This window comes from Streptomyces sp. NPDC085932 (assembly GCF_044540525.1).
In the GTDB taxonomy this organism is placed as follows: Bacteria; Actinomycetota; Actinomycetes; order Streptomycetales; family Streptomycetaceae; genus Streptomyces; species Streptomyces levis.
Genome location: NZ_JBITSJ010000006.1, coordinates 475341 through 533011, shown reverse-complemented (window position 1 = coordinate 533011; position 57671 = coordinate 475341). Strand labels below are relative to the sequence as shown.

Sequence of the window (57671 nt, the reverse complement as noted above, 5' to 3'; positions counted from 1 at the left end):
TACCCGTCCTGGCGCAGAGAGTGGGTGCCAATCGCCTCGGAGTGCGATGGCTTCTACGGGACGTTCGTGAACACAATCACCGGTGAGGTGGGATCTTGGAGCGAGGGATCGCTCCCTGCGGAACGCGAGTACGCCTCGTTGTTCGCCTTCTTCCAGGATGTGGCTGACCAACTTGAGGGAGTGTCCTCGGGCGCTTGGGATGGACCCGGCAGAGCCGGTAGACGTGATCCGCGCCCGGAGGATGATCCTGTACGTCTCTGGGCTCGTGCGAACGGCTACCTGGTCAATGACCGCGGACGTATCCCCGCAGCCATTCGCGAGGCATACGAAGCATCACGGTGAGCGCCGGGCCCGAAGGTGCTGATCACAGCCACTCGTTGATCGCGGCGATGAGGACTGTCGCCTCGTAGCGGACTGCGAGCTTGTCGTATCTGGTGGCAACGGCCCGGTGTCTTTCGAGGCGGTTGATGCCGCACTCGACCGCCTGCCTGGCCCTGTAGTCCTCCCGGTCGAACTTCGGCGGACGGCCACCGAGGGAGCCGCGCTTCCTACGATGGCGGACGTGGTCGCCCTTGTCCGGGATGGTGCAGCGGATCCCACGTCTGCGCAGGTAGGCCCGGTTCCTGCGCGAGGCGTCCGCCTTGTCGGCCCGCACCCGATCAGGGCGGAAGCGCGGCCGGCCCGGCCCCACGCGGGGCACGCGGACCCTCTCCAGCACGGGCTCGAACTGCGGTGAGTCCCCGCGTTGCCCTGCCGTCACCACGATCGACATGGGTTTCTGACCCTGCTCGATGGCCAGGTGGAGCTTGGTGGTGAACCCGCCGCGCGAGCGTCCCAGCCCGTGATCTCCGAGTTCGGTGAACACACCGCCCGCTGGTTCCTTCTGCAGGTCGCCCTGCTTGCGGGCTCCGGCCGCATGCTGATGGGCACGGCAGACCGGGGAGTCGACGCTCAGGTCCAGACGATTGCGCCTTTCACGTAGGCCCGGGTCTGGAGACGAGTGAGGATCCGGTGCCAGGTCCCGTTCCCCTGCCACCGGCGAAACAGGTCGTAGATTCGGCCCCATGGCCCGTACTCGCCGGGGACGTCCCGCCACGGAACACCGGTCCGGACCCGGAATCGTATGCCGCCGATCAGCCGCCGCCGAGACCAGAACAGCGGCCTCCCCAACCTGGCACCCTTCGGCAACCACGGCTCCAGCACTGCCCACTGCTCGTCCGTGAGACCTCCCCGACCCATGAACCGTGATCATTCGCAGACCAAGATCGATTTTCGACACACGCCCTAGGTGTATTGATCACGAGCGTTGTTGACAGGGCCGGGGTCTTGATCATGGCGAAGACCTCCGGTGTGGTGGAGGTGTCTAAGCTGCACCGCACACGGAGGTCTTCGTGTCCCACCGTAATGCCCGTCTGACCGTGCACGGCAGACGGATCCTGGTCGAACGCGTGCTGTCCGGCCGTCCCGTCGCGCACGTGGCGGCCGAGATGGGCATATCGCGGCCCACCGCCCACAAGTGGATCCGCCGCTGGCGGGCCGAGGGCGAGGCCGGGCTGCACGACCGCTCCAGCAAGCCCCGAACCACACCCCATCGCACACCACCCGCGCTCGAGGCCCGAGTCTGCCGTCTGAGGACCGACCGCAAGCTCGGCCCGGTCCGCATCAAACCGGTTCTGGGCCTGCCCGCCTCGACCGTGCACCGCATCCTGGCCCGTCACGGCCTCAACCGCCTCGGCAACATCCCCGACGGCGGCGGCCACAAGGTCATGGACCGCCGCCGGGCGACGGACAACAAACTCGCCACCACCGCCCGACGCCGCAGCTGCAGGCCGGTGATCGGCTACTCGTTCATCCACTCCGCCGTCGACGACCACTCCCGCCTGGCCTACAGCGAGGTCCTCACCGACGAGCGCAAGGAAACCGCCGCCGGCTTCTGGCAGCGGGCGAACGCCTTCTTCAGCGCCCACGGCATCACCGTCGAACGGGTCCTGACCGACAACGGCTCCTGCTACAAGTCCAGGCTGTTCACTTCCAGGTGCCCAACTACAGTTTCTTCGCTCCTCCGTGTGGTCGGCCGTGAGCCGGATTCGATGCGACAAGATCATGGAGGAGAACACTGTGACCGGGTGCGTTGCCAGCGACGTAGGAACAGACTGTCAGATCCCAGTCAGCCCGGGGCCGCGCGGGAATCGTCGCTCGAGGCCATCCATGGCCGGGTGCAAACCGCCCTCACTCCAAAGTTGATCACGGAAGCACTGCCGTCGGTCTGGCTGCCCGAGACATCCGCGATGCGCCGCAGTGACGCGCACCCGCTGCCCCTCACGGCTCCGCAGCGATCCCCCGCGCTCTCGGAGCCTTCCTCGGATCGCTGCAGCCCGCCGGGAGTGCCGGCCCAGACTCCAGTCTGTAGTGGCAGGCGCGTCCCGGTCCGTGGAACATCTCAGGGCGGCACCTCCCACGACACCAGGACTCTCCACCCACCCCCCGGAAGCAGCCGAGACTTCGGGGCAGGGCCCTGCCTCGTGGCACGGCCGCGTAAGGCACCGGGCTGTGCGCTGCCTGCTGCCGACGAAGGCACGAGGGGGGAGGGACCGCGCGACCTCCCCAGGTCACGGTCCTCCCTCAGCCAGCGCTCACCCCTCTAACCGCTCGGATCAGGTTCATGCCCAGGCCCACAGTTTGAAGTGCAGAAGGGAGGCGGTAGCGGGGGCGGGCACTCGGGACGGTATGGAAGACAACGACAGGCAGCAGATCGGCGGTCAGCAGCGCGGGACAGTAGAGCGGTTGGTGAGGGCATGGCTGGCCGAGACCGAACGTCACGACCATGATGCCGCCGGCGAGGCCCGTGCCGGCTGGGAACAAGGCTCCCTCCCTGAACCGGCTGCACAGGACCTGGCCACCTGGGTCACCGCACGTGTCACGGACACGGCGTTCAACGAGGATGAGGGCCCTCACGTCGAAAGCGGCGTCCGGATCACACCGGCTGATAAGGACACGGTGCACCGCTGGCTGCGGTCGCAGGGGCACTCAGTCTGACCGACTGCGGCGACGGCGATCCAACCGATGACACGGAGACCAGCCACACCCCTCCCGGCGCCCGGTGCTCGACTCTCGCATCCGACCGGAACCGTCGATGGGCAGTGAAGGACCCGTTCAACGAGGCCGTCGCCGCCTTCTACGTCCAGGCCTCCGGCGGACTCGGTGACCTGTACGCGCCGGTGCTCTCCCTGACGGCCGGCGACATGGAACGGCCCGGCCTGCTGGGCTACATCAAGGGACTGCGGTTCATCCGGATCGAGGCGTTCGATACCGACGCCGCGGTCACTGCCACCCAGCTGCTGCGGTTCGGGCACTCCTGGGCCGCCGTCCACGCCATCCACGCCGCCCGCCCTGCCCGCCCACCCCGGCGGACGGTACCTGCTCACCCTCACCCCCAAGACGTACGCCGGAACCGGCGTCCAAGCCGTCCACCCCGACCAGTAGCCGGCAAGCCAGCCGCCCGGCGACGAACCGGCACGATCGTCACCAGGTCAGGTCGGCCGCAACCCTGGCAGCCGCGAAGACCCGGTACCGCTCCCGCCGGGAGCAGCAGGGCGTGCTCAGGGAAGGTGCGTTGCCCTGTGCTTCAAAGCCCGGCCGCAGGCCGGGTGTCCTTCGGGGGAACCTTGCAGTTTCTTTCGACAACACCTGCGCGATACTCCACCCGTCGGCCGTCGAGGGCTGTTCCAGCTCCCGCTCGGACAGGGAAGCAACGGTGTCGGCCAAGCGGCGGAAGCTTGCGTGGAGGGCTCGAGCCAGACCGACAAGCTGCCGGCCGCATCAGTGGGGTGAGGGTGCCGTCACATCCTCGCTCACTGCTGCTGGTAGGCGAGGTCAGCAGCGGTGAGGCCCTCGAGAGCCATGCCGAGCTGAAGGCCTTCGGCCATACGGCGGCTGATGCGCTGGCGCAGGGTGACGGCGAGGTAGCGGGTGAGCAGCTGCGGCTTGGCGGCCAGGTCCTCTGCGAGCTGCTGGGCGCGGGGCAGGACCTGCTCCAGCGGGAGTACCTCGGCAACCGCGCCCCAGCGCTCGGCCTGCTCGGCCGTGAAGGAGCCCTGCGTCAGGGTCAGATAGCGGGCGCGGTTGACGCCCAGGGCCTCTTCCCAGGCGATCTGGATGCCATCGCCGGGGACGATGCCGAAGGTCAGGTGGGGGAAGTCGGAGAAGACGGTCGTGTCGGCGGCGATGACGACGTCCGCCAGCAGGGCGTACTCGCTGTGGACGGACACGGGACCGTTGACCGCGGCGATGACGGGCATCTCCAGGTCGACCAGGCGCTGCAGCACGCGGCGGCCCTCCGCCAGCGTGCGGTCCCACTGGGCCGGCTTGGTGATATCGCCCAGGCTGGCACCGTCGATGTCGGTCATGAACCGGTCGCCCGTGCCGGTCAGGACCAGAACACGGTTGTCACGGTCCTCACCGATCTCGAACAGGGCACGGGGGAAGTCAGTGTGCGTCTCACCGGTGAAGGTGGCCGGACCGGCGTCGGTGTGGAAACGCAGCGTGAGCACACCCGAGTCCGTGCGGCTCATTGCCAGGTTCTTGAACGCGGTGAAGTAGGACGGGGTCTGCTGAGACACGGATGGCTCCTGAGGTGATCTCGGGCGGTCGATCCGCCCTGTGCCCCTACTCAACTCCTGCCGCAGCGGAATGCATAGCGCCTGGCCAGAGGGCTTGCCGAGGGCGGTCATAAGCATCGGTGATGGCGTCGTGCAGGGGTTTGCCGCCGCGCGCCTCGAGCCCTGGCCGGGTTCGTGCGGACCGCTTCGGCGGCGCCCGCACCGTCTTGGCCCCCTGCCGAGACCGGCGGTACCGCGCTTCACGGACAGCTATACCGCCGTGGGGCCGCGCAACGCGCGTGACCGCGCCGCCGGCTGCTCGTGATGCGATGGGGGCATGGAAATCCGAGCGATGCGTGCGTTCGTCACAGTGGTGGAAGAAGGCGGCCTGTCGGCGGCGGCACGACGGCTGCACATCAGCCAGCCCGCCCTGTCCCAGACCATGAGCGCCCTGGAACGCGAATTCGGTCAGCAGCTACTGATCCGCTCCTCCACGGGCATGCAGGCCACGGACACCGGCCTGACGCTGCTCGCGGAATGCCGTGCCGTACTGGCCCGCTACGACCAGGCCCTTGCGGTCATGACCGCGCGCACCGGGGAGAGCGCGACCACGCTTCGGATCGGCATTCCCCTTGAGCTACCCGCCGACCTGCTGTCCAAGGCACTGCTCGAACTGTCCACCGCCCACCCCGACACGCGGGTCCAAGCCCGGCACCTGTCCACCTCGGCGCAAGTCACGGAACTCCACCAGGGCAACCTTGAGCTGGGCCTGCTACGAGAACGCCCCCAGGGGCAGGAACTCGACGCAGTGCTGGTCGTGGAGGAGCGCCTAGGCGTTCTGCTCGCGGCCGAACGTGCCGCAGAACTGGCCGGCCCCGACGGCATCCGCCTGGACGCGCTGAACACACTCTCCTGGGTCGGTTTCCCCCGTTCCGGCAGCCCCGCCTGGTACGACGAACTCACCGCCATCCTGCGCAGCCATGGAATCGACCCAGGTCCACAAGTCCCCGACGGGCAGCCGTTGATCGCCGAGGTCAAACTCGCCTCCGTCAGCGCCGGGCGCGCCTTCACCCTGGCACCCCCGGGCTGGTCCCAGCCCCTGCCCGACTCCGTCACCTGGTTCCCACTGGTAGGTCACCCCATCGTCCGGCGCACCTGGGCTGTGTGGAACGCAGGCTCCCACCGCCGCGATCTCGGCCACCTGGTGGCAGCCCTGGACCAGCCCGCCGCGAAGGCAGCGCCCGACGCGACACGCTGACACGCGCTGCCCATCAGCCGAGACGGACGAGGGACGACAACGAAGAACCCTGTCCACTCCTCCGGCCCGGCTCTCCGGTCGTTGATTCGCGGACGCGCAACGACGAGCCGAAGCTGAGGGCCGAGTTTGCGCAAGCCGGCACCCTGGCACAAGCCCGGCCCGGCCCACCACGTCTCAGGACGACAAGAACGGGCAGCGCACGCTCATGATCCCTCCATCCGCTATCTCGACGAATGCGCCAAGGAGGGCGGCGACGATGGAATGTCCGCCGAGCGACGGCTGATGGTCGACTGGACCGAGACGCGCCTCTCGACCCCGTGCCCCGGGGGTTCTTGCGCGGCTCTCGTGCAGCGAGACGTCACGTAGGGCTCACGCGTCACGCCGGGGAGTGGTTTCGCGCCTGACGCCTGCTGCTCCCGGGTGCGCATCGCACCAGGGCGGCCGCGGTGGCTGGGCAGTCTCCCCCAGCGGCATCCGCATCGCTTTGCGTTCTGCTTCTCCTGGCCGGCGAGGAGCCTGTCCCGGTCCCGATGGGCGTCCGCGACTGCACGCTCGGTGCTGCGATGCCGACTCAAGCTGCGACGTCGGATTCGGGTGGGAGTGCAGGGCCGAGCAGCAGGCCCCCGTCCAGGACGAATTCCGAGCCCGTGGCGAACGATGCGTCCTGGGAGGTGATGAAGAGCAACAGGCGGGTGATGTCGGACGGTTCGGCGAGCCGGGGAATGGCGAAGGGATCGGGCGAGTAGACGTCGGCGATGGCCGGCTGGCCCGCGGCGGTGGGTTCGTTGATCAGCGGTGTGGAGACGACGCCGGGGTGGATGGAGTTGACCCGGATGTTGTCCCGCCCCAGTTCCAGCGCGGCCGTCTTGGTCAGCCCGCGCACGGCCCACTTGCTCGCGGTGTAGGGGGCGTAGAAGGCCGTGCCGACGTGGGCCATGGTCGAGGCGATGTTGACGATGGTCCCGCCACCGCTCCTGCGCATCGACGGAACTACGGCTCTGATGCCGAGGAACTGGCCGGTGACGTTGACGCCGAAGGTGTGTTCCCAGGTGCGGAGTTCGGTGTTCTCGATAGGGGCTGCCGGGTTCTGGATGCCCGCGTTGTTCACCAGGACGGTGATCGACCCGAACTCGTCTTCGACTTCTCGCACCAGTGCCACCCAGTCGTCCTCGCTGGTGACATCCAGGCGAACGGACAGAGCCCGCTGGCCGAGCTGAGCAGCGAGATCGCGGCCGGCGTCTTCGTCGCGGCCGGCGATGACGACGTTCGCCCCCTCGGCGTGGTAGCCCCGCACATGACTGCTGCCCATCCCCCCGCTGCCGCCGGTGACAATGACGGTTTGACCCTCAAAACGGCGTTCCACGCTGCTTCCCTTCAGGCTTGGATAATGGTGAGCCGAGTGACTCGCCTCCTCACTCACGGTAGGAACAGGACTAGAGGTGAGTCAAGTGACTCACCTCGGGGCGGAGGGCATACTGGAGGGCATGACGGCACAGCCTTCGGAGTACCACCGGCGCGTGGCAGCGCAGAAGCGGACGTCCATCATCGAGGCAGCGACGAAGCTGTTCCTCGACTCGGGCTACGACGGCACCTCGCTGGCCCGCATCGCAGAGGCGGCCGGAGTGTCGCGGGCAACTCTGTTCAAGCAGTTCACCACCAAGGCGGCCCTGTTCGAGGCGATCGTCACCGAACACTGGAAAGTCGACGACGGGGAGGCACCCCTCCCCGAACCCGGCAACCTCCGCGCCGGGCTGGAGACCATCGGACGCCGATATGCGGCCCTGCTCACCCAGCCCGGCATGGCCGCCCTCTTCCGCATCGTCATCGCCGAGGTCCCACGCTTCCCCGAACTCGGCGAGACCCAGTTCAAGCTCGGCAAGATGCCCTACTTCGAATCGGTCCGCCGCTACCTGGCAGCCGAGAACGCCGCCGGCGCAGCCCGGCTCGACGATGCGGAGATGGCGGCGACCCAATTCCTCGGGATGATCTCCAACTACGTGTTCTGGCCGCGCATGTTGCTCGCACGCTGGGAACCCGACGACACCGCCATCACCAACGCGGTCGACCAAGCAGTGCTGACCATGCTCGCCCGATACGGCGTAGAGGGGACCCACAACGGCTGAGACACCAGACCCCGCCGCCCTGCGCACCCCTGCTCCCGCGCAGGTGGGCCGAGGGTGTCGACGGTGTCCGCCTTGACGGACTCGGAGTCGATCACGCTCGCGCTCGGCTCCTGAACGTTCGCGCGGATGCTTCAGGCGGAGCCGGCCAGGGCGGCCGCGGTCGGAGACATCGACTGGCTGGTGTCGGTCGACTGCACGATCGTGCGCACCCGCCACCACGCAGCCGGAGCCCGAAATGGGAGCTCGGGCGCTCGGACGGTCGTGAGACTTTTTGAGCAGCCTGACGCCTTCGGCCGCCCGCTCGCGCTGGTGGTCACCGGCGGCAACGCCACCGATTGCACCAGTTTGCCTGCGGTGCTGTCGCCGAGTAGTCGGCCCGGCCATCGCCGCCCCGGTCGCACGCGGCGAGCGTCGTCGAGCAGGACGTACTCCGGACCTCCCTCGCGCAGGGCCTTCTGTCGTGGAACTGTGCGAGCAGGCTCCCGGCGGCTTCGAAACCCTCGGCTCTATGTCCCGCGCCGCCTGAAACGTTCGCCTAAGCGTTCGATGAAGCGTTTCCCCGCTTGTCGCGCATGCCGGATCGTAGTGGGGTTCTGTGGGGGATCCGGCGGAGCGCCGACCCCGTGGACGCGACACGCGAAGCCGCCTTGGAATCCATTGATCCAGACACCCGGAATATGCCGAGTGACTGGGTAGTGAAACCCGCGGTACTCGATGCCGGCATCTTGGAACCTGTCGGACTCCTGCGCCTGGTAAGGCGGCTTGACCTGCACCCAAGCCGACCAATTTCCGTCGCTTTCAACCCTCACCGTGATATCCGCCGGCAGCCTCCTCGCCTCCCCCGACTCGACTGACTCCTCGACTGACGGGATAACGAAGGAAACGTTCTCCAGCAAAAACTCTTGACCCATATCAAGAAACGTAAACGCAGCGTCAAGGGGCCTCGATTCGCCAACGAGGCCGAATACTGCCTCGGCGCTTTCCCTTCCCGTTCTCTGCAATGTGAAGCCCCTCAGAGCCAGCCCTGACGGGAGGCCTGGAGGCCGAGCTGGAAGCGCGTCTGGGCGCCGAGGAGTTCCTGGAGTCTGCTGATCCGCCGGGCGATCGTCCGCTCGCTGACGCCCAGTTCCCGGGCGATCGCCTCGTCGGTCAGACCGGCACTCAGGTACGTCAGCAACTGCTTGGTCCGGGCGGGTGCGTCACGGTCGGCCGCGTCGGCGGCGGTGATCGGCACGGCCATGCGCCAAAAGGCGTCGAAGACTCCGGCCAGCCCGGTCAGGAAAGGCGAGTCGTGCACGACGACCGCGGCAACATGGGGCCTGCCTACGAGGGGTGCGCGGGCCGCGACGAGCGCCCAGCGGTCGTCGACAAGCGTGATGTTCATGGGCACATGCGCGAACACCCGCGCTTCCTCACCGGCGTCGACGCACTGCTGCACCATGCGCAGGGCCTGCTGGTCGTGCAGGACACGCGCCCCGTAGATCACCTGGTACTCGACGCCCCGTGCCAGGGCGTCGAAGAGACCGTCGACGATCTTGTGGCCCTCTGTTGAGAGGTTGCCGAGGGTCATGGCTCGTACCCGTTCCCGCGCCAACCGCTGGACGCTGTCCAGTACCCGGCGGCCCGCCTGATGGGAGGGCAGCAGCTCGAAGTCCGAACGTTCACCGAAGCTGCGGCTCCACACCTGTGACAGGATCTCGGCGCTGTCACGGGCCGCGGCCGCCTCCCGGGAGCGGCGTTCAGCGAGGGCCTCCATGGCAAGACGTGGCGGGAGGGGAAGGACCGTTTCGGCGTCCCGCCGCTCGACAAGCCCGATGGTGTGCAGTTCCTCCAGGACGCTCGCCACATCGTGCGAGGGAACGTCCATGCGGGAGGCCAGTTCGCTCACGACGCACTCGCCGCACTCCACAAGGTCAAGGTAGGTGCGCTCTGCGGCGGCGGACAGGCCGAGAGCTTGCAGGGGGCCCATGGAGCACGTTGTATCACCGCTGCGCCGGGCGCGTGAGGCATACGTGACCAGGGACACTGCGGTGCGGGGCCTGCCGCCGCCTTGGAGCACCGGTCAGGCGTCGGGTTCCGTGAGCTGGGGCAGCTCCTGATCGAACTGGGCCGCGAAGGCCAGCGAGGGCAGGACATGCCCCTGCTTCTGAGCGTCCTCGGCGACGCTGTAAGCCCACTCGACGGAGTGCAGGCGCTGGTTCGGTGTGCCGTGGTGGCTGGAGAGGGAGAAGGAGCAGTCGCCGAGCTGGAAGAAGACCTGGGAGAACTCGCGCACGCGCTTCCACTGCATGGACGCGCCCCGCGCGTGGGTCAGGTAGTAGGAACCGAAGGCGTCCGCCATCAGCTCGGTCCGCCTGCTGGCTTCCGCGCCGGTGAGGTCGCTCGTGAACAGGCCCTTCTGGTACTGGATCTGGTGGCCGTATTCGTGGGCCAGGATCGCCTGGGGAGCCACGTCGTCCAGACCGACCGCGCGGAAGCCCTCGAGGACTCCGTCGCCCATCACGATCTCGGGCGGGACCGTTCCGACGCCCGGCAGGTCGGAGCCGTCGACGGCGAACGCGTTGAAGGTGAACAGCGGATGCCGGCCGTGCTCGAACTTGTCCTGGTCGGCGAGGGTCGCCACCGCGTTCGCGAGCTGGGTCGAGACGGCCTCGTCGAACCCGAAGCCGATCTGAAAGACGCGTGCGACGCGCGTCCGGTCGAGCAGCACGTCGGAGTGCATGGGCACCACCCGTACGCGGTTGCCGTCGACGTCCCAGAAGGAACGCAGATCGCGCGTGGTGCGGGTGATGGGGGTGGTGAATTCACCCTGCTGCCCGAAGTCGTCACCCGCCTCGTCCGGGAACAGGACGGCGTTCAGCAGCACGACCTGCTGAAAGATGGTCGCGACACCGTGGTCGGAGGCGTCCCATCCTTCGGTGAGGGCGGCCAGCCAGTCACGGACGGGGGTGGTCGTCGTGCACTGGTAGTCGGCGGGGTCTATGACCTCGCCGGGCACGAGGTCGTCCACGCCCAGCTCCGCCTGGAGCCGTTCGGCCCGGGCCGCGCCGTCCGGCAGCAGTGATTCGAGGCGCTGCTCCAGGGCCTGCGCCTGAGCCGGGTTCAGGTCGCCGGAGGTGGCGCCGTGTGCCTGGGCCGGCAACGCGACCAAGCCCACCGCCAGGGTCACGACAGCGGCGGCGGTACGCCAGGTGGTGCGTCTGTTCATCGTTCTCCTCGAAGAACCGAGAAAGCGGGACGCGCCCACTCAACACAGGTGACGCCCGGGGAAGCGAGATACTCGGGCTGGCGGAAAGCGGCATGGCAGGAAGACGCCGCCGGCCCGGCCGTCCCCCAGACCTTCGTCGACCGCCTCACGCCGTGCAGGTCCACGCCGCCCACCGCCACGTGTACCTGCACCCCGAGAGCGGACTGGCGCCGTTCGTGGAACGCGCCGCACAGCGACGACCGGCCGGGCACCGCACCACGTGACAGGCGATCGTCGTCGCTGTACCTCTGCGAAGACCTGTGGCGGCACGTGGGCCGGCGCATCCGAGCCGACCGGCTGCCGCAAGTCCAGGTAGCAGCGCAGCCGTACGCCGGGCTCACCTGCGTCGCGGGTCGTCGGATGTGAGCACGGCGCTCGGCGGGATCTGTGGGATGCGCGGTGATCTCCGCCGTCCTCGCGCCTGGTCGTCGTCGATGTCGTGGCCACCGCCTGAGCGCACTGCGCTCCATCCTCGCTTCGACGGGAACGCTGGACAGCAGAAGCACGCGGGTCGAAGTCTTCCGTTGCGGATCATCGGCTCACCCTTTCCCCGGCACGGCAGTCACAGCGTGGCACCGGCGCCCGCGGCCGCCGGCCTCGGAGTGCGGTGGGCCCGCGCCGGCGCGGCTCGTAGGCCGCCGCTCTCGGGGAGCATCTGTGCGCGGTTCCCTGTGTCTGCAGGACCGTTCGCGGCTGTCCGGCTCGACGGAGCATGCCGCTCCTGTCGATCCGGTGCTTCTCGTTCCGAACAGGCCGACGCCCGGCGGCGGTCGAGCCGGTGCCGAGAGTGCCGCAGGACGAGATCCGAGAACCGGAGGCCTCGCCAGCCGACTCGATCTCCCACTTTGTCCTGATCATGGAAAAAGTATCGGGATCCGATGCGAAAGGGGTTACGCCCGCGAAACTGGGCCGCTAACTTCCTTGCATCGAACCGGTCATGCACATGCAACCGGCTCGACGGCGCGACGGCGCGCGCCTGAGCTCCCCCGGCGGACCCGACACCGGCCTGCCGTCCCCCACCCTCCCGGGAGACTTCTGTGCGCACAAAAGTGGTCAGACCCAGACTCGTTCGTACGCTTGTGACGGCGCTGGTGTGTGCCGTCGGCTGCCTGGTGCCCGGGACAGCCGCGGCCGCTCCGGCGGGCCCCGAGGCGGCACCCCGCGCTGCCGCCGCCGAGTTCCAGCAGGTCACGCTCGCCAAGGGGGTGGCCGAGATGGGCGAGCCGATGACGCTCGCCGTCCTGCCGGACCGTTCGGTGCTCCACACCTCCAGGGACGGCACCGTCCGGCTCACCGACGCGGCCGGCACCACCAAGGTGGCCGGCAGACTCGACGTGTACAGCCACGACGAGGAGGGCCTGCAGGGCGTCGCCGTGGACCCGGGCTTCTCGTCCAACCGGTTCGTCTACCTCTACTACGCCCCGAAACTGAGCACTCCGGGCGGTGACGCGCCCTCCGACGGGTCGGCGGCGGACTTCGCCCCCTTCGACGGCGTCAACCGGCTCTCCCGCTTCGTCCTCAGCAGCGCCGGGACCCTCGACCCGGCGAGCGAGAAGAAGATCCTCGACGTCCCCGCCTCACGGGGCATCTGCTGCCACGTCGGCGGCGACATCGACTTCGACGCGCAGGGCAACCTGTACCTGTCGACGGGCGACGACACCAACCCCTTCGCCTCCGACGGGTTCACCCCCATCGACGAGCGCGCCTCGCGCAACCCCGCCTACGACGCCCAGCGTTCGTCGGGCAACACCAACGACCTGCGGGGCAAGGTGCTGCGCATCAAGGTCAACGCCGACGGGTCGTACACCGTGCCGTCGGGCAACCTCTTCCCCCCGGGCACGGCCAGGACCCGGCCCGAGATCTACGCGATGGGTTTCCGCAACCCCTTCCGGATGAGCGTCGACAAGGCCACCGGAATCGTCCACCTCGGTGACTACGGCCCGGACTCCGGTACGGCCAGCGCCTCCCGCGGCCCGGCCGGCCAGGTCGAGTTCAACCGCATCACGAAGGCGGGCAACTACGGCTGGCCGTACTGCACCGGCAGGAACGACGCCTACGTCGACTACGACTTCGCCGGCGGCTCCTCGGGCGCCAGGTTCGACTGCTCCGCGCCGAAGAACACCTCGCCGCGCAACACCGGCCTCACCGACCTGCCGCCCGCGCAACCGGCCTGGATCCCGTACGACGGCGCCTCCGTACCCGAGTTCGGCAACGGCTCCGAGTCGCCCATGGGCGGACCCGTCTACCGCTACGACGCCGCCTCCTCCTCCCAGGTCAAGTTCCCCCAGGAGTACGACGGCGACTTCTTCGCCGGCGAGTTCGGCCGCCGCTGGATCAAGCGCATCGAAGCCTCCGGTGACGGGACCGTGCAGTCCATCAACGCCTTCCCCTGGAGCGGTACCCAGGTGATGGACATGGCCTTCGGCCCGGACGGCGCCCTGTACGTCCTCGACTACGGCACCGGTTACTTCAACGGTGACGCGAACTCCGCGCTGTACCGCATCGAACACGTCACGGACGGCCACGCCCCGGTGGCCCAGGCCAAGGCCGACGTGACCTCGGGGAAGGCTCCCCTGACGGTGTCCTTCTCCTCCGCCGGCAGCTCCGACGCCGACGGTGACGCCCTGAGCCACGCCTGGACCTTCGGCGACGGCGCCACCTCCACCGCTGCCAACCCCTCGCACACGTACACCGCCAACGGCCAGTACACGGCCACCCTGAAGGTGACGGACACGACCGGGAAGTCGGCCACGGCATCCGTCCAGATCACCGTGGGCAACACCGCTCCCACGGTGAGGCTCGACCTTCCCGCCGACGGAAGCATCTACGACTTCGGCGCCGCGATCCCGTTCAAGGTGACGGTCACCGATCCCGAGGACGGCACGATCGACTGCACCAAGGTCAAAGTCACGTTCATCGTCGGGCACGACAGCCACGGACATCCCCAGACGTCGGCCACCGGCTGCTCCGGCACCCTGCGGACGCTCGCGGACGGTGAACACGACCCCAACGCAAACATCTTCGGCGTCATCGACGCCGAGTACACCGACGAGGGCGCGAACGGCCAGCCGGCGCTGACCACGCACGACCAGCACGTCACCCAGCCCAGCCACCGGCAGGCCGAGCACTACGGCGACTCCTTCGGCGTCCAGGTGGTCAGCCACGCCCCGGCGCACGGCGGCAGGACGGTCGGCCATATCGAGAACGGGGACTGGATCTCCTTCAAGCCCTACGCCCTCGCCAACGCCACACGGTTCACCGCCCGGGTCTCCTCCGGCGGCACCGGCGGCACCATCGAGGTCCGCGCCGGGTCGCCCACCGGCACCCTGCTCGGCACCGCGACCGTGCCGGTGACCGGCGGCTGGGAGACCTTCCAGGACGTGACCACCGCCCTGAGCAACCAGCCTTCCGGCTCCACGACGCTGCACCTGGTCTTCAAGGGGGGCAGCGGTTCGCTGTTCGACGTGGACGAGTACTCCCTCACCACCTCCGGCTCCGACCGCTCGGGCGAGGTGAAGGGCGTCAACGGCAAGTGCCTGGACGTCGACAACGCCCAGACCGCCGACGGCACCAAGGTACAGATCTGGACCTGCAACGGCAGCGCCGCACAGAAGTGGACGCTGCCCGGCGACGGCACCCTGCGCGCCCTCGGCAAGTGCCTGGACATCTCCGGCGGCGCCACGGCCGACGGCACCAGGATCCAGCTGTGGACCTGCAACGGCACCGAAGCCCAGCGGTGGGCGGCCCAGTCCGGTGGTGACCTGCGCAACCCGCAGTCCGGCAAGTGCCTCGACGCCTCCGGCGGCACCTGGAACGACGGCACGGCCGTTCACCTGTGGACCTGCCACAGCGGCCCCAACCAGAAGTGGACCCTTCCGTAGAGAGGAGGCGACCCATCATGCGTAATCGATTCAAGGCGCTCCTCGGTCTGTTCGCCGGCGCCGCGCTGTGCCTGACGTCGCAGTCCGTCGCCCTTTCGGGTCCGGTGGACCAGCCCCAAGCCGTCACCCGGGCGAAGGCGGCAGCCGACCCGGCCTACAAGATCCTCGTGTTCTCCAAGACGGCGGGCTTCCGCCACTCCTCCATCGACGACGGCATCTCGGCGCTCCGTGACCTCGGCGCGGCGAACAACTTCACCGTCGACGCCACCGAGGATGCCGCGGCTTTCACCCCCGGCAACCTCGCCCAGTACAAGGCGGTCGCCTTCCTGTCGACCACGGGTGACGTGCTCAACGGCACCCAGCAGACCGCGTTCGAGCAGTACATCCAGGGCGGCGGGGGGTACGTCGGGATCCACGCAGCCGCCGACACGGAGTACGACTGGCCCTTCTACGAAGGTCTGGCGGGCGCGCTGTTCCACTCCCATCCGGCCACCCAGTCCGCCACCGTCGAGGTCGAGGACCGTGCGCACGACGCCACCGCGCACCTCGGCGGCACCTGGCAGCGCACCGACGAGTGGTACAACTACCGCACCAACCCGCGGACCACAGCCCATGTGCTGGCCGCGCTCGACGAGTCGAGTTACTCCGGCGGCACCATGTCGGGCGACCATCCGATCGCCTGGTGCAAGGACTACCAGGGCGGCCGGGCCTTCTACACCGGTGGCGGCCACACGGACGAGTCGTACAGTGAACCCGCCTTCCGTCGCCATCTGCTCGGCGGTGTCCGCTGGGCCGCCGGCATGACCGAGGCCGACTGCCGTCCCGAGACCGGCTACACGTCCCTGTTCGACGGCTCGGGCACGGCGGGCTGGAAGCAGGCGGGCCCCGGCGGGTTCACGCTCACCGACGGCACCCTCACCTCACACGGCGGGCTCGGCATGCTGTGGCACTCCGCGAAGGAGTTCACCGGCGACTACTCGCTGAAACTGGACTGGCGCGCTGACGGCGACGACAACTCCGGCGTCTTCATAGGCTTCCCCGCGTCGGACGACCCGTGGTCGGCGGTGGACAACGGCTACGAGATCCAGATCGACGCGACCGACGAGGCGGCACGTACCACCGGGGCGGTCTACGGCTTCAAGTCCGCGGACCTCCCCGCGCGCGACGCGGCACTGAACCCGCCGGGTGAGTGGAACACCTACGAACTGCGGGTCACCGGGGAGCGGTTGGAGATCTTCCTCAACGCCCGCAAGATCAACGACTTCACCAACACCGACCCGGTGCGCAGCCTCAGGCAGGGCCACGTCGGCCTGCAGAACCACGGTGACGGCGACTCGGTGTCGTTCCGGAACATCCGCATCAAGCAGGGCGGCGGCACTCAGCCCGACCCCCGCTCGGGCGAGGTGAAGGGCGTCAACGGCAAGTGCCTGGACGTCGACAACGCCCAGACCGCCGACGGCACCAAGGTACAGATCTGGACCTGCAACGGCAGCGCCGCCCAGAAGTGGACGCTGCCCGGCGACGGCACCCTGCGCGCCCTCGGCAAGTGCCTGGACATCTCCGGCGGCGCCACGGCCGACGGCACGAGGATCCAGCTGTGGACCTGCAACGGCACCGGCGCACAGAAGTGGACCCCGCAGGCCGACGGCACGATCCGCAACCCGCAGTCCGGCAAGTGCCTCGACGCCTCCGGCGGCACCTGGAACGACGGCACCGCCGTCCACCTGTGGACCTGCCACAGCGGCCCCAACCAGAAGTGGACCCTTCCCTGACGTCGTGAACCGCAGCCATCCCCCGACACACGGCATCTGACGGTGAGGGCCGGGAGGACACCCCCGGCCCTCACCCATGTCCGAAGCGCGACCCCGCGCGCCGGCCCCGCACCTCGGCCCGCGCGGTGCGCGCCGCCATGGCCACGTCCGCGTCCGTGGTCTCGGGACCGTCGAGAACCACGTCATCGAGGCCACCGACGCCCTGAACGCTCGGGTCGCCGCATGTCACACCGCCTCCGCCGGATTACGAGCGCTGTCCCACCGGCCGGGGAGCCTCCCGGGTGGCCGGAACGTGCCGGAGGTCATGGCCGACGCCGCCGCGTGGCAGCCCGTCGTGGACGTCCTGGAGCCGGCCGGACCGGTCTGCGGGCTGAACCGGGGTGGACGGCGGTCCAGCGGTGAGCTCGGCGCGGACTACTCGGCGCGCACCGAGATCGACGACCGGACCGCATGCTGGACGAGATCGTCGCCACTGAAAACGCGAAGCAGGGGTTGGACCCGTTCGGCTGGAGCTTCGGTGGGCTCATAGCGCTGGAGACGGCGGCACGGCGTCCCGCGGCCATGCACTCGCTCATCCTCCAGAACCCGTCGTGCGGCCCTTCGGCCACCATGGGCTCGGCGCTCTGCAGGAGGCCGACGAGGCCGGCGATCTGGACCGCGCCGGGCTGGCCTCCCTTCGGCGTCTCGACCGGCGGCTGGGGAAGTCCGTGGCCGTGGTGGGCCCCGAGGCGGTCCGCGGCCGGGTCGCGGACATCAGTGGCTTCGGGGGGTACTGGGACCGGCAGGCGGAACTCACGCTCCCCGTGCTGGCCGCCAACGGGGCCCGGGACGTGATGATCCACGCCTACGCCACATACGCGATGTCCCAGCGGTTGCCGGACGCCAAGGTGGTGCTCTACAGCGACGCCGGGCACGGTTTCCTGTTCCAACACGCGGAGGACTTCGCCCTCGAGGTCAACACGTTCCTGGACCGCTGACCGGAGCAGGGCACCCACGCCCGAGGACGCCCCTCAGGCGATCTCGTCCATGTGCTCCTCCACCCAGCCGCGCAGCTGGGCCAGGGGTTCGGCCACGCTGCGGCCGAGCGCGGTCAGCTCGTACTCGACGTGCAGCGGTACCGCCGGGTAGACGGTCCGTTCCACGAATCCCCGGTCCTGCAGCCGGCGCAGCGTGGCGGTGAGCACCTTGGGACTCACCCCTTCGAGGCGCCTCTGCAGGGCTCCGAAGCGCTGCGGGCCCTCCTCCATGGCCCCGATGGCCAGTGCCGACCACTTGTTCGCCAAGAGGTCGAGCACGTCACGGCACGGGCATTGGGCTGCGTACACGTCGTGATGATCGTGCCGCTGGGACTCGCACAGCCTCGCCATGGGTCTTCCTTTCCTGCCGGACCTCTCCCACCAGCATACTTCCCTTCGGGAAGTAGTAGACCTTGCAGGTTACTACCTCCCCTGGCCTACGTTACGGGCGCAGCGGAAGCACTCTGCGCCACACTTCTGGAGGACGATCATGAGCCAGATCCCGTCAACGATGCCCGCCGTCGCCTACCGCAAGAGCCTGCCGGTGGACCAGGCGGAGAGTCTCCTGGACACGACCCTGCCGGTACCCGAGCCAGGGCCGCGGGACCTGCTCGTGCGGGTCGAGGCCGTCGCGGTCAACCCGGTCGACTACAAGGTCCGGCAGAACAACGACCCCGGCGGCGAGCCCAAGGTCCTCGGCTGGGACGCGGCGGGCGTCGTGGTCGCCGTCGGCGACGCGGTCGAATCGTTCCGTGTGGGTGACGAGGTCTTCTACGCCGGGGCCCTCGATCGGCCGGGCGCCGACTCCCTGTTCCACGCGGTGGACGAGCGCATCGTCGGCCACAAGCCCGCTTCGCTCACCTTCGCCGAGGCGGCGGCGCTGCCGCTGACGTCGCTGACCGCGTGGGAGGGCCTGTTCGAGCACCTCGGTCTGCACACCGGGGCCCTCAGGCAGACAGGCACCCTGCTGGTCACCGCCGCCGCCGGCGGCGTGGGCGCCATGGTCTCCCAGCTGGCCCGGGCCCTGACCAGCCTGACGGTGATCGGAACCGCCTCCCGGCCCGAGACCGTCGAGTTCGCCCGGCGCATGGGCGCCGCCCACCTCGTCGACCACCGCCGGCCCCTCGTCCCGCAGGTGCGGGAGGTGGCCCCGGACGGGGTGGACTTCGTCTTCGGCACCACCGCGACCGACCGGAACCTGGCCGCCTACGCCGACCTCGTCAAGCCCTTCGGGCGCATCGTGGCCATCGACGACTTCGGCCCGGTCGAGATCGGTCTGCTCAAGTCCAAGAGCATCTCGTTCCACTGGGAGCTCATGTTCACCCGGTCGTTGCACCGGACCGCCGACCTGGCGGAGCAGGGCCGGATCCTCGACCAGGTCTCCCGGCTGGTCGACGCCGGCATCCTGACCACCACGGCCACCACCGACCTCGGCACGATCAACGCAGAGCACCTGCGCGAGGCCCACCGGATCCTGGAGTCCGGCAAGGCCATCGGCAAGATCACGCTGACCGGCTTCTGACCGGCCGTCGTCCCCGGCGGCGCGGGAGGTGCGAAGGACTCCACAGACCTTCCACTTCCCGCGCCGAGGATGGCGGTGCGGCGGCACGGGTCCGCTGCGGAACGGAGCGCATGCCATGCTGACGATCGACGTCTTCACCAGCGACTACAAGCCCATCGCCGCCACGGAGCCGGGTTGGGACACCGACGTGCCGGCGACCTGGCCGGCCAGTACGGCGACGCTCGTCCGCGGGCGGCGCGAGGCGGTGCGGGCCTCTTCGACGCCCTCATCACCGTCGAAGAGGCCCGGCGGCTGGCCGGTTTCCTCCGCGCCACGGGCAAGACCCTCACGACCGTCTACGTCACCCACGGGCACGCCGACCACTTCCTGGGACTGCCAGTCGTGCTGGAGGCGTTCCCCGAGGCCGAGGCGGTGGCGCTGCCCGAGGTCGTGCCGCACGCCGAGGGGCAGCTGACCGCGCCGGTCCTCGCGTACTGGGGGTCGCTGTTCCCCGGGGCGCTGCCGGTCGGCCCCGTAGCGCCGCGAGCCCTGACCGGGGAGGTCATCGACCTCGAGCTCAGGCCGGTGCGGGTCGGTCAGAGCGACACCGATCCGTCGAGCGTGCTGCACGTGCCCGACTTCGACGCGGTGGTAGGCGGCGACGTCGCCTACAACGGCATTCACATGTGGCTCGCGCAGACCGACAGCCGGGCACGCGAACGGTGGCTCGGCGCCCTGGACACGCTGGCAGCCCTGCGGCCCGCCCGGCTGGTCGTCGGCCACCAGCCGCCCGGTGCCGACGAGGGGGACGCCGCCGGGATCATCGATGCCTCCCGCTGGTACCTGACGGACTTCGAGGCGGCCGTGCGGGTCGGCGGCAGCGCCGGCGACGTGGTCCGTGCCATGAACGCGGCACACGGCGGCCGGGGCAACCCGTACACCTTGCACGTCTCCGCCGCCGCCCAGTTCGCGCCGACCGCCTGAGGTCCGCAGACCAGACCGCCTGAGGTCCGCGGACGCAGGCAGACAGACGCCCGCTCGATCCGATGCGCTGCTCCTCCCGCTCGGTGATGCATCGGCATGGGCCGGGCGCGCGCTCGCCCTGGACCAGCAGGGGCGGCGGGTGTCGTCACCGGAGAACGGCGGCAGGGGTTGGGGCTGGTCAGGCCTACGTGGTGGCCTGCTCGGTCCCGCCGGGAGCGGCGCGGATCCGTGCGGTCGCAGCGTGGATGGTGGGATCATCCGTGGCTGCGTCGATGGCGTCCAGGTCGGCGAGGACGGTGGCGAGCACCGGCACCGACTCCTACCGCCTCGCCAGCACACGAGCCCGAGCCGAGGAGTCGGCCAAAGCCAGCAGACCTGAGCTCGTCCGCTATCAGAGTCCGTCGCCCGGCGGCGGACTGACGACTCAGTGAACGAGGGATCTGAATCATTGTTCAGCATGGCCGCCGTTCTGCTCGACGGCATCCATGAACTGATCGTGCACTCGCAGCTCACGCCCCCTACCCGGACTCGTCAGGACGATCGTCTTCGCCTCGCCAAGGGCTTTGGGACCCGCCCCGAGCAACTCGCGCGTGATCACGACCGCATCGAGCACCTCGACTCGGCGCTCAGTCAGTAGCTGCTGCACAGCAGCCATCCCGCCGTCACCGGTCAGCAGCGGCCGGCACACGTTGACGAGCGCCTCAAGCCGAGCCGTCCTCTCCGGATGTAGCCCCCTGATCGCCATGTTGTCGCCCCTCCACCATGCTCAAACTCTTCCTGATCATCCCCGAAGCCAGCAACAACTTGCGATTGGAATGCCACTGAGTAGCAGACGCCGCGAAGGACGAGTGCCGTCGTTTCGCGGGTCTGTCACAGATCTTGGGGAGCGAACGCGGAGGGTGACCGGGGTGTTCGATTGCGAAAATTCGGGTTGAGGTGAGACGGCGTACGCCTCTCCATCTGACGGACGAACATGACGCTCCGTCGGATTTTCTTGGTTCTGGCTAGGTCGTGTCCGCAGTGTCAGGGCAGCCAGAGTTGTAGGCAGGCGATGGTGACCAAGGCCTGGTAGTGGCGGGCGAGTTTGTCGTGGCGGGTGGCCAGGGCCTTGTTGTGCTTGAGCTTGTTGAAGCAGCGCTCGACGTGGTTGCTTCGCCGGTATGCAGCCCAGTCGAGCCGGCAACGGCTCTCGCTTCTGCGGATGCGGTCGTTGATCCGGTCGATCCGTTCGGGGATGGCGGCCTTGATGCCTCGCCTGCGGAGTAGGAGCGGATCTTCGTGGACGAGTAGCCCGTGTCCGCGACGACCTGCTGTCCGGTGCCCCGGTGCCCCGGTGCCTCGCTGGCCGGGCAGGCTCGGGGGCATGACTGGCCCGATACGGGGGACCTGTAGGTGGCTTGAGGTGGCCGGTAGTCAGCTGAGGCGCCCCGTGCGACCGGCGGTACAGCCAGGTCCTCGTGCAGCATGGTCAGCCGAACTGGGGGACGGGCCTTGAGGGGAGTCACCATGATCACTCCGACCGAGCGAGAGGGTTGCTGGACACCGAGCGCCTTCAGGGCGTGAAGTACCTGGTCAGGGCGGTGGGGCCTGTCTCCCGACTCCACCGCCTTCGACGACCCTGACGCCTAACTGTTGTGTTTGATTCAACACCGCCGCCGCGTCGAGGGCTTGTCCCGGAAATGACCCTCTCTGCAGACTCGACGACCCAGCTGCCCGACGATGGCTGCTGCGCAGGGCCTGTGACGGCGACTTCCTCAACGGATACTTCGCGGGCAAGGTCGCCACAGTCGCCAGACTCCATGAGGCGCTTGCAGAGCTCGACACTGACAGCGAGATGGTTGACCACATCGGTCGGCTACTCCATCTCATGAGTGACTGCGGGGGGATGGGACTCACCCTCGCTCACTACCCCCATTCGAGCGTGGTGCTGGAAGCTCATGCTCGCCATGTCGGTTTGCTCAGCCCGACCATGGAGCGCTACTTCACGATCGCGATGCTCACTCAGCACCTGACTACGGAGCCTTCCGCGGCAGCGGGGTGCACCGGGGCGCAACAGGAGGCGCTCCGGGCGACCTACCTCGAGGTACTCGACCGCGACGAGTGGACCCAAGCCGCACGTGCCGGGATTGCCGCGGATGACAACCGGATGCGGTGACTCGCCGACCACAGGGCGCCACAGCTGAGGCTGCGTGCATTCCCCGATCGAGAGCCAGATGCCGAGGAATAGCGCACGTCAGGGATAAGTGCTCTCCGCCAGTACGCAGCAGCCCCAGGCGTTGCCGACCGCTCCAGGCGTACTTGGCGACGGCGACCTTGGCGGAGCTGTCCAGGGCCTGGGCAAGCAGCTTGTACGGCTTGGGAGACCTGCCCGGAGGGCTGAAGGCAGTAGCTCTCCCCTATCCGGATCACCACGTCGACCATGCCAGGGAGGGGCAGGCCATTGCGGGACAGCTCTCAGCCGAAGTTGGCCTGATACAGCCCTGCCATTGACCTGGCGATCGGACACCGGATGCCCCTCCTGACCTCGTCGCCTAGACGTATTCCTGTACGCGGCGACCCAGTTGCTGTCCATGACGGGACTGGGCCTTGAGGGATTCGGCGAGCGTTGCGAAGGACACGCCAAGAAGGACCAGGTCCTTGAGCAGAAACTGTCCGGGCTGCGCCGACAGCACGGGGACGCCGCTGGCGAACATGGCGACGACTCCTGGAGTGGTGAAGAGGAAGCTGATGGTTCCGAGGAAGAGCACGATCGCCAAGATGCTGCCCAGGGAGGCGAGGCGTGGCCAGAGTGGGTGCACGGCGAGGAGGACGGCCGCCACGATTTCCATGGTTCCCAGGGCGGCCGCGAGTGCATCGAAGCTGAGGAAGTTGTACATCCAGCTCATCAACGGGCTGTCCTGGATGAGCACGCGACTTTCCATCTTCACGAACTTGCCTATGCCGATCCAGGCAAGCACGACGACCAGACCATAGCGACTGACTGTTTTGCCCACGCGCGAGAGGGCATCGGCGCTGCGGTCAAGGTGCTCGTCGATCATGGAGATACCTGTCTGTGTGTGGGGGGCTGGCTGGCTATCTGCCGTGCCGTTCGGCCGTAGAGGGAAACGGTGCTGGCCAGTGCGGTAGTCGCCGCAAGTGGGGCAGGCCGGCCGGAGTTGCCGTTCAGCGGACGTCGCGTGCGATGACGAGGTCGGCTAGCTCTTCGAGGTTGCCGGCGACGATGTCGGGCCTGGGGCCGATGGGGCTGAGGACTGCGCCGGGTCGTTGCAGGAACGCCGCCTTGCAGCCGGCCTGCAGGGCTCCCGTCACGTCCCAGGAGTGGGCGGCGATCAAGCGTACGTCGCCGGGATGGACGTTGAATGCGGTGGCGACAGCGAGGTAGGGCTCGGGCGCGGGCTTGAGTCGGCGGAGGGCATCGGCCGACATCACACGGTGGAAGACGTGCCGGATTCCGGCGTTGCGTAGTTGCTCTTCCGCCACATCCTGGACGGAGTTCGTCAAGGCCACCATGTGCAGGGGGGTGGCTGCCAGCCGTGCAAGGGCTGCGGGCACCTCGGGGTGGGGCGGCAGTGAGTTCATGAGGGCCACGGTCGCGTCGACCTGCTCACGGTTCAGCGACGCTCCTTCACGTTGGGCGATCATGTGCAGAGCGGCGCGCTGGGCCGCAGTGAAGTCGACGTAGGAGCCGGTGATGCCTCCGATGAAGGACAGCTGCAGCATCTGGCTGAACCATTGCGCTCTCGATGCCGTGCTACCGAAAAGTTCCTCGAACGGCCGGTCCAGTGCCGTCAGATCCAGCAGCGTCTCGTTGACGTCGAACGCCAATACTCGGGTCACAGGAGGCAATCCGTTTCTCGACCGGCGCGTCGGTCGGTGCGTGGGGCCACATCGCAGCCGGGCACCACATAGCGCGGCAGAACACGATGACAGCGAGGCGGACCTGCGCACGTGTGCCGCAGGGTGGAGGGGGCGCCGTGGGCCTCACGCAATGAGGCGTCCAGGAGGGCAGCACCTGCGCAGCGACGCCAGCCGGCACTCCGGCGGCGTCCGGTGTCACCTGTTCGGCATGAAAGGCCTCCAGAGCATCGGTGGGCGCCTGTGTGTCCATGGCCCGTGTGAGGGCACTGACCTTCGGCTGTAGGGCTGGTCATGTCCGTCCTTGCGGCGAGGAAGAGGTGCGATGGCCTGGGACCAGTCTTTTAGATCGGCGACTCTAATCCTGCGGCGACAGCGATTAGAATGTCAACTCTAAAATGGAGCTCGGACCTGTTAACCTGGGCGGATGAGCAGCAGCACGAAGACGCGGCGATTGACGGCGAAGGGGCGTGCGACGCGCGACCGCATCGTGGCCGCAGCCGCAGCTGTCATGTACGAACGCGGTGTGGCAGGCACCAGCACGGAGGACATCCTCGCGGCCGCTCAGGTGACCAGCCCTTCACAGCTGTACCACTACTTCGCCGACAAGAAGTCCCTGGTCCAAGCCGTCATCGAGTACCAGACCGAGCACGTCCTCGGGTTCCAGCGCCCCTTGCTGCAGCGCTTGGACAGCTTCGAGGCGCTCGAGGCGTGGCGCGATGCCATCGTCCAGGCACAGCATGCACGCAGTTGCAAGGGCGGCTGCCCCATCGGATCCTTGGCCGCCGAACTGTCAGATGCGGATCCGCAGGCCCGTACGAGGCTCGCGGCCGGCTACGCCCAGTGGGAGGGCGCCATCCGCGACGGGCTGGTGTCCATGCAGGAGCGGGGCGAACTGGATGAGGAAGCCGATGCCGACGGCCTCTCCCTGGCCCTGCTCACCGCGCTGCAGGGCGGTCTTCTCATGACCCAGACGCGGCGCGACACCGTCGCCCTTGAAGCCGTCCTCAACGCGATGATCGACCGTATCCGCTGCCACGCCCCGACTTGATTCACCTCGAACAGCCAGTCGCGCTTAATCACCTGGTGGGGCAACTGCCTCACGTGGAGGCGGCCTTCGGCTGGAATTCGATCCGGCCAGGGGAGACACACGTTCAGCACGAAGGCCGGTGGGTGAGTCTGCTGCAGCACGCCGCCCGGGGACAGCCGTTGGCGCAACCCCCGCCGGAACTCCGCGGCGCCGCCGCCCTGTGGACGGGTCTCAGCCGGGGTCGGAGACGTCCCAGATCTCGCCGGAGGTGTCGCCGGCGAGGCGGGCGACCAGAGACCGCGCCGATTCCTCTGGGGTGATCAGCCGGCCCTGGCGGTGGTTGCGCACGAAGCGCTCATGGGTGTTCTCGTCGACCCGGCCCGCGCCGGTGTCGCGGATCAGGGCCTGCATGGCGGTGTCGACGACGCCGGGCCGGTAGACGTTGGCGGTGACTCCCGTACCGGAGATTTCCGCGGCGAGGTTGAGGGTGTGCGCTTCGAGGGCGGCCTTCGTGGCGACGTAGGCGTTGCCGCCGACCATCGAGGCGGGACGGGCGACGACGCCGCTCGAGACGTTCACCACGCGTCCCCATCCGGCCCGGGTCATCGCCGGCAGGAGCGCGAAGGCCAGGGCGGCGGGCGCGGTCACGTTGAGCCGGAATGACGCGGCCCAGGCGTCGGGATTGATGTCCGTGCCACGGCCGAGGGGTTCGACCGTGGCGGCGTTGTTGACAAGGACGTCCACGCGGCCGAACACGGCCGCCGTCCGCTCCGTCACGACGGCGACGGCCGCCGGGGCGGCCAGGTCGGCACGCACCGCGAGGGCCTTCGCGCCGCGTTCCTCCACCATGCGGACGGTCTCGGCGAGTTGCTCCTCACTGCGGGCCGTCAGGGCGAGGCTCGCTCCCTCGTCGGCCAAGGCCAGGGCCGCGGCCCGCCCGATTCCCCGGCCGGCGCCCGTCACCAGGGCCGTCTTGCCGTGCAGGGACACGATGTCGCTCCGATCGTTGGAGGGGTCGTAAGGCATGGAGTGGTGGGTGGGGGTGCGTGACTCAGACCAGGTGTTCCTTCACGGCGGCCAGGACCTGCGCGGGCTCGGTGCGCATGGTGTAGTTCGGGTGGACATCGATCCAGCGCAGCACGCCCGCCGGATCCACGAGGGCCACGGTCGGCATGACGATGTCGGCGGTGCTGTCGGCGTTCACCTCGGTGAGGTCCAGGCCGCCCGCCTGCTGCACGCGGCGGACCGCCTCCACGGGCCGGGTGACGATGCCGAGGGCGCGGCCGATCCGGTTGCCGGGGTCGGACAGAACGGCATAGGTCAGCTGGTTGGTCTCCGTCACGGTGAGCGACCCGTCCGGCTTCTGCGGGCTGACGGCGATCAGAGCGACGCCCCGCGCCTCCAGTTCGGCGGACAGCTCCCGCTGGTAGGTACGCAGGGCGACGTTGCAGTACGGGCACCACGCGCCCCGGTAGAACACGATGACCGCGGGCCGGCCGGCGAGGGTCCGCATGAGCGTCGTCGCGTCCCCGTGGGCGTCCAGCAGTTCCGCGTCGGGCAGGAGGGTGCCCGCTTCCGCGACACCGGACGGCACACCGGCGGCGTCCAGTCCTGCCTGCTCGGACCGGAACTCCTCCAGCACCTCTGCGGGCGCCTGCGCCGCCATGGACTCGTTGAGCTGGGCGACCTGGTCCGCGATGGGGGTGGTGGTCATGGAGTTCCTTCCGGAGGGAGGCACGCGGGTACAACGGCCCGCACACCTCATTAGAGCGATCCCTCTAATCCTGGACCGTGAAAATTAGAGTGTCAACTCTAGAAATGGCGCGCAGAGGCAGCCGGCGCCGCCAACGCCTCGCAGCTCTACCGTTACTTCGGCGACAGGAAGACGCTGGTCCGGGCGGTCGTCCGGCACCGGACTGAGCATGTACCGTCCTTCCAGCGGCCGTTGCCGAGCCAGGTGGACAGCTTCGAGGCACTGGAGGCATGACGGGACGCCGTCGTCCGCGCCCAGCACGCCCGCGACTGCGAGGGCGGATGCCCAGCGGGGGGCTCACTGGCGTCGGAACTGGCCGATCTGGACCCCGGGCGCGCACTCGGTTCGAACTCGTGGAGGGCTACGGGCAACGGCAGGACGCGATCCGCGACGGCCACGCCGCGATGCGAGAGCGGGGCGAACTGCGGGCCGGACACCGACCCTGAACACCTGGCACTCGCCCCGCTCCCCGCGCTCCAGGGCTGCCTGGTGATGACCCAGACCGGGCGCGACACGCTGGCGCTGGAGACTGAGTGGGGACGCGGTGATCAACCGCAACCCGCTGCTGCGCAGCCCCTGACCCGCGGGTTCGTGCCCACCCACGCCGTGCCCGGGTCAGGTGCCGCCACTCGCGAGGCGGTGCGTCGGGACCGGCCCGGAAGCCGGCCCCCATGCCCCTCACCCCGCCGGCCGGGCCGAGATCGCCTCACCCCTCGGTTCGCCCCTGCACCAGGCGGGTCAGGCGGTGGTTCGTCTCCGTGACCGCGTCGGTCAGGTCGCGGTAGGGCTCGTCCCACGGGTCCTTCAGGCCGAAGCCCCGATGCGGGTTCTCCAGCCAGCTGCACCAATGCCAGCCCAGGCACCAGGGCCGCTCCGTGAACGCCTCGGCCGAAGCCACGTATCCCGCCGCTCGCTCACGCTGGTCACGGGCGGAACCGGTGCGCCACGGATTCATCACTGTTGGGCACCAGTTGCCCGTGTCGGCGATCAACACCGGCCGCGAGGTCCGCTCGTGCCACCGGCCGATCAGCGCGAGAGACTCCTCCAGGGCGCGCGGTTCCGGGCCGGGAAACGTCTGCACGGACAGGACGTCGACGTACTGGGCCATCGCGTCGAGCACGGCGTCGGGCACTCCCGTGCGCGTACCGTACCGGTCGCCCAGGATCAGGTGGTGCGGGTCGTGGCGTCGGATGGCCTCGGTGGCGACTCGGTAATAGGCCTCGGCGATCCGCGGCAGGTCGGATTCCGGGTAGCCGGCGCCTGTCGGGTGGCGGTACCAGGAGGGGACGTCGACGAGGAAGTACCCGAGCAGCAGCGGGTCGTCCGGCCGGCACAGGGTGCGCGCCAGGTGGTCACACCACTGCGCGAAGGCGGGGGCGCGCGGGTCCCGGCAGGCGGGGGTTCCGTTCCAGTGCTCGATCTCCGCAACGCGCAGCGACAGCGTGTACGGGACGCCGGCGGCGGCCAGGTCGTCGGGCGGGAGTCCGTCGGAGTGGCCCAGGTCGACGACGCCGCCATCGAGGGCCAGGCCGGTGCCGCTGACGTACTCGGAGGTCCAGCCGAGCGTGTTGAACCCCCAGGACGTCATGTCGTGGACGAGTCCCTCTCGCAGCCAGCGGCGGCGGGAGCCTCCGTAGCGGGAGCGGAAGAGGTCGATGTTGTGCGGGTAGCGCAAGTTGGTGTCGTCGGCGTGCACCACGCCCACGGAGAGGAAGGGTGTGCCGTCGGGCGTGCGCAGCCGCCAGCGGCCGTCGTTGCTCACGGCGAAGGCGGGGCGGGGGCCTGTCATCGGAGAAGCTCCTTTCAACGAGACGAGATAGCTCGTCTCGCCATCGAGCATCACACCGCCTTGCCCCGGAAGCAAGACGAGATATCTCGTCTCGCGTCGAAGTAGAGTGTCGCCATGCCCGCCGCAGACCCCGCCCGCCGCAACCCCGACTCCTGGCGCGCCATCCTCGACGCCACCTACGCCATCCTGGAGGAGGACGGCTACCAGGCCGTCACCATGAGCGCCGTCGTCGCCCGTGCCGGCGTGGGGCGGCAGACGCTCTACCGGTGGTGGACCTCGAAGGCGGCGCTGGTCTTCGAGGCGTTCCTGTACAAGGTGAACACCGGCCCGCCGCCGGTGTCCGACGGAACCTTCCCGGACCGTCTGCGCACCTATGCGCACGGGTTCCTCGCGCTGTACGTCGAGGGCACCGCGGGACGCCGGCTGCGCGAGCTGATCGGGGCGGCGCAGAGCGACCCCGACCTGGCCCGCGCCCTGGAGGAGAAGTGGTTCGAACCCCGCCGGGCCCCCGTGCGCGAGACCCTGCGGGAGGCACAGGCGGCCGGCGAGATCCGCACGGACGTCGACCCGGACACCGCCCTCGACCTGGTCTTCGCCCCATTGCACTACCGACTGCTGGTGTCGGGCGGGCCGGTGGACGGCGCCTACGTCGACTCGGTTGTCGACCTCGCCCTGACCGCGCTGGATCCCCGGGCCCACCCCACGACGGGGCGGCCCGGGACGGGGTGACACGGGACGTCCGCGGCCTCCGTCATGGACCCGAAAGGAAACGTTTCCGCATTGTGTCACTTCGACAGCCACGTCAACACCATCAGCGTTCTTGAGCGCACATGTCCCGTACGGAAGTCGTCGTTTCGCCCTTCCGGGGAGCCGAGGGAAGTAATCGGACCGTGTGGCCGCCCGCACGGCCCGGATAGCCTTCGCGGAGGAGGCGGTTTCAGCGAGGGGCCGGCGCGGTCGTCGGCTCAGCGGTGGGCGACGCTCCGGGCTCCCCCTTCGAGTTCGCCCCCAGGGAGCGTTCTGTGCGCGGTTTCCCGCGCGTGCCTGCGGGGCCTGTTCGGCCTCGACGAAGAACGTCTGGTGGTCGGCCGGGAAACGGGCGGCCGCCCCCACCGCTCGGGCACGCAGCCCGCTGGCGTCATCCTGCACCAGCCGCGCGAGGTAGTCCCCGATGCTCAGCCCCAGGTCGGCGGCGCGCTTCTTTGCGAGTTCCGCGACGTCTTCGTCCACGCGGGCACCCAGCTGTGTCTTCGCCACCCCAGGATGGTTACAGCTGTGCCCCGCGCTCGCCGATGTGCGCGCGGATGCCAGATGGCACCGGCCGTCCCAGCCGGTGCCGCACGCCGGGTAACCGGCCGAACGACACCGGACCGCCGCCCGCTCCCGCCGTCTCCTTCGGGTGCCGCGGCGCTCGTCTCGCTGGCCCCGGTGCTGAACAGCAGTGGATCCTTCGAGGTGCCACCCGGATGTCCTGCGCACAATCACTGCACTTAGGCTTTCCACTGGTCCGCGTCGCGCCCGGTGGCTGCGGAAGGTCAGGAAGGTGGAAAGCCGATGCCCGAGCAGGCTTCGGCATCCGAGGACGGCGTTCCTGGCAAGCGCCTGCATCTGGTGCCCGACGCGGTCGTCGAGGCCGGGCGGATGGAAGCGGTGCGCCGCTACGACATCCTCGACACCCCGCCCGACGGGGCGTTCGACCGGGTGGCTGCGCTGGCAGCCCGCCTGTTCGACGTCCCCGTGGCGACAGTGACGATCGTGGACGAGGACCGGATCTGGTTCAAGGCCGCGCACGGCCTGAACGGGGTCAGCGAGATCGGCCGCGACCCGGGCCTGTGCGGCTCGGCGGTGCTGCGCGACGATGCCCTGGTGATCCCCGACACCCTGCTCGACGACGTCGCCTGCGGCAACCCGCTGGTGACCGGTCCGCTGGGCGTTCGGTTCTACGCCGCCGCGCCGATCACCACCCGGGACGGGCACAAGCTGGGTACCGTCAACGTCCTGGACACCAAGCCCCGCTCCATCACCTCCGAACAGACTGCCGGCCTGACCGATCTGGCGGCGATCGTGATGGACGAGATGGAGCTGCGTCTGTCCGCGCTGCGCACGGTGCGCCAGGAGCAGCGGGTCGCCGAGGCCGAGCGTGCGGCCCGGGAGCAGGCGGAGAGGGACAAGGCGGCGATCGCCTCCTTCGCCTCCACCTTGCAGCGCACTCTGTTGCCGCCGGCGCTGCCGACGGTGCCCGGCCTGGAGCTGGCCTGTCATTACCACGCCGCGTCCGTGCACGATGTGGGCGGCGACTTCTACGACGTTTTCCCCCTGCCCTCCGGGAACTGGGGTCTGTTCCTGGGGGACGTGTGCGGCAAGGGCGCCGAGGCGGCCACCATCACCTCCCTGGCCCGCTACACCCTGCGGGCCTCCGCCCAGCACACGGACGATCCCGTCGCGGTGCTTGAGGCCCTGAACGGCGCCTTGCTGGCCGATGTGTGGGCGGGCAGCCGGTTCTGCACTGCTTTCTTCGCCACTTTCGCCCCTGATGCGGCCGGGGGCTTCACCGTGGAACTGGCCACCGGGGGGCACCCCCCGGCCTACCACCTCAGCCCCGCCCCGCCCGTGGCCGGGCCCGCCGCGCACACGCGGGTGGAAGCGGTCCACCCCAAGGGGGGCATGCTCATCGGGGCCTTTCCCGGCGCCCGCTTCGCCTCCACCACCCTTCACCTCGCCCCCGGCCAGGCCCTTCTCCTCTACACCGACGGCCTGACCGAGGCACATACCAGCGCCGACACCATGCTCGGAGACGAGGGCCTGACGGCCTTCCTCACCGCTCGTCCCGCCTCGTGTGGGGCGGCGCAGTTGATCGAGGACACCGTCGGTTTGCTGGACACCCTGCCCGAGGGCGCGAGAGACGACGTCGCCCTGCTGGCTCTGTCTGTTCCCGCTCCCGACCAGGCCGCCGCCGCGACGGGGGCCATATCCACCGCCCACACCACCGCCGCGCCCGCCGGTGAGGAGCACTGACGGCCATGACCGACGACATCGAGCTGGCCCTGACCGCCACCCCCGGTCCCGCAGCGGCCGCCACCGTCACCGGCGAGATCGACCTGCATACCGCACCCGGCTTGCGTGCCCGCGCGCTGGAGTTGATCAGCCAGGGCCACCACCACTTGATCCTGGACCTGTCAGGTGTGGGCTTCTGTGACTCCGCCGGCCTCAGCGCGCTGATCGGCATCTGGCACGGCGCCCAGGAAGCGGGCGGCTCCCTGGCCCTGGCCGCTGTCCCCGACCGGCTGATGCGCATGCTCACCCTCACCGGAGTGGACAGTCTCCTGCCCCACTACCCGAGCACCGCCGACGCGCTCAGCGCCCACCAGGGCGCCCCCGACCCCGCCTGAACCGCTTCGTCGTCGGCCTCTCGCGTCGCTCCCCGGGTGGCGGTGCCCCGGGCCTGCGCGCTGGTAGCGCGAACGGCCAGGCGCCTCGGGTGGGGTTCAGTTCGGCGTGCTCGCCGTCGCCTGCGTGGACGAGGCCTTCTGTTCCTGTTCTCGTCGTCCTGTCCCGGAGCCCTTGCGTCTCGCCCGCGCCGTCGGGTGGAGCAAGCCGACCGCGCTAGGAGATGATCCCGTGCGTGGTTGAAGGAGCAGGTACGGATACGGACGACGCTTGTGCGTGGGCTGAGCGACTGGGTTGGGCGTTCGGGCTCATAGCGGAGGATCCGGTCACGAGAGGTGCGGCGCTCGTCCATCTGGTGGAGGCCCGGAGGAAGGTGGCGGACGCGCTCGCCCGGTCCAACGAGATGTGGCTGCCGGCGCGGCCCCTGGGAGCGGACGAGCAGCATCGGGAGTCGGCCTTTGTGCGTGCGCGCCGGATGCACGAGCAGGCGCAGAGCTGTTCGCTGCCTGATGGGGTGTGGGGTAGTCCTGTGGACGGGGATCTGGCGACGTGGCCGGGGCTGCCTTACGTGTTGCTCTTCCTGGAGTGGGAGGCGAGGTACCCGCTGGAGTGGACGCAGCATGCGAAGGCGTGGGGCACGAAGCAGAGCCTGATCCGGAAGGTGGCGCGTGCTCACCAGGACGAAGCAATCAAGGCGAAGCTCACCGACCTGGTCGAGCTCGTCGTCCACCGGGCGTATCGCTGCAAGGATCGCGAATACGTACGGGTTGCCCGGGCTGTCGACGGCGCTGATCTACGGGGCAGGCTCGGTCGGGCGGCGGAGTCGGACAGTCCGTGGGCCCGGTGCCACGCCGGGTACGTGCTCTGGCTCCTTGATCGCCCTGACCTGCCGAACACTCGTCGTGTCTGGCAGACCTGGGTTGCGGGCGAGGCCGCGGCGTTGCTGTGAGCCGGCGGTGCAGGAGAGGTACTCGTGATCATAAAGTGCTTCACGTCCGTGACCTACGTGGGAAGACCGTGCCTGCCGACGCGTCACCTTCGATTCCGCCGGTCCTTGACCGGCTCCACGTGCAGTCCGACGTCGGGCTCGGGGAGGTGCCTGGTCTGTTGGAGCGGTTGGCTCAGGTGCCGGATCCGCGTGGTCCGCGAGGCGTGCGCCGTACTCTGGCCGTCGTGCTCAAGCTGACCGCCTGCCCGGTGTCGGCTGGCGCCACCTCGCTACTGGCGGTCGGCGAGAGGATCGCGGACGCGCCGCCGCACGTACTGGAGCAACTCGCCTCGCGCCCAGGGCCATCACTGCCCCGAAGGCTCGTGCACTCGGAGGCGACGGTCCGTCGGCTGCTCACCCGCATCGACGGTGACGCCTTGGACCAGGCGGTGGGCAGATGGCTTGCCGGCCGTCGGCCCAGGTGGGTTCTGCTCTTAGGTATCCGTAGGAGCGCGGTCCTCAGCGATCCTCTAATCCTGGTCTCAGGTTGACCGGGGAGAATGGGCGGCAAAAGCACCGACTGGAGGGGGCGGGCCGGCGTGCGGATCATGATCGCGGATGACGAGGCGGCCATCCGTGAGTCGCTGGAGCGGGTGCTCCAGGTCGAGGGTTACGACACCAGCACCGTCGCCAACGGCTTCGCCGTGCTCGACAGGCTCGGTGGCGACGCGCCGGATCTGCTGCTCCTCGACGTGATGATGCCCCGCCTCGGCGGGTTGGAGACCTGCCGGCGGTTGCGGGCCGCGGGTCGCGATCTGCCGGTGCTGATGCTGACCGCCCGTGACCAGGTCTCCGACCGGGTAGCGGGGCTGGACGCGGGCGCCGACGACTACCTGCCCAAGCCGTTCGCCACCGAGGAGTTGCTGGCCCGCGTGCGGGCCCTGCTGCGCCGGCGCATGCCGACCGACGAGGAGTCGCAGATCCTGTCGTTCGCCGACGTCCGGCTCGATCCGGACAGGTTCGAGGCGTGGCGGGGCGGTCGGCCGCTGCACCTGACCCGGACGGAGTTCTCCCTCCTGCAGGTCCTCATGAGCAACGCGACCCGGGTCCTGACACGCGACGCGTTGTTCGAGGCGATCTGGGGCTTCGGCATGAGCTCCACCGCCAACAACCTCCAGGTGTACGTGAGTTACCTGCGCCGCAAGATGGAGGCCGAGGGTGAGCCGCGATTGATCTACACGCTGCGCGGCCTGGGATACACGTTGCGGGAGACTCCTCCGTGAGCAGGCCCGCGGGATGGCAATCGCGCCCGGTGACCCGATGGTGGCGCCGGCGGTCCCTGCGGGCCAGGCTGACGGTGATCGCGGCGACGGCCATCGCCGTCAGTGTGTTCGTCGCCTTCCAGGTGGCCAGCCAGCTCATGGGCTGGGAGCTGCAGAGGACCGCCGAGAATCAGCTGCGCGCCGACTCCCGCGTCCTGGCGACGAACGCGGAGCGCGCCGGTCTGGCGCAGGTCCAGCTGCCGCCGTATCCCGGATCCGGTCGGCTGGTGCGGGTCATCCTGCCCGACGGCTCGATCCGGACTCCGGCCGGACAACCCGCGCTGCCCCCGGTCAGCGAGCAAGCCGGGCGCGTGGCGAAGGGCGTGTCGGCCGACCTGATGGAGTCGAACGACAGCGACGAGGACGGCTACGTCATCTACACGCTGCGGGCGGGCGACGGCGCGGTCCAAGTGGCCCGCGCCGTCGACGACAGCCCGATCAACCGGTTCGGGTTCGGCATGCTGCTGATCGGGCTGCTCTGCGTGGTCGGCGGCGCCCTTGTCGGGCGGACCGTGGCGCGGACCGGGCTGGCACCGATCGACCGGCTGACCGCCGCCGCGGTACGTGTCGCGCACACTCGGGATCTCGACGCCGACATCCCGGATGAGGGCGGTGGGGAGATCCGGCGGCTGATCCAGTCGATCAACGAGATGCTCGCCGCGCTCCGGGACTCCCGGCGCGCCCAGCGGCTGCTCGCCGAGGACGCCGCCCACGAGCTCAAGACCCCGCTCACCAGCCTGCGCCTCAACGTGGAGCTGCTGATCCGGCTCGATCGGCGCGGCACCCTGGACAGCGCACTGCCGGCGGAGAGCCGGACCCGGCTGCTCAACGATCTCGGCGCCCAGGTGGACGAGTTGAGCACCCTTGTCGCCGAGCTGACCGACCTGGCGCGCGGTGACGTCAGCGACGAGAGCACCGAGGTACTCGACCTCGCCGACGTGGTGGCGGCCGCCGCGACCCGGGCGGGTTCCCGCATGCCCGACATCGAGGTGGCGCTCGACGTGACCTCTGTGTGGGTGAGCGGGCGTCCCGCTGCGCTCGAGCGAGCGGTACTCAACCTCATCGACAACGCCGCCAAGTGGTCCCCCGCGGACCAGCCGGTCCACGTCCGGCTCCGGGCCGAGGGCGCGTCGGCGGTGCTCGAGGTCGACGACGCCGGGCCCGGCATCGACGCCGCCGACGTACCGCGGGTGTTCGACCGGTTCTACCGTGCCGACAGCGCCCGGGCGTTGCCGGGATCGGGTCTGGGGTTGTCGATCGTGCAGCGGGTCGTCGACGCCCACGGCGGCCGGGCCACCGTCGCCCGCTCCGCACGCGGTGGCGCGCTGCTTCAGGTCGACCTTCCGGCCGCGGCCCCGGCCGCCCCGATCGCGCGGCTCACCGCCGGGGACGACACCACGGTGCGCTGACCCGCCCCGGCGGCGCGGCGCAGGACGACGAACGGCGGCCCTCGGGCAGGGCCCCGCGCGGCTCACCGTCGTGGCAGGACACCGCGATGCGCTGTCCCCAGCCCCGGCCGCACGGCACAGGTCCAAACGGCACAGACCGAAGGCGGCGGCCGTCGGGCCCATGAACGAACCGGGACGGGCCTATGGCCCGTCCCGGATCTCGTCCGTGCCGCCGCGCTCACCGTTGCAGCGCGGGCTCCTCGTCGTCGGCGCGCGGCTGTTGACCGTCCGGCAGTTCCGCCGCTGGACGGGACAGGCGGCTCGGCCACCACATCCGCCGGCCGATCAGCAGGGTGAGGGCGGGCACCAGGACCGACCGCACCAGCAGGGCGTCGAGCAGCACGCCGAAGGCCACCAGGAACCCGACCTCGATCAGCATCACCAGCGGAAGGGTGACGAGGACCGCGAACGTGGCCGCCAGGACCAGGCCCGCCGAGGTGATGACACCACCGGTCGCGGAGAGCGCTGTGAGCATGCCCTTTCGGGTGCCGAGGCGCACGGTCTCCTCCCGGGCCCGGCTGGCCAGGAAGATGTTGTAGTCGACGCCGAGCGCCACCAGGAACAGGAATGCCAGCAGCGGCACCGAATAGTCGACGCCCTTGAACCCGAGGATCGTGTCGAAGACGAACACGCTGCCGCCGAAGGCCGCGGCGAATGAGACGATCACGGTGGCCATCAGGACCAGCGGGGCCAGGATCGCGCGCAGCAGCAGCCCGAGGACGATCAGGACGACGGCCAGCACCAGCGGGATCACCAGCTTCTCGTCGCGCTTGGTGGTCTCCTCGGTGTCGAGGTTCTCCGCACTCGGCCCGCCGACGATCGCCTCCGCCCCGCTCACCGCGTGCACGGCAGTCCGCACCCGCTTGATCGTGTCGTACTCTGCGGCGGTGTCCGGCGCGTCCTTGGGGAACACGGCGATGTTGGCCCAGCCACCGCTGGTCTGCTCCGGTACGGCCAGGGCCACACCGCGCGTGTCCTTGACGATGTCGAGCACCCGCTCCTGGTGCGCCGGCCGCGTGAAGATCGTCATCGGCTGGCCGCCGAGCTCCGGGAAGTGCTGGCGGAGGACGGTGAAGCCCGTGACCGACTCCGGCGCGGACAGGAACTGGTCCTGCTCCCGCAAGGCGCCGGTGTTGCCCGTCAGCCCGAGGGCGAGCACGCCGAGGACTCCGAGCGAGCCGAGCGTCGCCACCCAGCGGCGGCGGCTGATGGCGGCGCCGAGCCGTCCCCACAGCCCCGGCTTTTCCTCCACCGCCGTGCTGAACCGCGGGATGGCCGGCCAGAAGATCCGCCTGCCGAGCACCACGAGCACCGCCGGGAACAGAGTCAGCATGGCCACCAGCGCGCACAGGATGCCGACCGCGCCGATTGGGCCCAGCCCGCTGGTGCTGTTCAGGTCCGCGACGAGCAGGCAGAGCAGGCCGGCGACCACGGTGGCCGCGGACGCGACGATGGCCGGCGCCGCGCCGCGCAGCGCGTGGACCATCGCGACCCGGACGTTCTCATGGTGATGCAGTGCCTCCCGGTATCGAGCGATGAGCAACAGCGCGTAGTCCGTGCCGACGCCGAACACCAGGATCGTCAGCAGCGCCGAGTTCTGGTCGTTGACCACGATGCCGAAGCCCTTGACGAGCAGATAGACAGTCCCCATCGCGGTCAGTGCGGCCGCGCCCACGGCCACGAGCGGGATGAGCCACAACACCGGGCTGCGGTAGGTGAGGATGAGCAGGAGCGTGACGACGACGATGGTGGTGAGGAGGACCTGCTCGTCGATACCGTCGAAGACGGCGTCCATGTCGCCGTCGATCGCGCCCGGGCCGGTCACGTCGAGTTCCAGGCCGGAGGGGCGGTCCTTCGCGGCGTCGCGCAACGGGCCGACGATGGCCTCCGGCGCGCCGTAGGCCGTGCTCACTTCGAGGGTGAACATCATCGCCTTGCCGTCGGTGGAGGGTCTCATCGGTGAGCCCTCGTTGCCCTCGTCCTCGCCGGCCGCCGTCGTCGCCTTCGGTGGATACCGTTTGGCAAGGGTGTCGTAGTGGCGCTCGACCGTCGCGCGGTCGGCGTCGGTCATGCCGCCGGCGCGGTGGTACACGAAGACGAACGTGTTGTTGTCACCTCCGGGCAGGCTGTCGTCCAGCACCGCCACCTTGGTGGACTCGGCGCCGGCCGGCAGGGTGTCCACGGCGCTGTCGGTGGTGACCGAGCTCAGCTTTCCGCTCAGCGGCACCATGCCTGCCGCCAGCACCAGCCATAGGCCGATCACCAACCAGGGCACCCACCGGCCTGCCAACCGGCCGGCCGGCGCTTGCCCGGACGGCGCTGCGTTGACTGCCATCACTAGCCTCCTCCATACGAGTTGCATCGCTTGTCTGGATGGCTAGTTCCTACTGAGCGAACCTGAGACGACTGTTAATGCGGTGCTCAGGCCGGTTGACCGAGCCATGCGGTCCACGACCCCGACACCGACGACGTCGTTCAGGCCGAGCGCGCGGAGGCCCGCGACGCCGCAGCCGCGGGAACCGGACGAGGCAACACCATCACCGCCCCGCACGGACAGCGGTGCCCGGCGCCGCGTCGGCCAACAGCTGGGTGATGCGCTCCTACTCTGCGACTCCGCCGGGCCGGGGTGGACATCGACGCATGGCTCATCCGGCCCGGCGGCTGTGCAGCGCCTGGGCCTTGCTCACCGGGCAGGACCTCGACGCCACCACGCTGGTGCGTGTGCTGGGCCAGTTCTCCGCCTAGGCGACCGCTGATGTCGTCGCCGTACCTGCGCGGAGAGGCCGTGGACTGCGGGACCTCGCGGGCGACTGCGGGTCTCGGTGGCTTACGGAAGCTACAGGTCAGCAAGAGTCTCACGGTCGTACTGCCGCCCGTCATTCACTTGCGGCAATGGCCCTGCGCACCCAGCGGTACGCTCGAGTTCTACACGAGGAGCATGCTTCCCAGTGACTGTGATGGTTGACTTGCCCGACCACATACAAGCTCGCTGCAGCGAGCTCGGTGACGGTGTCCTGTACGCGATCAAGACCCTGGCCCGGCAGCTGGCCGAGGATCCACGTCTGGGCGAGCAGGCTGGCAGACGCGGCCTGCATATGGCGACGATCGACGGTGACACCTTCGATGAGTGCCCGCCTTTGATCGTGCGCTACGCCTACGGACCGCCCCTGCTGGACGCAGACCGGGTCGAGATCCGCGACGTCGAGGCGAGCGGGCCGCTTCCCGACGCCGACGACAGGCAGGCTCCCACGGTCGAGCCGGAACCCCGCTTTGAGCAGATCGCAGCACGCCAGGTGAGCGAAGCGTGGCGGCGGATCATCACTTGGCTTGAACAGCACACGCCCGTTACCCATGGAGCGCTGCTGCCCGGCGCGTCCCCAGACGGGATTGTCGCACTGGAGCAGGCACTCGGACTACGTATCCCCGCAGAGCTGCGGGCGTTGTGGCTGCTGTGTGCGGGGGCGGAGGACACCGCGGGGGCGGCTCTCATGCCCGATAACGGCGGCTGGGCGTTGATGCCGCTGGACACGGTGGCTTCGGTGTATCGGCGGCACATGGAGCATCAACGCGATCTACAGGCCCACCAGGGCTTCGAAGAGGCGACGGTGTGGAGGCCGTCATGGATTCCTCTCTGCTCGTGGTCGATGACCGACACCAGTTACGGTCTGTTCCTCGACGCCGAAACGGGCAGGATCGGGCATTGGGACGATACGAGTGTGCGCACGGTCGGGGATCAGACGTTGAGCATGCTGTTCGAGGAGATGGCCGACAAGCTGGAGCATCCGCAGCTGGCCACCGGCTACCTGCCGGGGCTGATCGGCGGCCGGCTGGTGTGGGGGCCGCCGCTCGCATCGGATGAGGCCGTCATGTGGCAGCAGTTCACCGGCTGACGCACACAGAGCGTGAGAGGGGGCGGTCGGGTGATGGCCCGGCCGCCCTTCACGAGCGAAGCCGCAGCGACGGTCGCTAGGTGGGCATTCCGCCACGTTCCCGACTGTTCAGCATTCCGAGATGAGCCACTAGCCATACAACCGACTGCCGTAGGGCGCTGTGTCCACGAGCTGGTTCAGGACGAGAGCAGCGGTCCCGAGGACGGTCAGGAACAGCCCGGAGCGCAGGAAGGTGGGACCGATGATGGTGACCGAGGCGGCTTGGGTCGTGAGGGTGCGCCAGTCCCGCAGGCGTCGGATGTCCCCCGCGCTGACCCACCAGAAGCCCGCACCGACCACAAGCAGGCTGAGACCGAAGAGTCCGGCGATAACACCCACGACGGCCAGGAACTCTTCGCGGTCGCTGTGGCCGCTGATACTCAAAGTCGCCACCATAAGCGGCGCCACGCCCAGCAGCCCGAAGATCACCCCTCGTCGCGCCACCTCCGTCGGTCGCAGGCGCGGCAGCATCACGCCATCTCGGTCCAAAGCCATGGCCAGTACCCTAGCCCGCTCGGCCTCAACGGCCGCTACGTCGCCTTGGCCAGGCAGGGAGCGTCAAAGCCAGCGCCGTGGGGATCTGGGCCTGTCGAGCCGCGTGTTGTGCGTCGTCGTTCCCACTCAGTCGGCAGGTACGGGAGTCCCCGGGCCGTCGGGCACGGGCAGTTACACCCAGACCGGAGCGCCCTCACGTTCATGGGCTATTGGCGGTGCGGGCGCTTCAGGATGGGATTCAGAGTTCGGGCGGGGCCCTGAGGGAGGGGCACCGCTGTGGCGGCGGCACGGGCTTTCTCAATGCCTCAGCATGCATGTCCGAGTCCGGAGCCGCTGTCGGCGCTTCCGTGCTACGACGCGTCGGCCCGCCGCGGCTCTGGGTCGTCGGCGTCCAGGGCGCCCCGGGCTCTGATCGTCGGGCGGAGGGCGAGTTGGGCGAGGGCGGCCAGGCAGCACAGGGCGGTGCACGACAGCCACAGGACGGTGGATCCGATGCCGAGGAGGCGGGTGCCGAGGAGCGGGGCGATGAGGAAGCCGGTGCCCCAGGCCATTCCGAGCAGGCCGTTGTAGCGCCCGCGCAGGGTGGGTGGGGCCAGGTCCGCCACGATGGCGGCGGTGACGGCGAAGACGAGGACCTCTCCCAGGCTCCACACCGCGACGGCCGCCCCGTAGGCCGGTCCGGCGGAGGCGGCGGCGACGAGGGCGCTGCCGGTGGCGGCCAGGAGGAAGCCGGTGGCCAGGATCCGGCTCTTGTCGTAGGCGTCGAGCCGGTGGCCGATCAGCGGCTGTACGACGATGACGACCACGCCGTTCACCGCCATGACCAGGCCGTAGACGTCGCCGGGAAGGCCGTCGCGGGCCATGGCGATCGGCAGGGTGGCGAAGGCCTGCTGGAAGACGACGGCGTACAGGACGACGACGCCGGCGAAGGCCGCCATGGCGCGATCGGCGAGGACGGTGCGGTAGCTGCCGCTCCCCCGGTCGGCGGCCTGCGGACGCGTTTCGGGGACGGCGAACCACACCAGCAGGCCGAAGATCGCGCACGCGGCGGCGTCCGCCCAGAACAGCAGGTGGAAGCCGCGGGTCGCGAGGTGGCCGCCGAGGATCATGGCGGCGGAGAAGCCGAGGTTCACCGACCACAGCAGCAGGCCGAAGGCGCGGGTGCGGTCGGCGGCGGGCACGGCGTCCGCGACCAAGGCCTGCGCGGCGGGCCGGAAGAGGTCGATGGTGACGCCGAGGGCGAAACCGGCCGCGGTGAGGGCGGGCAGCGTGTGCGCGCTGCCCAGCGCCAGCAGCGAGGCGGCGTTGGCGAGCATCCCACCGGTCAGGGCCGCGCGACGGCCGAAGCGGTCGGCGAGGAATCCGCCGAGGGGCTGGGAGAGGACCGAGCCGACGCCGACGACCGCGAGGATGAGACCGACCGCGTGGAGGGGAACGTTCCTGGCCTGGGTGAGGTAGAGGCTGAGGAACGGGTTGACCATGGCCCCGAGGCGGTTGACCAGGCTGCCGGTCCACAGGACCCAGAAGGAGCCCGGCAGCCCGCCGACACGGACGCGGATGATGGTGCGCAGCCGGCCGGCCCTGACCGGAGCCGAGATCGGAGTCGGGCTCGGGGTCCGGGTCAACGCGCTGCTCCCTCAGGGTCGGTGAGACTCGCCGCCAGTGCCGCACGGTCTGCTTTGCCGTTCGCCGTGAGGGGCAGGGTGGGCACGACGCGTACCTCGGCCGGGACCATGTAGGAGGGCAGGGTCCGGGCGCAGAAGGCGCGCAGGAGGGGGGCGATGTCCTGGTCCGGCGCGGCAGGTTCGGCAGCCGAGGCGGAGTTCGTGGTGGCCGCGCCGGTCCGTAGCGCGTCGGGAGCGAGGACGACGAAGGCGGCGAGGCAGCTCCCGCCCTCGGGTGAGGGCCGTCGCAGGACGGCGGCTGCGGTGGCCGCGGGGTGCTGCAGCAGGCGGCGTTCGACCTCGCCGAGTTCCACACGGTTGCCGTTGATCTGGACCTGGGAGTCGGTGCGTCCCAGGAAGTAGAGCTCGCCGTTCTCCCCACGCACCGCCAGATCGCCGGTGCGCAGTACGCGTTGCCCGGACTCGGGGCACAGCGGGTCGGGGACGAGTGCGGCCCGGGTGGCCTCGGGATCGTCCCAGTAGCCGGTGAACAGGGCGGGACTGCGCAGGAGTATCTCCCCGTGCGCCCCGGGTCCGTCCACGACGCCGCCCGCCTCGTCGACGAGGATCATCTCGGCACCGGGGTGGGCGGTGCCGATCGACAGGCGCTCCAGGTCGGCCGGGAGGGGATCGGGCACGTCCTCGAACGAGGCGGCCATCGACTCGGTGGCGCCGTAGCAGTTGACGATGCGCATGCCGGGGCGCAGCTCCTGGAGGCGGCGCAGCTCGGGCAGCGGGAACTCCTCTCCGCAGAAGAGGACTTGCCGCAGCGTCGCGAGCCCGGCCAGGCGGTCCGGTTCGTGTCGCAGCACTTGACGCCAGATGGACGGTACGCCGTTGACGTGCGTGGCCCCCGTGTCGTGCAGGGCTCGCAGGAAGCGCCGGGGCCAGCGCACCGCGCGCTGGGGCACGGGCACGACGGCGGCACCACTGGCCAGCGCCAGGCCGATGGTGAGCAGGGAGAAGTCGAAGTGGAGGGGTGAGGTGCCGGCGATCCGGTCGCCGGGGGCGGCCAGGCGGTGGGCCAGCATGCCGCGGTAGAAGGCGGTGACGGCGCGGTGGCTCATGACGACGCCCTTCGGGCGGCCGGTCGTGCCGGAGGTGAAGACGATGTACGCCGGGTCGGTGACGCAGGGCACGCGGCGCCGGCGGGCAGTCGCGGCCGGGGTGCGTTCGACGACCAGTTCACCCGCGGCGAAGCGGGCCGTGCCGAGGCCGGGCGGGAGGTCGGTGCGCTCGCCGGTCTTCGCCTGGAGGTGCAGGGCGGGGCGGGCGGTGCCGACGAGGGTACGCAGACGTTCCTGTGGGGTGTCGGGAGCGATCGGTACGAAGGTGAGCCCGGCGCGGGAGCAGGCGAGCAGTACGGCGATCGCCTCGGCGCCGGCTTCGGCCTCCAGGAGCACGCGCGTGCCGGGCTCGAACTCCAGGGCGCGCAGGGCGGTGGCGTAGGCGTCGACCGCGCGGGCGAGTTCGGCGTAGGTCGTGACGGTCGTCCCGCCGGGGGCGGCTGGCTCTATGACGGCGGGCCGGCCGGGGGCGTGGCGCGCCGGATCGAGCAGGAGGTCGTGGAGGAACTCACCGGTTGCCGCGGCGGTGGCGGCCGGCGGTCGGCTCACTGACGGGTTCCTTTCGTACGAGGTGACTTCAGACTCATTCTTTCGCTTTGCGGAATTCCTCTTCCGCGATGCGGGCGCTTACGGTGCCACAGCCACCCACAGGAGCGCCACCCCACTCCCCCTTCGATGAACCCGGCGTGACCACCGCGCGGGCCCAACAGCCCTTGACGGCAGCCTCGTTGATGCGGCGGCCTCGAGATCCCTGGACAGGCTTCAACAGTTTGTGGCAGCTTAAGGAGCTCACAGCGGAAAAGCGTTTCCGCATCATGAAATCGGAGGTCACCCGTCGTGCAGCCGATCGACGCCGGACCTCTCTCCCTGGGCCAGCTCTCGGTCTGGCACGACATCCGCGAGCTGCCGCCGTCCCAGCACCATGAGCCCAACAACGCGGCCGTGTGGGACCTGCCCCCCGGCACGGCCCCCGATGCGGTACGAGCGGCGCTGGCCTGCCTCGCCCGCCGCCACCCCTCGCTGCGCACCCGCTACGACCTGCGCGACCCGGACGCGCCCCGGCAGTGGGTGGCCGAGGAGACCGCGCCCGTGGTGCTGCCCGCCGCCCCGGCCGGGGGCGCCCCGGTCGAAGACCAGGCCCGCGTGCTGGCCGGTGAGCCCTTCGACCTCGGCCGGGAGGACGGCTGGCGGGCCCGGCTCGTCGGCGACGCATCCGGCTCACAGCGCCTGGTGTTCGTCAAGCACCACATCCTGGCGGACGCCTGGGCGCAGGAAGTGCTGCGCCGGGAACTCCTGCGGGAGATCGCCGCACCGGGCAGCCTGCGGGCGACGGCACCGGGCCCCCTGCACCTGGCCGCGGAGCAGCACGGACCGACCGGGCTGCGGCGGCAGCGAGCCGCGCTGGAGCACTGGGAGCGGCTGGGCAGCCGGGCGCCGGCCGCTCGGCTGCCGGACAGCGGCGACGCTCCCGGCGAGGTGGTGCAAGCGACGCTGCGCTCGGCGCCCGCGCTGGCCGCGGCACGCGCACTCGCCGGCCGGGCCGGCGTCTCCGTCGCGAGCGCGGTCATGGCCGCCTACGTGCGGGCCGTGGCGCGCCGGTGCGGCAGCGACGCGCTGCTGGTGCACCTGATGAGCGCCAACCGGTTCGCCGGCCGCTGGAAGGACGTGGTCACCTCGATGAACCAGTGGGTTCCCGCCCTGGTGGAGGGGGCCCGCGCGGATCTCACCGCCCTGGCCGGCACAGTGCACTGGAACAGCCTGCGCGCCGTGCGGCACGGCATGTCCGACGTGACCGCGGTCGCCGCCCTGCGTACCCGCGCACCGCGGGCCCTCGAACCCGCCTGCGCCTTCAACCATGTGGCCGCGCCTCCCGGGGACGAGGCCCGTGCGGCCGCGGACGCGCAGGGGCCGGCGGAACCCGCCCTTTTCTTCGAGACGCCGTTCACCACCATCGGTCCACGTTGCTACGCCCGTTCCCAGGAGGACGGGCCGGTGCTGACGGTGCGGCTCACCACGCGTGACGTGGGCCGCGCGGAGTGCGCCGCCCTGCTCTGGGAGTTGCACGACGCCTTGCTCACCACCGCCTGACACCCGCCGTCGCCCGGCGCCCGCCCGGCGCCCCAAGCCCTTGCCCGTGCTCCCAGGAGGTTCTGTGCCCGGCTCCCCCCGCGAAGGCGGCCATGTCGTCGTCCTGCACCGCTGGACCGACCGCTACGCCGACTACGGCCGCTACCTCGACCACACCGTCCACCGCGTCAGTTACGTCACCACCGAGCAGGCGCTGCGCCACCTGCCCGTGGCCCGAGCAGCCGGAGTGGAGCTGGTGGACAGCACCGAGGACGTCAAGGCGGTGCGCGAGGCGGTGGACCGGCTGACCGAGCGGTCCGGGCCGCCGACGCGGATCGTCGCGCTGCAGGAGACCGACCTGGACCTGGCGGCCCTCCTGCGGGACGAGTTCGCCCTGCCGGGGCCCGGGGCCGAGGAACTGCGGCCCGTGCGGGACAAGTTGCTGATGGCGCAGCGGCTGGAGGCCGCCGGGGTCCCGGTCCCGCCGACCGCCGCCGCCCCGGACCACGCCGCCGTCACGCGGTTCGCCGCCGCACACGGCTGGCCGCTGCTCGTCAAACCCCGGCGCGGCACGGCCAGCGCGGGTGTCACCCGCCTCGACTCGCCCATGGCCCTGGCCGAGTTCGCCTTCCCGGACGGCGTCGACCTGATCGTCCAGCCGTGGGTGGCGGACCGGGTCCTGCACGTCGACGGCGTGTTCACCGGGCGCGAACCGGGGCTCTGGCGGGCTTCGCGGTACCTGAGCACCTGCCTGGAATTCGCGGAGGGCGAGGCGCTCGGCTCGGTGGAGATCGACGAACACTCCCTGCCGGCCGGGCTCCTCCAGCTGGTTTCCTCGGCGACGCGGGCTCTGCTGGCACGGCCCTCCGTCTTCCATCTGGAGCTGTTCGAAAGCGAGACCGGGGCGCTGACCGTCCTGGAACTCGGGGCCCGGCCCGGCGGGGCCGAAGTGCCGTTCGTGTGGCGGGAGGTGCACGGCGTCGACCTGATGGCCGCCGCCTTCGCCCACCAGACCGGCACGCCCGATCCGACACCGGCCGCACTGCCGCACACGGGCCGGGTCGGGGGCTGGCTGCTGGTGCCGCCCTCGGCGCCGACGCCCTGCCGCGTGCGGTCCGTCCGCCTGCCGGACGACGGGAGGGCCTACGCCCGGAGGATCCCGCCTCGGGGCCGGTTGCTGACGGGCGGCGGTTACGAGCACGCCGGCGCACGGTTCCGGTTCTCCGGCGCGAGTACCGCAGAGGTCGAGGCGGACGTACTGCGGACCGCCCGCGACACGTCCGTGCTGTGCGCCCCGGTCGACGTCGGCGCGCCCGCCCGGATCGCCGTGGTGGGCTGCGGGAACCCGCCCTACCGCAGGTACGCGCTCGCCGCGCTGGCGCAGCGGGTGGAGACCGCGCTCGTGCAGCCCGCGGCGCCGCAGTGGCAACGCCCGTACATCGGTGGCCGGTTCCGGTCCGCCGACACGTCCGACGCCGACGCCGTCACCGCCGCGGTCGCCGACCTGCTCGCGCCCGCAGCGGGCCCGGTCGCGGTGCTCACCTGGGACGAGACGCTCCTGGAGACCACCGCCGAGGTCGCCCGGCGCCTTCGGCTGCCGCACCTGAGCCCGCAGGCGGTGCGCCACTGCCGCGACAAGCTCGCCACCCGCCGGGCGCTGGCCGCGGCCGGCGTACCCTCCGCGGGCTTCCGCCACGTCCACGACCACGACGAGGCCCTCGCGGCCGCCGAGCAACTGGGTCTGCCCGTCGTCGTCAAGCCCCGCGGCCTGGCCGGCTCCATCGGCGTCACCCTCGCCACCCGCCCGGAGGAGGTGGCCGGTGCCTTCGAGCAGGCGAGAACGTCCTCCTTCCCGGGCATCCGGCGGCTCGACGGCGCCATCGTCGAGGAGTACCTGACCGGACCCGAGATCAGTGTGGACTGCGCGGTGGACCACGGCCGCGTGCACATCGTCAACGTGGCCCGCAAACGGCTCGGCTTCGCGCCCCACTTCGAGGAGACGGGGCACCTCGTCGCGCCCTGGCGGGACGAGAGCTGGGCGTACGACGTGGAGTTCGTGGTCGCGGCGGCACACGCCGCGCTCGGGCTGCGCACCGGCATCACCCACAGCGAGGTGCGCCTGACCCCGTCCGGACCATGCGTGGTCGAGGTCAACGGGCGGCTCGGCGGCGACTTCATCCCGCTCCTCGGCGCCCTCGCCACCGGCGTGGACCAGGTCGCGGCCGCCGCCGACCTCGCCCTGGGCCGGGCCCCCACGCTGGTGCCGCACCTCGACCGGTGCGCCGAGGTCCGCTTCCTCTACCCCGGCCACGACGCCGTGGTGCGCGAGCTGGACGTCACGGCCGCCGCAGCCGTCCCCGGCATCGTGGAGACCGTCGAACTCGCCCCGCCCGGCACCGAACTGCGGCTGCCGCCGCGCGGCATCGTCCCCCGCCTCGCCGCGCTCGTCGCCGTGGGCGACACCCCCGCGCAGTGCGCCACGGCCCTGGACCGCGCGGAGCGGGCCGTGCGGTACACGCTCGCGCCGCTGTCCCCCTGACCTCCACCACGAAGGAGCTGCCCGACATGTGGATCCTGGGCGTCAACGCGCCACCGGCCGGCCGGCACGACACCGCGGCCTGCCTGATCGACGGCGACGGACGGATCGTCGCCTTCTCGGAGGAGGAGCGCCTCAACCGCCGGCGCCACTCGCTGTACCGCAAGCCGCTGGGCGCGGCCCGCATGTGCCTGGCGCGGGCCGGCATCAGCGCCGCCGACATCGACGTGGTGGCCGTCGGCTGGGACGACCACCAGCTCCATCCGGGCCGGTGGGCGGGCGACGCCGAGTTCCTCGCCCACGCCGTAGGCCTGGACTTCGGCGACCGGCTGCCCGAGGTGGTCCGCGTCGGGCACCACCGCGCCCACGCCGCCTCGTCGTTCTACGCCTCCCCGTTCCGCAAGGCGGGCGTGCTCGTGGTCGACGGGCACGGCGAGAACGAGTCGTCGAGCATCTGGACCTACGAGGAGGGCCGCGCGCCCCGGCTCGAACGCTCCTGGCAGCGGACCGCCTCACTGGGCTACGCGTACGACGCCGCCTCCACCTGGCTCGGCTTCTCCTTCCTCAACGCCGGCAAGACGATGGGCCTCGCCGCCTACGGCCGCGCCGGTGGCGTGCCGACGGAGCCCCTGGTGGAGACACGCGGTGACGACTTCCGGCTCGCCGTCGAGCCGCTGCCGGAGAACACCGGACGGGCCACCGCCGCGGACGTCAAGGAGCAGTACGAGCTCACGGTCGGCCGCTGGCGCGAGCGGTACAGCCGCATCGCCGGGGCCGACGGCCCCGACACGCCCGAGGACCGGCTCGCCGACGACCCCCGCTCGGTGCTGGTGGCCTACACGGCGCAGCGCGTCGTCGAGGAGGCCGTCACCCATCTCGCCGCGCAGACGCGCAAGGCTGCCGGGGTCGAGGAGTGGTGCATGAGCGGTGGCGTCGCCCTGAACTGCTCCACCAACGGCACCCTGCCCGGTCCGCTGTACATCCCGCCGGTGCCGCACGACGCCGGCGTGGCCCTCGGCGCCGCCTGGACGGTGTGTCCGCCGGTCTCCCGCACGGCCCCGCTCAGCCCCTACCTCGGCAGCGACGTCGCGGCGAGCGCGACCGGTGCGGCGGACACCGAAGGCCTGGTGCGCACGCCCCTGGACATCGACGAGCTGACCGCGCTGCTGCTGGACGGGCGGATCGGCGCAGTCGCACAGGGCCGCGCCGAGATCGGTCCCCGGGCGCTGTGCCACCGCTCGATCATCGCCGTTCCGGACACCCCGGAAGTCAACACCCGTGTCAACAGGGTCAAGAGCCGCGAGCAGTGGCGGCCGTTCGCCGGTGTCACCCGGCCCGCCTACGGCATCCGGCTGTGGGAGCAGCAGGAGTACCTGAGCCGGTACATGCTGGGCGCGGCCCGCGCCACCGAGCTGGGCCGCCGGGTGGCGCCGGGCGTCGTCCACGTCGACGGCACCACCCGCCCGCAGGTGCTGCGCGGCGACGAGGCGCCGGTCGTGGGCGCGGTCCTGGACGCCCTCGACGCCCAGGGCGCACCGCCGGTGCTGCTGAACACCTCCTTCAACGACCGCGGCGAACCGGTCGTCGACTCGGCGGCCGACGCGCTGGCCGCGTTCCGCAGCATGGACCTGGACTTCCTCGTGCTGGGTGACGCCCTGTACCGCAAGGGCACGGCGGGAGGTGTGGGCTGATGGCCGCCGGGCTCCCCGCGGCGGAGCGGTTCCGTGCCTACGGCCCGCGGCAGCTGGACGACATCGCCGTCCGCTTTGGTCTTCCCGACGACGTCCGGGAGACCGTGCGCCGCCTGTCGCTGGTGCTGCCCTTCCGGGTCAACGAGTACGTCCTCACTCATCTCGTCGACTGGGACCGGGTGCCGGACGACCCGCTGTTCCAGCTGACGTTCCCGCAAGCCGGCATGCTCGACGCGGCCGACGAGGAGCAGCTCGGCAAGCTGTCCGCGGACCCTGGGGACCGGCTGCTGCTGCGGGACTTCGTCGGCGACGTCCGGGCGCGTCTGAACCCCCACCCGTCCGGTCAGCAGCAGTACAACGTGCCGCACCTGGAGGGGTCCGCCCTGCCGGGGTTGCAGCACAAGTACCACGAGACCGTCCTGTACTTCCCGGGCCAGGGGCAGACCTGCCACGCGTACTGCACCTACTGCTTCCGCTGGGCCCAGTTCGTGGGCGACGCCGACCTGCGGTTCGCCGCGCCGGACCCCTCCGGACTGCTGGCCTACCTGGCGGCGCACCCGGAGGTCAGCGACGTGCTGATCACCGGGGGCGACCCGATGGTGATGACCACCGAGCGGCTGCGCCGCCACGTGGAGCCCCTGCTCGGTGTCGCGTCGGTCTCCACCGTGCGCATCGGCACCAAGTCGGTCGCCTACTGGCCGCAGCGCTTCACCACCGACCAGGACGCCGACGACGTACTGCGCCTTTTCGAACGAGTGGTGGCGGCCGGCAAACAGCTCGCCGTGATGGCCCACTTCAGTCATCCGCGCGAGCTGGAGACCGAGCCCGCGCGGCGGGCACTGGCACGGATCCGCGCGACCGGCGCGGTCGTGTACTGCCAGGCCCCTCTGATCGCCCGGGTCAACGACGACCCGGCCATCTGGAGTGCGCTGTGGCGGGCCGAACTGGCCGCGGGCGCGGTCCCGTACTACCTGTTCGTGGAGCGGGACACCGGCCCGCACGAGTACTTCAAGGTGCCGCTGGCGCGGGCGGTGGAGATCTTCCAGGCGGCCTACCGCACCCTGCCGGGTCTCGCCCGGACCGTGCGCGGGCCGGTGATGTCGGCGACGCCGGGCAAGGTGGTCGTGGACGGGGTGCAGCGCACGCCCGAGGGCTCCTTCTTCCAGCTGCGGATGCTCCAGGCACGCGATCCGGCCCTGGTGGGCCGTCCCTTCCGGGCGCCGTTCAGCACAGCGGCCGCCTGGCTGGACGACCTGGAGATCGACCCGGCGACCCCGCCGGACCTGGCCGCCGCCCTGCGCGGTGCGCCACCCGCACCCGAGAGGGCCGCATCGGAGACGACCGCACCCGAGGCGTCCGTATCGGGTACGGCCTCGTCGGAGCCATCCGCACCGGACGCCGGCGAGGGGCCCGAGCGGGAGGCGGCCGCATGACCAGCCCGCCCCTCTCCCCCACGCCCCGCGTCACCCCCCACGAGCGGGACCGGCACGGGGCCGGTCCGGCCGAGCTCGCGCCCTCGCCCAACCTGGCCCTCGACCAGCTGGTCCGAGAACGCCGGGCCGCCGGTGAGTCGCTGGTGCACCTGGCGTTCGGCGAGGCACGGCTGCCGCTGCTGCCCGGTGTCGCCGACGCCCTCGCGGCCGGGGCACGGCGGACCGCCTACGGTCCGGTGGCGGGCCGGGAACACGCCCGCGAGGCGGTCGCCGGGTACTTCGCACGGCGGGGCCTGCCCACCGACGCCGACCGGATCGTGCTGGCCCCCGGCAGCAAGCCCCTGCTGATGGCCCTTCAGCTCACCCTCCCCGGCGACGTCCTGCTGCCCGCGCCCGCCTGGAACACCTACGCTCCCCAGGCCGCCCTCGCAGGCAAACGGGCCGTCGGCGTACCGGTGCCGGCGTCCTGCGGCGGAGTGCCGGACCCCGCCGCGCTGCGCACCGCCCTGCGCCGGGCGCGGGCGGACGGACTGCGGCCACGGCTGATGGTGCTGACGCTGCCCGACAACCCCACCGGCACGCTCGCGCCGCCGGAGCTGGTGCGGGACGTGTGCGACATCGCCCGGAGCGAGGACCTCGTGATCATCTCGGACGAGATCTACCGGGACGTCCTGCACGATTCGGCGGCCACCCCGTTCCTCAGCCCCGCGGACGTCGCGCCCGACCGCACGGTGATCACCACGGGCCTGTCCAAGAGCCTCGGCCTGGGCGGCTGGCGCATCGGCGCCGCCCGCTTCCCCCGAGGGGAGTCCGGTCGGTGGATGCGCGACGGCGTGGTGGCGGCCGCGAGTGAGCTGTGGTCGGCGCTGTCGGGTCCCATGCAGGACGTCGCCGCCTACGCGTTCGCCGAACCGCCGGAGGTGGTCGAGCGACTGCGCGACGCCACCCGGCTGCACGGCGCGGTCGCGCGTGCCGTGCACCGGATCGCCCTCGACTCCGGGGCCCTGTGCCGGCCGCCCACCGGCGCGTTCTACGTCTACCCGGACTTCGGCCCGCTCCGCCGGGAGCTGGCGGACCGTGGCGTCACGGACTCCGCCTCGCTGGCCCGGCGTCTCCTGGAGGAGTCCGGCGTCGTGGTCCTGGGCGGCCACCTCCTCGGTGACGACCCCCGGGCGCTGCGCTTCAAGGCCGCGACCAGCCTGCTCTACGGGGACGACAAGGAGCAGCGGGAAGCCCTGGCCGCCGAGGACCCGCTGCGCCTGCCCCACATCGCCGGGCGGCTCGCCCGTATCGCCACCGCCTTCGCCCGGCTCACCGGCCGGCAGGCTCCCGCCCACGACTCCCCGGAGACGGCCCGATGAAGGAGATCAACCCCGGCCCCGCGGCCTTCCGCGAACTCGCCGCCGCCGCCGACCGGCTGCTTCGCGCGGTGGACGGCCTCGGCGAGGCGGACCTGCGTGCGCCGTCGCGGCTGCCTGGCTGGACACGCGCCCATGTGCTCAGCCACCTCACCGCCCAGGCACCCGCCCTGGAACGGCTGTTGACCTGGGCGCGCACCGGTGTCAGGACACCGCAGTACACCAGCCGCGAGGCCCGGGACGCCGAGATCGAGGCGGGGGCCCGGCTGCCCGCCGCCGACCTGCTCGCCCGGCTGCGGGACAGCGCGGCGCACTGGCAGCACGCGGTGCAGACCCTGCCGGCATCCGCCTGGGACGCCACCGTCGTCCCGTTCACCGGCGAGGTGTGCACACCGCGCCGCATCCTCGTCATCCGGCTGCGCGAACTGACGCTGCACCTGGTCGACCTGGACACCGGTCACGAGGTCGCGGACACACCGCCGTCGGCGCGGGACATCGTCCTGGCGGACGTCATCGGCTACTACACCCAGGCCGACGGGATGCCGTCCCTCACGGTGCGGACCACCGACGGCACGGAACTGGCCCGTTTCGGCAGCGGCGCCTCGGTGGTGTCCGGAACACCGGCGGACCTCCTCGCCTGGTTCAGCGGCCGCGGCAGCGGCGACGCACTGCACGCGCCCCACGGGCTCCCCGTGCTGCCCCCATGGATCTGACCACCGCCGGCCCGTCCGACCCGCCCTGCCGCCGAACGACCGAGGGATCAGCGACCGACATGCCCACCACCCCCCGCACCGGCTCCCCCGCCGCACTCCGCCTGGACGGCATCCGCACCGGCCTGCTGGACTGCGTGCAGGCCAACCTCGCCGTGCTGGCGGACCACTTCCACGGCCCCGGCACCCATCTGCGCCTGGGCTCCCGACTGGACCTGCCGGTACGCCCACTGCCCGACGGTCTGCCCACGGCCGACCCGGCGCTGGAGACCCGGCTGGCGAGCGACGCCCCCCTCGCCGGACTCATCGCGGTCCGCCGGGCCCGTCTGGCCCCGGCGGACCTGCTCGCCGAGGCGGCCCGGCACACCGGTGTCCACTACGTCGTCGCCGACAGCTTCCACCTGCCGTGGCTGCCGTACCACGGCAAGGCCCACATGGACCACAGCTTCCTGCTGGCGGCGGGTCCCTCGGGATGGCACGTCACCGACGCCTACCGCATCGAGACCCGGTGGGGCGCGGCCGTGCCCGGTGAACACGTCCTGAGCGCGCACGAGTTGTCCAGGTTCGCTTCGGCCGAGCTGGTCACCTTCGTCGCGGCCGCCCCGGTGCCGGCGCCGCCGACGGTGGCGGCCCGGGACCCGGAGCCCTACCTCACCGCGTACGCCGAGTGGCCGGACCGTCTTCGCGCGCTGGAACAGCTCGCGGCCGAGACCTGGCTGCTGGCCCGGGCCCGCAAGCTGCACGCGGCGTACCGGGCGCAGTGCGCCGGACGAAGCACGGAGACGGACGCCGAACGGGCACACCTGGCCTCGTGGGACCGGCTCGTCGAGCACACCTACCTCGCGCACCGCCGGGTCGCCCGCGGCCGGGCCGAACCGTCCGGCACGGTCGACCGCCTGCGGGAACTGCTCGCCGCCGACCAGCAGGTCTTCACCTCGCTACCGGAGCCGGTGCCGCTGCCGGAGTCCGGTGAAGGTCACCCGGCCGACCCGGAGCTGCGGCGCCGCATCACCCGGATCGTCGCCGACGTCCTGGGCGTCACGGCCCAGGACCTCGCGTCCGGTGCCGCCCTGGACACGTTCGCGTCCTTCACGTCCTTCCGGCTGGTGGAGATCGTCGAACGGGTCGAGGGCGAGCTGGGCCGGGAACTGGCCGCCGACGAGCTGGTCCCCGAGCGGCTGCGCCGGATCGACGACCTCTGCCGCCTCGCCCGTGACCGTTGAGCCCGGCACCGCGGACGCGGCCGCACCGGCCGTCTCCCGTCAGTCCGGCACCGACGACCTCGTCTCCACCGAGCCCAGCACCGAAAGGAACCGCTCCCCATGGACGCCCGTTTCACCGAGCTGCTCCGGCCCTTCCTCAAACACGCCGGTCCCGAAGAGATCGCCATCACCGCCGGCACCGACCTGCGACGGCTCGGCGTCGACTCGATGCAGGCGATCGAGTTGCTCTTCCGTCTGGAGGACACCTTCGGCATCGAGCTGCCCGACGAGGACATGAACGACGCCACGTTCGCCACCGCCGGGAGCCTGTGGCGGGTCGTCGCCGCGCAGCTGCCCGACGGCGACGCCGGCCGGGTGACGGCGTGAGCACGGACGTCGTCCTGCCGGACCTGGACTCCCGGCTCGCGGAGGTCACCGCGGTCACCGAGGCCCATCTCGCGCGCACCGACCGGGACGCCGTCTTCCCTGTGGAGGCGCTGGCCGCGCTGCGCCGCACGGGACTGCTGGGGCTGCTGGTGCCCACCGCGCACGGGGGTCTCGGCGGCACCGCGCGGGACCTGGTCGCGGCGACGTCGACGCTCGGACGCGCGGACCTGTCCGTGGCCATGGTCTTCGCCATGCACTGCCAGCAGGCCGCGGCCCTGGTCCGCTACGCCGACCGGCGCCTGGCCGCGTCCCTGCTGCCCCGCGTCGCCGGAGGCGAGGTGTATCTCGCGTCCGTCACCACCGAGGCCGGCAAGGGCGGTCATCTGGGCACGGCCGACGCCCGGTTGACCGACAGCGGCGGGCTGCTGGAGATCGACCGGTTCGCGCCGGTCGTCACCGGCGGCGCCCACGCGGACGGCTTCCTCGTCACGATGCGCGCCGCGGGGGACGCCACCGCGCACGAGGTGTCCCTCGTCTACGCGAACCGCGACCAGCTGAGCGTCGAGACGTCGGGTGACTGGCAGCCGATGGGCATGCGGGCGAGCCACAGCGTGCCCCTGCGGCTGACCGGCCGCGTCCCGGCCCACCACATCGTGGGCACGCCGGGGCGGTTCCACGAGATCGCCGCGGACGTCTTCGGTCCGCTCGCACATCTCGGCTGGTCCGCCGCATGGCTCGGGACCGCCGCCGGGGCGCTCTCACGGGTCCTGCGAATGCTGCGCAGCCCCGCCGGCCGGGAGCGGTTCGACGTCGGCTCCGAGCTGCTGCTGACCCGTCTGTCCCGGTCCCGGCAGCGGCTGGACACCGTCCACGCACTGCTCCAGCAGGCGCTGGCGACCGTCGAGGCCGGTGCGGACCTGTCCCGCCCGGCACGGCAGCTCCTGCTCAACTCCCTCAAGATCACCGCGTCGGAGCAGTGCCCGGCCGCCGTGGACGACCTCGTCGAGGCGGTCGGGCTGCGGCACGGCTACCTCAAGGACTCGCCGACCCGGCTGGAACTGGCGGTACGGGACCTGCGCTCGGCCGGTCTCAACTACCACAACGACCGTCTCCACCTGGCGGACGGCCGGCTGACCCTGCGCGACCAGGGGGTCACCTTTGCCTGACATGCCCTCACTCAGCCCGGCCGAGGTACCCACGCCCCACCCGGCCGAGCCGCCCACGCCCCACCCGGCCGAACTGCCCGCGGATGCCACCGGCGCCGAGGTGTGGGCGGCGCTCGGCGCGGCCGGGCACCTCGCGCGCGTCTACCGCGGCGGCACCGTCCGAGACGGCATCGATCCCGACCGGCTCGCCGACCTCCTGGCCGCGATCGACGGCCGCTGGTCCATCCCCGCCACCCTGTCGGCCAGTGTGCAACTGGCCACCGCCCTGCCGGTCCTGGCCACCGGCTCGGGCACAGCGGTGGAACGCTGCCTGCACCGCGTCCTGAACGGCCGGGCCACGCTGGCCCTGGCCGCGACCGACACCACGGCCGGCACCGACCTGACGGCACTGCGGACCGAGGTGACGATCGAGGGGGACGCCGTCACCGTGACCGGCGAGAAGCAGTGGATCGCCAACACGACCACCGCCGAGTCCTTCCTCGTGCTCGCCCGGCACCGGCCCGGCCGGCATGTCACCCACTTCACCTGGGTCCTGGTCCCGGCGGATGCGCCCGGGGTGACGGTGCGGCCGGCACCCAGCGGCCTGTACGCCGGTTCCGGCGTGGGGCACGTGTCGTTCGGCGGGGTGCGCCTGGGCCGGGACCACGTGGTGGGGCGCGTCGGGCTGGGACTGCCGGTGTTCGCCCGGCACATCGCCGTGGAGCGCCTGGCCGGGGCGCTGTGGGGCGTCGCCCTGTGCCGGCGGGTGCTGGCCGACACGCGAGACCGGTTGGCGCACCGGGCGCACGGACAAGGTGCGCTGTGGAGTCTCGGCCATGTGCGGCAGCGTTTCGCCGCCTGCCTCGTACGGGTGCAGGAACTGCAGGCGCTGACCGCCCGGTGGGCACCCGAGGTGGCCCTGCGTCACGACGCGCGGGCCGCGGCCACGTTGAAGGCGGCGGCCGGTACCACCGTCCCCCACGTCCTCGGGGAGTGCGCCCAGCTGTGGGGGGCGGCCGGGTTCGTCGACGGCGGCATTCAGCAGACCAGGGCACAGGCAGCGCTGTTCGGCATCGGCGGCGGCGCGACCGAGGTGGTTCTGGAGACCCTCGCAGACCGTGCCGAACGGGTCCTGGACGACCTCGGCCGCAAGGGTGTGGCCTGGTGATCGGGCCGCTCGAAGTCGCCGACGGCGTCTGGGTGCTGGCCGGGGCCGGGCGGCTCAGCACTCACCCCGACGACCTGCGCCGGTCCACCGCCCTGCCCCCGTGGCGGACCGAGCGTTTCCTGCGCGGCCGGGGACTGCTGCGCGGGTTGCTGCACATCGTCGCACCGCCGATGGCCGAAGCCGTCATCGCCCCGGACGCGCGCGGGCAGCCCCGGCTCGCCGGCTTCCCGCGTGCCGGGATCAGCATCTCCCACAGCGACGGCGCCGCGGCCTGCGCCTTCGCCCCCGGCCGACCCACCGGGGTGGACCTCCAGCACCCCTCGGAATCGGCCGGCCGTGTCCTGGCCCGACGGCTGCTGCGCTCCCACGCGCCGAGGGTCCTGGCCCTTCCGCCCGCGCGGGCGGCGCGGGAAGTGGCCTGGGTGTGGACCGCGCAGGAGGCGTGCGTGAAAGCGGCGGGCACCGGACTGGCGGGCCGCCCCTGGGAGATCGACGTGCCGCCCGGCCACCGTACCGGCCACTGGGGCACATACCGCTGGATCTCCCTGCGCGATGTCTCCGACACCCCCCTCAGCTGTGCCTTCGGCCCTCCCCCGCTCCCGGCCCGGCCGAGCGCCGCGAACACGGACCACGCACACGCACCCTCGCGAAAGGCATGAGCGACACGTGAGCCCGCTGATGGAAGACGAACGACGCACCCTCGACGACTGGTTCACACTCACCGCCGCCGCCTTCCCCGACGCGGTCGCGCTCGAACTCGGCGACACCACACTGACGTACCACGAACTCCACGCCCTCGCCGACCACGTGGCCGGACGGCTCCTGGACCGCACCTCGGGGGTACGCCCGCGCAGGGTCGGCCTGCTGGCCGCACGCACCACCGTCGCCTACGCCGGATACCTCGCCGTCCACCGCCTCGGTGCCACG

48 protein-coding genes and 4 pseudogenes (2 of these 52 cut by a window edge) are annotated in these 57671 nt (G+C 70.8%); 32 read left to right on the top strand and 20 right to left on the bottom strand.

What is annotated here, in order from left to right:
• Positions 1-342, top strand: partial view of a histone-like nucleoid-structuring protein Lsr2 gene (locus ACIGAQ_RS29480; protein ID WP_399788090.1) — the 3' end only. Its footprint begins 351 nt before the window's first position; 342 of the gene's 693 nt are visible here — the last part of the coding sequence; its start codon lies off the left edge, out of view; it ends in the stop codon at positions 340-342.
• Positions 343-364: 22 nt separating this feature from the next.
• Here ACIGAQ_RS29480 and ACIGAQ_RS29475 read toward each other — a convergent pair.
• A protein-coding gene (locus tag ACIGAQ_RS29475; RefSeq protein ID WP_399788087.1) for an IS5 family transposase occupies positions 365-1239 on the bottom strand; the annotation gives its coding sequence in 2 pieces (ribosomal slippage) (positions 365-954 and positions 954-1239; 876 coding nt in all).
• A 152-nt stretch (positions 1240-1391) separates the two neighbouring features.
• On the opposite strand from ACIGAQ_RS29475, the pseudogene ACIGAQ_RS29470 reads away from it, so the two are divergent.
• Together ACIGAQ_RS29470 and ACIGAQ_RS29465 are read left to right on the top strand one after the other, a co-directional pair.
• Positions 1392-2027: pseudogene (locus ACIGAQ_RS29470) on the top strand (helix-turn-helix domain-containing protein); the annotation flags it as partial.
• Positions 2028-2727: 700 nt separating this feature from the next.
• Positions 2728-3036 (top strand): hypothetical protein, encoded by a 309-nt coding sequence (locus ACIGAQ_RS29465; RefSeq protein ID WP_399788084.1) that lies wholly within the window; start codon positions 2728-2730, stop codon positions 3034-3036.
• 815 nt (positions 3037-3851) lie between these two features.
• On the opposite strand, the gene ACIGAQ_RS29460 is transcribed toward ACIGAQ_RS29465, so the two are convergent.
• Positions 3852-4619: an enoyl-CoA hydratase/isomerase family protein gene (locus ACIGAQ_RS29460; protein ID WP_399788082.1), complete on the bottom strand. Its 768-nt coding sequence runs from the start codon at positions 4617-4619 to the stop codon at positions 3852-3854.
• Between the two features lie 331 nt (positions 4620-4950).
• Here ACIGAQ_RS29460 and ACIGAQ_RS29455 point away from each other — a divergent pair, with 331 nt between their 5' ends.
• Positions 4951-5856 (top strand): LysR substrate-binding domain-containing protein, encoded by a 906-nt coding sequence (locus ACIGAQ_RS29455; protein WP_399788079.1) that lies wholly within the window; start codon positions 4951-4953, stop codon positions 5854-5856.
• Between the two features lie 571 nt (positions 5857-6427).
• Here ACIGAQ_RS29455 and ACIGAQ_RS29450 read toward each other — a convergent pair.
• Positions 6428-7219 carry a glucose 1-dehydrogenase gene (locus ACIGAQ_RS29450; RefSeq protein WP_399788467.1) on the bottom strand — a complete coding sequence of 264 codons (792 nt, stop codon included), beginning with the start codon at positions 7217-7219 and terminating at the stop codon, positions 6428-6430.
• Between the two features lie 121 nt (positions 7220-7340).
• Between ACIGAQ_RS29450 and ACIGAQ_RS29445 the strand changes: the two genes are divergently transcribed.
• Positions 7341-7979: a TetR/AcrR family transcriptional regulator gene (locus tag ACIGAQ_RS29445; protein ID WP_399788076.1), complete on the top strand. Its 639-nt coding sequence runs from the start codon at positions 7341-7343 to the stop codon at positions 7977-7979.
• Between the two features lie 1012 nt (positions 7980-8991).
• Here the strand turns inward: ACIGAQ_RS29445 and ACIGAQ_RS29440 are convergent.
• From ACIGAQ_RS29440 to ACIGAQ_RS29430, 3 genes and pseudogenes are all read right to left on the bottom strand, one after another.
• Positions 8992-9948 (bottom strand): helix-turn-helix domain-containing protein, encoded by a 957-nt coding sequence (locus tag ACIGAQ_RS29440; RefSeq protein WP_399788073.1) that lies wholly within the window; start codon positions 9946-9948, stop codon positions 8992-8994.
• A 93-nt stretch (positions 9949-10041) separates the two neighbouring features.
• Positions 10042-11187, bottom strand: coding sequence for a hypothetical protein (locus tag ACIGAQ_RS29435; protein ID WP_399788070.1), 1146 nt, complete (start codon positions 11185-11187; stop codon positions 10042-10044).
• 339 nt (positions 11188-11526) lie between these two features.
• Positions 11527-11673 (bottom strand): annotated as a pseudogene (locus tag ACIGAQ_RS29430) (DUF6207 family protein); the annotation flags it as partial.
• A 632-nt stretch (positions 11674-12305) separates the two neighbouring features.
• Between ACIGAQ_RS29430 and ACIGAQ_RS29425 the strand changes: the two are divergent.
• The 3 genes from ACIGAQ_RS29425 to ACIGAQ_RS29415 all read left to right on the top strand — a co-directional run bounded on the left by ACIGAQ_RS29425 (position 12306) and on the right by ACIGAQ_RS29415 (position 17856).
• Positions 12306-15107 carry a lectin gene (locus ACIGAQ_RS29425; RefSeq protein WP_399788067.1) on the top strand — a complete coding sequence of 934 codons (2802 nt, stop codon included), beginning with the start codon at positions 12306-12308 and terminating at the stop codon, positions 15105-15107.
• Between the two features lie 17 nt (positions 15108-15124).
• Entirely contained in the window at positions 15125-16879 is a 1755-nt protein-coding gene (locus ACIGAQ_RS29420; protein ID WP_399788064.1) for a lectin, read from the top strand.
• A gap of 590 nt (positions 16880-17469) precedes the next feature.
• Entirely contained in the window at positions 17470-17856 is a 387-nt protein-coding gene (locus ACIGAQ_RS29415; protein WP_399788062.1) for an alpha/beta fold hydrolase, read from the top strand.
• Between the two features lie 33 nt (positions 17857-17889).
• On the opposite strand, the gene ACIGAQ_RS29410 is transcribed toward ACIGAQ_RS29415, so the two are convergent.
• Positions 17890-18204 carry a winged helix-turn-helix transcriptional regulator gene (locus tag ACIGAQ_RS29410; protein ID WP_399788059.1) on the bottom strand — a complete coding sequence of 105 codons (315 nt, stop codon included), beginning with the start codon at positions 18202-18204 and terminating at the stop codon, positions 17890-17892.
• A 181-nt stretch (positions 18205-18385) separates the two neighbouring features.
• Here ACIGAQ_RS29410 and ACIGAQ_RS29405 point away from each other — a divergent pair, with 181 nt between their 5' ends.
• Together ACIGAQ_RS29405 and ACIGAQ_RS29400 are read left to right on the top strand one after the other, a co-directional pair.
• On the top strand, positions 18386-19417 hold the full coding sequence (locus ACIGAQ_RS29405; RefSeq protein ID WP_311678245.1) for a zinc-binding alcohol dehydrogenase family protein: 1032 nt from the start codon (positions 18386-18388) through the stop codon (positions 19415-19417).
• A 174-nt stretch (positions 19418-19591) separates the two neighbouring features.
• Positions 19592-20380 (top strand): MBL fold metallo-hydrolase, encoded by a 789-nt coding sequence (locus ACIGAQ_RS29400; protein WP_399788055.1) that lies wholly within the window; start codon positions 19592-19594, stop codon positions 20378-20380.
• A 184-nt stretch (positions 20381-20564) separates the two neighbouring features.
• Here the strand turns inward: ACIGAQ_RS29400 and ACIGAQ_RS29395 are convergent, their stop codons facing one another.
• The 3 genes and pseudogenes from ACIGAQ_RS29395 to ACIGAQ_RS29385 form a co-directional block, all read right to left on the bottom strand.
• The gene (locus tag ACIGAQ_RS29395) at positions 20565-20687 is read right to left on the bottom strand and encodes a hypothetical protein (RefSeq protein ID WP_399788053.1); all 123 of its coding nucleotides are present in this window, start codon (positions 20685-20687) and stop codon (positions 20565-20567) included.
• A gap of 138 nt (positions 20688-20825) precedes the next feature.
• Positions 20826-21125 (bottom strand): hypothetical protein, encoded by a 300-nt coding sequence (locus ACIGAQ_RS29390; protein ID WP_399788050.1) that lies wholly within the window; start codon positions 21123-21125, stop codon positions 20826-20828.
• Positions 21126-21403: 278 nt separating this feature from the next.
• Positions 21404-21687: pseudogene (locus tag ACIGAQ_RS29385) on the bottom strand (transposase); the annotation flags it as partial.
• Positions 21688-22301: 614 nt separating this feature from the next.
• Between ACIGAQ_RS29385 and ACIGAQ_RS29380 the strand changes: the two are divergent.
• A complete protein-coding gene (locus ACIGAQ_RS29380) occupies positions 22302-22535 on the top strand; it encodes a hypothetical protein (protein ID WP_399788485.1) in 234 nt (77 codons plus the stop codon).
• 79 nt (positions 22536-22614) lie between these two features.
• Here the strand turns inward: ACIGAQ_RS29380 and ACIGAQ_RS29375 are convergent.
• The 3 genes and pseudogenes from ACIGAQ_RS29375 to ACIGAQ_RS29365 form a co-directional block, all read right to left on the bottom strand.
• Positions 22615-22786: pseudogene (locus ACIGAQ_RS29375) on the bottom strand (Ku protein); the annotation flags it as partial.
• A 125-nt stretch (positions 22787-22911) separates the two neighbouring features.
• Positions 22912-23418 (bottom strand): YkgB family protein, encoded by a 507-nt coding sequence (locus ACIGAQ_RS29370; protein ID WP_399788048.1) that lies wholly within the window; start codon positions 23416-23418, stop codon positions 22912-22914.
• Between the two features lie 124 nt (positions 23419-23542).
• Positions 23543-24217, bottom strand: a complete 675-nt coding sequence (locus tag ACIGAQ_RS29365; RefSeq protein ID WP_399788046.1) for a haloacid dehalogenase type II — start codon at positions 24215-24217, stop codon at positions 23543-23545.
• Positions 24218-24662: 445 nt separating this feature from the next.
• Here ACIGAQ_RS29365 and ACIGAQ_RS29360 point away from each other — a divergent pair, with 445 nt between their 5' ends.
• Positions 24663-25286 (top strand): TetR/AcrR family transcriptional regulator, encoded by a 624-nt coding sequence (locus tag ACIGAQ_RS29360; protein WP_399788043.1) that lies wholly within the window; start codon positions 24663-24665, stop codon positions 25284-25286.
• A gap of 210 nt (positions 25287-25496) precedes the next feature.
• Here ACIGAQ_RS29360 and ACIGAQ_RS29355 read toward each other — a convergent pair whose 3' ends face one another.
• The 3 genes from ACIGAQ_RS29355 to ACIGAQ_RS29345 all read right to left on the bottom strand — a co-directional run bounded on the left by ACIGAQ_RS29355 (position 25497) and on the right by ACIGAQ_RS29345 (position 28807).
• The gene (locus ACIGAQ_RS29355; protein WP_399788040.1) at positions 25497-26291 is read right to left on the bottom strand and encodes an SDR family NAD(P)-dependent oxidoreductase; all 795 of its coding nucleotides are present in this window, start codon (positions 26289-26291) and stop codon (positions 25497-25499) included.
• A gap of 25 nt (positions 26292-26316) precedes the next feature.
• Entirely contained in the window at positions 26317-26979 is a 663-nt protein-coding gene (locus ACIGAQ_RS29350) for a peroxiredoxin-like family protein (protein ID WP_399788038.1), read from the bottom strand.
• Between the two features lie 745 nt (positions 26980-27724).
• Positions 27725-28807, bottom strand: a complete 1083-nt coding sequence (locus ACIGAQ_RS29345; protein WP_399788035.1) for a hypothetical protein — start codon at positions 28805-28807, stop codon at positions 27725-27727.
• A 114-nt stretch (positions 28808-28921) separates the two neighbouring features.
• On the opposite strand from ACIGAQ_RS29345, the gene ACIGAQ_RS29340 reads away from it, so the two are divergent.
• The 7 genes from ACIGAQ_RS29340 (at position 28922) to ACIGAQ_RS29310 (ending at position 35853) form a co-directional block, all read left to right on the top strand.
• Positions 28922-29536, top strand: a complete 615-nt coding sequence (locus ACIGAQ_RS29340; RefSeq protein WP_399788033.1) for a TetR/AcrR family transcriptional regulator — start codon at positions 28922-28924, stop codon at positions 29534-29536.
• 825 nt (positions 29537-30361) lie between these two features.
• A complete protein-coding gene (locus ACIGAQ_RS29335; protein WP_399788031.1) occupies positions 30362-31822 on the top strand; it encodes a PP2C family protein-serine/threonine phosphatase in 1461 nt (486 codons plus the stop codon).
• A 5-nt stretch (positions 31823-31827) separates the two neighbouring features.
• Complete coding sequence (locus ACIGAQ_RS29330; protein ID WP_311678264.1) at positions 31828-32196, top strand: STAS domain-containing protein; 369 nt, start codon at positions 31828-31830, stop codon at positions 32194-32196.
• A gap of 371 nt (positions 32197-32567) precedes the next feature.
• On the top strand, positions 32568-33143 hold the full coding sequence (locus ACIGAQ_RS29325; protein ID WP_399788028.1) for a hypothetical protein: 576 nt from the start codon (positions 32568-32570) through the stop codon (positions 33141-33143).
• Positions 33140-33673, top strand: coding sequence for a transposase family protein (locus ACIGAQ_RS29320; RefSeq protein WP_399788025.1), 534 nt, complete (start codon positions 33140-33142; stop codon positions 33671-33673). Before ACIGAQ_RS29325 ends, ACIGAQ_RS29320 begins: the two co-directional genes overlap by 4 nt.
• A gap of 48 nt (positions 33674-33721) precedes the next feature.
• Positions 33722-34405, top strand: coding sequence for a response regulator transcription factor (locus ACIGAQ_RS29315; protein WP_311678268.1), 684 nt, complete (start codon positions 33722-33724; stop codon positions 34403-34405).
• The gene (locus tag ACIGAQ_RS29310; RefSeq protein WP_399788023.1) at positions 34402-35853 is read left to right on the top strand and encodes an ATP-binding protein; all 1452 of its coding nucleotides are present in this window, start codon (positions 34402-34404) and stop codon (positions 35851-35853) included. The genes ACIGAQ_RS29315 and ACIGAQ_RS29310 overlap by 4 nt, the downstream gene beginning before the upstream one ends.
• A 217-nt stretch (positions 35854-36070) precedes the next feature.
• Here ACIGAQ_RS29310 and ACIGAQ_RS29305 read toward each other — a convergent pair whose 3' ends face one another.
• Positions 36071-38227 carry an MMPL family transporter gene (locus tag ACIGAQ_RS29305; protein ID WP_399788020.1) on the bottom strand — a complete coding sequence of 719 codons (2157 nt, stop codon included), beginning with the start codon at positions 38225-38227 and terminating at the stop codon, positions 36071-36073.
• Positions 38228-38849: 622 nt separating this feature from the next.
• On the opposite strand from ACIGAQ_RS29305, the gene ACIGAQ_RS29300 reads away from it, so the two are divergent.
• Positions 38850-39782: an SMI1/KNR4 family protein gene (locus ACIGAQ_RS29300; protein ID WP_399788464.1), complete on the top strand. Its 933-nt coding sequence runs from the start codon at positions 38850-38852 to the stop codon at positions 39780-39782.
• 129 nt (positions 39783-39911) lie between these two features.
• On the opposite strand, the gene ACIGAQ_RS29295 is transcribed toward ACIGAQ_RS29300, so the two are convergent.
• The 3 genes from ACIGAQ_RS29295 to ACIGAQ_RS29285 form a co-directional block, all read right to left on the bottom strand.
• Positions 39912-40316, bottom strand: a complete 405-nt coding sequence (locus tag ACIGAQ_RS29295; protein WP_399788018.1) for a DUF6336 family protein — start codon at positions 40314-40316, stop codon at positions 39912-39914.
• 350 nt (positions 40317-40666) lie between these two features.
• Positions 40667-41941, bottom strand: a complete 1275-nt coding sequence (locus ACIGAQ_RS29290) for an MFS transporter (RefSeq protein ID WP_399788015.1) — start codon at positions 41939-41941, stop codon at positions 40667-40669.
• A complete protein-coding gene (locus tag ACIGAQ_RS29285) occupies positions 41938-43596 on the bottom strand; it encodes an amino acid adenylation domain-containing protein (RefSeq protein ID WP_399788013.1) in 1659 nt (552 codons plus the stop codon). The genes ACIGAQ_RS29290 and ACIGAQ_RS29285 overlap by 4 nt, the downstream gene beginning before the upstream one ends.
• A gap of 288 nt (positions 43597-43884) precedes the next feature.
• On the opposite strand from ACIGAQ_RS29285, the gene ACIGAQ_RS29280 reads away from it, so the two are divergent.
• The 12 genes from ACIGAQ_RS29280 to ACIGAQ_RS29225 all read left to right on the top strand — a co-directional run.
• Positions 43885-45135 carry a condensation domain-containing protein gene (locus tag ACIGAQ_RS29280; protein ID WP_399788010.1) on the top strand — a complete coding sequence of 417 codons (1251 nt, stop codon included), beginning with the start codon at positions 43885-43887 and terminating at the stop codon, positions 45133-45135.
• Positions 45136-45199: 64 nt separating this feature from the next.
• Entirely contained in the window at positions 45200-47653 is a 2454-nt protein-coding gene (locus ACIGAQ_RS29275) for an ATP-grasp domain-containing protein (protein ID WP_399788007.1), read from the top strand.
• Positions 47654-47679: 26 nt separating this feature from the next.
• Positions 47680-49341, top strand: coding sequence for a carbamoyltransferase C-terminal domain-containing protein (locus tag ACIGAQ_RS29270; RefSeq protein ID WP_399788004.1), 1662 nt, complete (start codon positions 47680-47682; stop codon positions 49339-49341).
• Positions 49341-50774 carry a KamA family radical SAM protein gene (locus ACIGAQ_RS29265; protein WP_399788001.1) on the top strand — a complete coding sequence of 478 codons (1434 nt, stop codon included), beginning with the start codon at positions 49341-49343 and terminating at the stop codon, positions 50772-50774. The genes ACIGAQ_RS29270 and ACIGAQ_RS29265 overlap by 1 nt, the downstream gene beginning before the upstream one ends.
• Complete coding sequence (locus ACIGAQ_RS29260) at positions 50771-52135, top strand: pyridoxal phosphate-dependent aminotransferase (protein ID WP_399787999.1); 1365 nt, start codon at positions 50771-50773, stop codon at positions 52133-52135. The genes ACIGAQ_RS29265 and ACIGAQ_RS29260 overlap by 4 nt, the downstream gene beginning before the upstream one ends.
• Entirely contained in the window at positions 52132-52845 is a 714-nt protein-coding gene (locus ACIGAQ_RS29255; RefSeq protein WP_399787996.1) for a maleylpyruvate isomerase family mycothiol-dependent enzyme, read from the top strand. Before ACIGAQ_RS29260 ends, ACIGAQ_RS29255 begins: the two co-directional genes overlap by 4 nt.
• 59 nt (positions 52846-52904) lie before the next feature.
• A complete protein-coding gene (locus ACIGAQ_RS29250; protein WP_399787993.1) occupies positions 52905-54065 on the top strand; it encodes an acyl carrier protein in 1161 nt (386 codons plus the stop codon).
• A gap of 99 nt (positions 54066-54164) precedes the next feature.
• Positions 54165-54431, top strand: coding sequence for a phosphopantetheine-binding protein (locus ACIGAQ_RS29245; RefSeq protein WP_362283677.1), 267 nt, complete (start codon positions 54165-54167; stop codon positions 54429-54431).
• A complete protein-coding gene (locus tag ACIGAQ_RS29240; RefSeq protein WP_399787989.1) occupies positions 54428-55597 on the top strand; it encodes an acyl-CoA dehydrogenase family protein in 1170 nt (389 codons plus the stop codon). Before ACIGAQ_RS29245 ends, ACIGAQ_RS29240 begins: the two co-directional genes overlap by 4 nt.
• Before the next feature lies 1 nt (position 55598).
• Positions 55599-56744, top strand: coding sequence for an acyl-CoA dehydrogenase family protein (locus tag ACIGAQ_RS29235; RefSeq protein ID WP_399787986.1), 1146 nt, complete (start codon positions 55599-55601; stop codon positions 56742-56744).
• Positions 56741-57403: a 4'-phosphopantetheinyl transferase family protein gene (locus tag ACIGAQ_RS29230; RefSeq protein WP_399787983.1), complete on the top strand. Its 663-nt coding sequence runs from the start codon at positions 56741-56743 to the stop codon at positions 57401-57403. The genes ACIGAQ_RS29235 and ACIGAQ_RS29230 overlap by 4 nt, the downstream gene beginning before the upstream one ends.
• 19 nt (positions 57404-57422) lie before the next feature.
• Positions 57423-57671, top strand: the beginning of a protein-coding gene (locus ACIGAQ_RS29225) for an AMP-binding protein (protein ID WP_399787981.1). Its footprint extends 1347 nt past the window's final position; the window shows 249 of its 1596 coding nt (coding positions 1-249); the start codon lies at positions 57423-57425; its stop codon lies off the right edge, out of view.

Bases quoted from the DNA above. Each gene is read 5' to 3' on its own strand.
- ACIGAQ_RS29295 (WP_399788018.1), bottom strand. From the start codon at position 40,316: ATGGCTTTGGACCGAGATGGCGTGATGCTGCCGCGCCTGCGACCGACG.
- ACIGAQ_RS29435 (WP_399788070.1), bottom strand. From the start codon at position 11,187: ATGAACAGACGCACCACCTGGCGTACCGCCGCCGCTGTCGTGACCCTG.
- ACIGAQ_RS29440 (WP_399788073.1), bottom strand. From the start codon at position 9,948: ATGGGCCCCCTGCAAGCTCTCGGCCTGTCCGCCGCCGCAGAGCGCACC.
- ACIGAQ_RS29390 (WP_399788050.1), bottom strand. From the start codon at position 21,125: ATGGCGATCAGGGGGCTACATCCGGAGAGGACGGCTCGGCTTGAGGCG.
- ACIGAQ_RS29370 (WP_399788048.1), bottom strand. From the start codon at position 23,418: ATGATCGACGAGCACCTTGACCGCAGCGCCGATGCCCTCTCGCGCGTG.
- ACIGAQ_RS29335 (WP_399788031.1), top strand. From the start codon at position 30,362: ATGCCCGAGCAGGCTTCGGCATCCGAGGACGGCGTTCCTGGCAAGCGC.
- ACIGAQ_RS29330 (WP_311678264.1), top strand. From the start codon at position 31,828: ATGACCGACGACATCGAGCTGGCCCTGACCGCCACCCCCGGTCCCGCA.
- ACIGAQ_RS29265 (WP_399788001.1), top strand. From the start codon at position 49,341: ATGGCCGCCGGGCTCCCCGCGGCGGAGCGGTTCCGTGCCTACGGCCCG.
- ACIGAQ_RS29300 (WP_399788464.1), top strand. From the start codon at position 38,850: ATGGTTGACTTGCCCGACCACATACAAGCTCGCTGCAGCGAGCTCGGT.
- ACIGAQ_RS29465 (WP_399788084.1), top strand. From the start codon at position 2,728: ATGGAAGACAACGACAGGCAGCAGATCGGCGGTCAGCAGCGCGGGACA.
- ACIGAQ_RS29270 (WP_399788004.1), top strand. From the start codon at position 47,680: ATGTGGATCCTGGGCGTCAACGCGCCACCGGCCGGCCGGCACGACACC.
- ACIGAQ_RS29255 (WP_399787996.1), top strand. From the start codon at position 52,132: ATGAAGGAGATCAACCCCGGCCCCGCGGCCTTCCGCGAACTCGCCGCC.
- ACIGAQ_RS29405 (WP_311678245.1), top strand. From the start codon at position 18,386: ATGAGCCAGATCCCGTCAACGATGCCCGCCGTCGCCTACCGCAAGAGC.
- ACIGAQ_RS29245 (WP_362283677.1), top strand. From the start codon at position 54,165: ATGGACGCCCGTTTCACCGAGCTGCTCCGGCCCTTCCTCAAACACGCC.
- ACIGAQ_RS29250 (WP_399787993.1), top strand. From the start codon at position 52,905: ATGCCCACCACCCCCCGCACCGGCTCCCCCGCCGCACTCCGCCTGGAC.
- ACIGAQ_RS29340 (WP_399788033.1), top strand. From the start codon at position 28,922: ATGCCCGCCGCAGACCCCGCCCGCCGCAACCCCGACTCCTGGCGCGCC.
- ACIGAQ_RS29350 (WP_399788038.1), bottom strand. From the start codon at position 26,979: ATGACCACCACCCCCATCGCGGACCAGGTCGCCCAGCTCAACGAGTCC.
- ACIGAQ_RS29305 (WP_399788020.1), bottom strand. From the start codon at position 38,227: ATGGCAGTCAACGCAGCGCCGTCCGGGCAAGCGCCGGCCGGCCGGTTG.
- ACIGAQ_RS29235 (WP_399787986.1), top strand. From the start codon at position 55,599: ATGCCCTCACTCAGCCCGGCCGAGGTACCCACGCCCCACCCGGCCGAG.
- ACIGAQ_RS29355 (WP_399788040.1), bottom strand. From the start codon at position 26,291: ATGCCTTACGACCCCTCCAACGATCGGAGCGACATCGTGTCCCTGCAC.
- ACIGAQ_RS29420 (WP_399788064.1), top strand. From the start codon at position 15,125: ATGCGTAATCGATTCAAGGCGCTCCTCGGTCTGTTCGCCGGCGCCGCG.
- ACIGAQ_RS29345 (WP_399788035.1), bottom strand. From the start codon at position 28,807: ATGACAGGCCCCCGCCCCGCCTTCGCCGTGAGCAACGACGGCCGCTGG.
- ACIGAQ_RS29445 (WP_399788076.1), top strand. From the start codon at position 7,341: ATGACGGCACAGCCTTCGGAGTACCACCGGCGCGTGGCAGCGCAGAAG.
- ACIGAQ_RS29455 (WP_399788079.1), top strand. From the start codon at position 4,951: ATGCGTGCGTTCGTCACAGTGGTGGAAGAAGGCGGCCTGTCGGCGGCG.
- ACIGAQ_RS29360 (WP_399788043.1), top strand. From the start codon at position 24,663: ATGAGCAGCAGCACGAAGACGCGGCGATTGACGGCGAAGGGGCGTGCG.
- ACIGAQ_RS29260 (WP_399787999.1), top strand. From the start codon at position 50,771: ATGACCAGCCCGCCCCTCTCCCCCACGCCCCGCGTCACCCCCCACGAG.